Annotated in this window: 57 protein-coding genes, 13 tRNA genes, 3 rRNA genes and 2 pseudogenes (2 of these 75 only partly in view); 61 read left to right on the top strand and 14 right to left on the bottom strand. The window is 41.1% G+C overall.

The annotated features are described in order from the left end of the window. The 50 genes from K5J94_RS01470 to K5J94_RS01225 all read left to right on the top strand — a co-directional run. Window positions 1–363: the end of an acyltransferase family protein gene (locus K5J94_RS01470; RefSeq protein ID WP_221913258.1), read on the top strand. 1,419 nt of this gene lie to the left of the window's left edge; only the last 363 of its 1,782 coding nucleotides appear in the window; its start codon lies beyond the left edge, outside the window; its stop codon occupies window positions 361–363. A 744-nt stretch (window positions 364–1,107) separates the two neighbouring features. Then, a complete protein-coding gene (locus K5J94_RS09585; RefSeq protein WP_269437362.1) occupies window positions 1,108–2,253 on the top strand; it encodes an LPXTG cell wall anchor domain-containing protein in 1,146 nt (381 codons plus the stop codon). A 998-nt stretch (window positions 2,254–3,251) separates the two neighbouring features. Next, window positions 3,252–5,900: a bifunctional acetaldehyde-CoA/alcohol dehydrogenase gene (gene adhE / locus K5J94_RS01460; RefSeq protein WP_221913256.1), complete on the top strand. Its 2,649-nt coding sequence runs from the start codon at window positions 3,252–3,254 to the stop codon at window positions 5,898–5,900. Between the two features lie 479 nt (window positions 5,901–6,379). Further along, a complete protein-coding gene (adhP, locus tag K5J94_RS01455; RefSeq protein WP_159564883.1) occupies window positions 6,380–7,399 on the top strand; it encodes an alcohol dehydrogenase AdhP in 1,020 nt (339 codons plus the stop codon). A gap of 857 nt (window positions 7,400–8,256) precedes the next feature. Further along, on the top strand, window positions 8,257–9,576 hold the full coding sequence (locus tag K5J94_RS01450) for an MATE family efflux transporter (RefSeq protein WP_221913253.1): 1,320 nt from the start codon (window positions 8,257–8,259) through the stop codon (window positions 9,574–9,576). A 250-nt stretch (window positions 9,577–9,826) separates the two neighbouring features. Beyond that, window positions 9,827–10,135 carry a 30S ribosomal protein S10 gene (rpsJ, locus tag K5J94_RS01445; RefSeq protein WP_003046044.1) on the top strand — a complete coding sequence of 103 codons (309 nt, stop codon included), beginning with the start codon at window positions 9,827–9,829 and terminating at the stop codon, window positions 10,133–10,135. 224 nt (window positions 10,136–10,359) lie between these two features. Beyond that, window positions 10,360–10,986 carry a 50S ribosomal protein L3 gene (gene rplC, locus K5J94_RS01440; RefSeq protein ID WP_159545894.1) on the top strand — a complete coding sequence of 209 codons (627 nt, stop codon included), beginning with the start codon at window positions 10,360–10,362 and terminating at the stop codon, window positions 10,984–10,986. 23 nt (window positions 10,987–11,009) lie between these two features. After that, the gene (rplD, locus tag K5J94_RS01435; RefSeq protein ID WP_159549473.1) at window positions 11,010–11,633 is read left to right on the top strand and encodes a 50S ribosomal protein L4; all 624 of its coding nucleotides are present in this window, start codon (window positions 11,010–11,012) and stop codon (window positions 11,631–11,633) included. Next, window positions 11,633–11,929: a 50S ribosomal protein L23 gene (locus tag K5J94_RS01430; RefSeq protein WP_159545898.1), complete on the top strand. Its 297-nt coding sequence runs from the start codon at window positions 11,633–11,635 to the stop codon at window positions 11,927–11,929. The genes rplD and K5J94_RS01430 overlap by 1 nt, the downstream gene beginning before the upstream one ends. Window positions 11,930–11,946: 17 nt before the next feature. Further along, the gene (gene rplB / locus K5J94_RS01425) at window positions 11,947–12,780 is read left to right on the top strand and encodes a 50S ribosomal protein L2 (RefSeq protein WP_159549476.1); all 834 of its coding nucleotides are present in this window, start codon (window positions 11,947–11,949) and stop codon (window positions 12,778–12,780) included. Between the two features lie 259 nt (window positions 12,781–13,039). Further along, window positions 13,040–13,318, top strand: coding sequence for a 30S ribosomal protein S19 (rpsS, locus tag K5J94_RS01420; protein ID WP_000533765.1), 279 nt, complete (start codon window positions 13,040–13,042; stop codon window positions 13,316–13,318). Between the two features lie 15 nt (window positions 13,319–13,333). Continuing rightward, on the top strand, window positions 13,334–13,678 hold the full coding sequence (gene rplV / locus K5J94_RS01415) for a 50S ribosomal protein L22 (protein ID WP_012657637.1): 345 nt from the start codon (window positions 13,334–13,336) through the stop codon (window positions 13,676–13,678). Window positions 13,679–13,690: 12 nt separating this feature from the next. Further along, window positions 13,691–14,344, top strand: coding sequence for a 30S ribosomal protein S3 (gene rpsC / locus K5J94_RS01410; protein ID WP_159545902.1), 654 nt, complete (start codon window positions 13,691–13,693; stop codon window positions 14,342–14,344). Between the two features lie 3 nt (window positions 14,345–14,347). Then, window positions 14,348–14,761: a 50S ribosomal protein L16 gene (rplP, locus tag K5J94_RS01405; protein WP_159545904.1), complete on the top strand. Its 414-nt coding sequence runs from the start codon at window positions 14,348–14,350 to the stop codon at window positions 14,759–14,761. 9 nt (window positions 14,762–14,770) lie between these two features. Continuing rightward, window positions 14,771–14,977, top strand: coding sequence for a 50S ribosomal protein L29 (gene rpmC / locus K5J94_RS01400; protein ID WP_003046054.1), 207 nt, complete (start codon window positions 14,771–14,773; stop codon window positions 14,975–14,977). A 27-nt stretch (window positions 14,978–15,004) separates the two neighbouring features. Then, entirely contained in the window at window positions 15,005–15,265 is a 261-nt protein-coding gene (gene rpsQ, locus K5J94_RS01395; protein ID WP_159545906.1) for a 30S ribosomal protein S17, read from the top strand. A 24-nt stretch (window positions 15,266–15,289) separates the two neighbouring features. Further along, a complete protein-coding gene (rplN, locus tag K5J94_RS01390; RefSeq protein WP_159545908.1) occupies window positions 15,290–15,658 on the top strand; it encodes a 50S ribosomal protein L14 in 369 nt (122 codons plus the stop codon). Between the two features lie 80 nt (window positions 15,659–15,738). After that, window positions 15,739–16,044 carry a 50S ribosomal protein L24 gene (rplX, locus tag K5J94_RS01385; protein ID WP_159545910.1) on the top strand — a complete coding sequence of 102 codons (306 nt, stop codon included), beginning with the start codon at window positions 15,739–15,741 and terminating at the stop codon, window positions 16,042–16,044. A gap of 24 nt (window positions 16,045–16,068) precedes the next feature. Continuing rightward, window positions 16,069–16,611 (top strand): 50S ribosomal protein L5, encoded by a 543-nt coding sequence (gene rplE / locus K5J94_RS01380; RefSeq protein ID WP_159545912.1) that lies wholly within the window; start codon window positions 16,069–16,071, stop codon window positions 16,609–16,611. Between the two features lie 15 nt (window positions 16,612–16,626). Beyond that, window positions 16,627–16,812, top strand: coding sequence for a type Z 30S ribosomal protein S14 (locus K5J94_RS01375; protein WP_018367194.1), 186 nt, complete (start codon window positions 16,627–16,629; stop codon window positions 16,810–16,812). A gap of 209 nt (window positions 16,813–17,021) precedes the next feature. Next, the gene (gene rpsH, locus K5J94_RS01370; RefSeq protein ID WP_159545914.1) at window positions 17,022–17,420 is read left to right on the top strand and encodes a 30S ribosomal protein S8; all 399 of its coding nucleotides are present in this window, start codon (window positions 17,022–17,024) and stop codon (window positions 17,418–17,420) included. A 333-nt stretch (window positions 17,421–17,753) separates the two neighbouring features. Then, complete coding sequence (gene rplF, locus K5J94_RS01365) at window positions 17,754–18,290, top strand: 50S ribosomal protein L6 (RefSeq protein ID WP_159549482.1); 537 nt, start codon at window positions 17,754–17,756, stop codon at window positions 18,288–18,290. A gap of 89 nt (window positions 18,291–18,379) precedes the next feature. Beyond that, window positions 18,380–18,736, top strand: coding sequence for a 50S ribosomal protein L18 (gene rplR / locus K5J94_RS01360; protein WP_002987751.1), 357 nt, complete (start codon window positions 18,380–18,382; stop codon window positions 18,734–18,736). Between the two features lie 18 nt (window positions 18,737–18,754). Continuing rightward, a complete protein-coding gene (gene rpsE / locus K5J94_RS01355; RefSeq protein ID WP_159545918.1) occupies window positions 18,755–19,249 on the top strand; it encodes a 30S ribosomal protein S5 in 495 nt (164 codons plus the stop codon). A gap of 14 nt (window positions 19,250–19,263) precedes the next feature. Then, window positions 19,264–19,446: a 50S ribosomal protein L30 gene (gene rpmD, locus K5J94_RS01350; RefSeq protein ID WP_159549485.1), complete on the top strand. Its 183-nt coding sequence runs from the start codon at window positions 19,264–19,266 to the stop codon at window positions 19,444–19,446. 219 nt (window positions 19,447–19,665) lie between these two features. Further along, entirely contained in the window at window positions 19,666–20,106 is a 441-nt protein-coding gene (gene rplO, locus K5J94_RS01345; protein ID WP_159545920.1) for a 50S ribosomal protein L15, read from the top strand. A 16-nt stretch (window positions 20,107–20,122) separates the two neighbouring features. Continuing rightward, on the top strand, window positions 20,123–21,427 hold the full coding sequence (gene secY / locus K5J94_RS01340) for a preprotein translocase subunit SecY (protein ID WP_159545934.1): 1,305 nt from the start codon (window positions 20,123–20,125) through the stop codon (window positions 21,425–21,427). A gap of 129 nt (window positions 21,428–21,556) precedes the next feature. Continuing rightward, the gene (locus tag K5J94_RS01335) at window positions 21,557–22,195 is read left to right on the top strand and encodes an adenylate kinase (RefSeq protein WP_159564887.1); all 639 of its coding nucleotides are present in this window, start codon (window positions 21,557–21,559) and stop codon (window positions 22,193–22,195) included. Between the two features lie 116 nt (window positions 22,196–22,311). Continuing rightward, window positions 22,312–22,530: a translation initiation factor IF-1 gene (gene infA, locus K5J94_RS01330; protein WP_001040189.1), complete on the top strand. Its 219-nt coding sequence runs from the start codon at window positions 22,312–22,314 to the stop codon at window positions 22,528–22,530. 25 nt (window positions 22,531–22,555) lie between these two features. After that, on the top strand, window positions 22,556–22,672 hold the full coding sequence (rpmJ, locus tag K5J94_RS01325) for a 50S ribosomal protein L36 (protein ID WP_000868345.1): 117 nt from the start codon (window positions 22,556–22,558) through the stop codon (window positions 22,670–22,672). Window positions 22,673–22,689: 17 nt separating this feature from the next. Then, on the top strand, window positions 22,690–23,055 hold the full coding sequence (rpsM, locus tag K5J94_RS01320; RefSeq protein WP_159545924.1) for a 30S ribosomal protein S13: 366 nt from the start codon (window positions 22,690–22,692) through the stop codon (window positions 23,053–23,055). A 17-nt stretch (window positions 23,056–23,072) separates the two neighbouring features. Further along, window positions 23,073–23,456, top strand: a complete 384-nt coding sequence (rpsK, locus tag K5J94_RS01315) for a 30S ribosomal protein S11 (RefSeq protein ID WP_001118387.1) — start codon at window positions 23,073–23,075, stop codon at window positions 23,454–23,456. A gap of 45 nt (window positions 23,457–23,501) precedes the next feature. Further along, entirely contained in the window at window positions 23,502–24,440 is a 939-nt protein-coding gene (locus tag K5J94_RS01310; RefSeq protein ID WP_159545926.1) for a DNA-directed RNA polymerase subunit alpha, read from the top strand. Between the two features lie 14 nt (window positions 24,441–24,454). Next, window positions 24,455–24,841, top strand: a complete 387-nt coding sequence (gene rplQ / locus K5J94_RS01305; protein WP_159545928.1) for a 50S ribosomal protein L17 — start codon at window positions 24,455–24,457, stop codon at window positions 24,839–24,841. A 1,732-nt stretch (window positions 24,842–26,573) separates the two neighbouring features. Then, a 16S ribosomal RNA gene (locus K5J94_RS01300) occupies window positions 26,574–28,122 on the top strand. 102 nt (window positions 28,123–28,224) lie between these two features. Further along, window positions 28,225–28,297, top strand: a tRNA-Ala gene (locus K5J94_RS01295). Between the two features lie 403 nt (window positions 28,298–28,700). After that, a 23S ribosomal RNA gene (locus K5J94_RS01290) occupies window positions 28,701–31,604 on the top strand. Window positions 31,605–31,702: 98 nt separating this feature from the next. Further along, window positions 31,703–31,818: ribosomal RNA gene (gene rrf, locus K5J94_RS01285) — 5S ribosomal RNA — on the top strand. The 16S, 23S and 5S rRNA genes sit together here with 13 tRNA genes alongside, the layout of an rRNA operon. 40 nt (window positions 31,819–31,858) lie before the next feature. Then, window positions 31,859–31,931, top strand: a tRNA-Val gene (locus K5J94_RS01280). 5 nt (window positions 31,932–31,936) lie between these two features. Beyond that, window positions 31,937–32,007, top strand: a tRNA-Gly gene (locus tag K5J94_RS01275). Between the two features lie 34 nt (window positions 32,008–32,041). Then, a tRNA-Ile gene (locus K5J94_RS01270) sits at window positions 32,042–32,115 on the top strand. Window positions 32,116–32,128: 13 nt separating this feature from the next. Beyond that, window positions 32,129–32,200: transfer RNA gene (locus K5J94_RS01265), tRNA-Glu, on the top strand. Between the two features lie 11 nt (window positions 32,201–32,211). Beyond that, a tRNA-Ser gene (locus K5J94_RS01260) sits at window positions 32,212–32,301 on the top strand. Between the two features lie 12 nt (window positions 32,302–32,313). Continuing rightward, window positions 32,314–32,387 (top strand) — tRNA-Met (locus K5J94_RS01255). 30 nt (window positions 32,388–32,417) lie between these two features. Continuing rightward, a tRNA-Phe gene (locus K5J94_RS01250) sits at window positions 32,418–32,490 on the top strand. A 16-nt stretch (window positions 32,491–32,506) separates the two neighbouring features. After that, window positions 32,507–32,587 (top strand) — tRNA-Tyr (locus tag K5J94_RS01245). Between the two features lie 6 nt (window positions 32,588–32,593). Next, a tRNA-Trp gene (locus K5J94_RS01240) sits at window positions 32,594–32,664 on the top strand. Window positions 32,665–32,674: 10 nt separating this feature from the next. Further along, window positions 32,675–32,747 (top strand) — tRNA-His (locus K5J94_RS01235). A gap of 8 nt (window positions 32,748–32,755) precedes the next feature. Further along, window positions 32,756–32,827 (top strand) — tRNA-Gln (locus K5J94_RS01230). 19 nt (window positions 32,828–32,846) lie between these two features. After that, a tRNA-Leu gene (locus K5J94_RS01225) sits at window positions 32,847–32,930 on the top strand. A gap of 137 nt (window positions 32,931–33,067) precedes the next feature. On the opposite strand, the gene K5J94_RS01220 is transcribed toward K5J94_RS01225, so the two are convergent. The 5 genes and pseudogenes from K5J94_RS01220 to K5J94_RS01200 all read right to left on the bottom strand — a co-directional run. Then, window positions 33,068–34,015: a sigma factor regulator N-terminal domain-containing protein gene (locus tag K5J94_RS01220; RefSeq protein WP_159565201.1), complete on the bottom strand. Its 948-nt coding sequence runs from the start codon at window positions 34,013–34,015 to the stop codon at window positions 33,068–33,070. Then, complete coding sequence (locus tag K5J94_RS01215) at window positions 34,002–34,502, bottom strand: RNA polymerase sigma factor (protein WP_159565203.1); 501 nt, start codon at window positions 34,500–34,502, stop codon at window positions 34,002–34,004. The genes K5J94_RS01220 and K5J94_RS01215 overlap by 14 nt, the downstream gene beginning before the upstream one ends. A 162-nt stretch (window positions 34,503–34,664) precedes the next feature. Beyond that, window positions 34,665–35,802 (bottom strand): annotated as a pseudogene (locus K5J94_RS01210) (tyrosine-type recombinase/integrase). Between the two features lie 25 nt (window positions 35,803–35,827). Then, on the bottom strand, window positions 35,828–36,001 hold the full coding sequence (locus K5J94_RS01205) for a DUF3173 family protein (protein ID WP_221913251.1): 174 nt from the start codon (window positions 35,999–36,001) through the stop codon (window positions 35,828–35,830). A gap of 68 nt (window positions 36,002–36,069) precedes the next feature. After that, a pseudogene (locus K5J94_RS01200) lies at window positions 36,070–37,020 on the bottom strand (Rep family protein); the annotation flags it as partial. Between K5J94_RS01200 and K5J94_RS01195 the strand changes: the two are divergent. The 3 genes from K5J94_RS01195 (at window position 37,020) to K5J94_RS01185 (ending at window position 38,502) form a co-directional block, all read left to right on the top strand. Beyond that, window positions 37,020–37,445, top strand: coding sequence for a hypothetical protein (locus K5J94_RS01195; protein WP_159565207.1), 426 nt, complete (start codon window positions 37,020–37,022; stop codon window positions 37,443–37,445). The pseudogene K5J94_RS01200 and the gene K5J94_RS01195 sit on opposite strands and share 1 nt — an antisense overlap. A 383-nt stretch (window positions 37,446–37,828) precedes the next feature. After that, window positions 37,829–38,050, top strand: a complete 222-nt coding sequence (locus tag K5J94_RS01190; protein WP_221913249.1) for a hypothetical protein — start codon at window positions 37,829–37,831, stop codon at window positions 38,048–38,050. Between the two features lie 32 nt (window positions 38,051–38,082). Then, window positions 38,083–38,502, top strand: coding sequence for a hypothetical protein (locus K5J94_RS01185; RefSeq protein WP_221913247.1), 420 nt, complete (start codon window positions 38,083–38,085; stop codon window positions 38,500–38,502). A gap of 286 nt (window positions 38,503–38,788) precedes the next feature. Here K5J94_RS01185 and K5J94_RS01180 read toward each other — a convergent pair whose 3' ends face one another. The 4 genes from K5J94_RS01180 to K5J94_RS01165 form a co-directional block, all read right to left on the bottom strand. Next, on the bottom strand, window positions 38,789–39,310 hold the full coding sequence (locus K5J94_RS01180) for a PepSY domain-containing protein (RefSeq protein WP_159561580.1): 522 nt from the start codon (window positions 39,308–39,310) through the stop codon (window positions 38,789–38,791). A 606-nt stretch (window positions 39,311–39,916) separates the two neighbouring features. Further along, window positions 39,917–40,546 (bottom strand): ATP-binding cassette domain-containing protein, encoded by a 630-nt coding sequence (locus K5J94_RS01175; protein WP_221913245.1) that lies wholly within the window; start codon window positions 40,544–40,546, stop codon window positions 39,917–39,919. Window position 40,547: 1 nt separating this feature from the next. Beyond that, on the bottom strand, window positions 40,548–42,560 hold the full coding sequence (locus K5J94_RS01170) for a DUF1430 domain-containing protein (RefSeq protein ID WP_221913244.1): 2,013 nt from the start codon (window positions 42,558–42,560) through the stop codon (window positions 40,548–40,550). A gap of 106 nt (window positions 42,561–42,666) precedes the next feature. Further along, a complete protein-coding gene (locus K5J94_RS01165) occupies window positions 42,667–42,939 on the bottom strand; it encodes a lactococcin 972 family bacteriocin (protein ID WP_159547860.1) in 273 nt (90 codons plus the stop codon). 608 nt (window positions 42,940–43,547) lie between these two features. On the opposite strand from K5J94_RS01165, the gene K5J94_RS01160 reads away from it, so the two are divergent. Together K5J94_RS01160 and K5J94_RS01155 are read left to right on the top strand one after the other, a co-directional pair. Further along, window positions 43,548–44,075: a GNAT family N-acetyltransferase gene (locus K5J94_RS01160; RefSeq protein ID WP_159547862.1), complete on the top strand. Its 528-nt coding sequence runs from the start codon at window positions 43,548–43,550 to the stop codon at window positions 44,073–44,075. Window positions 44,076–44,514: 439 nt separating this feature from the next. Further along, window positions 44,515–45,012 carry a GNAT family N-acetyltransferase gene (locus tag K5J94_RS01155; protein ID WP_159544654.1) on the top strand — a complete coding sequence of 166 codons (498 nt, stop codon included), beginning with the start codon at window positions 44,515–44,517 and terminating at the stop codon, window positions 45,010–45,012. 262 nt (window positions 45,013–45,274) lie between these two features. Here K5J94_RS01155 and K5J94_RS01150 read toward each other — a convergent pair whose 3' ends face one another. The 5 genes from K5J94_RS01150 to K5J94_RS01130 form a co-directional block, all read right to left on the bottom strand. Further along, window positions 45,275–45,952: an ABC transporter permease gene (locus K5J94_RS01150; protein WP_159561586.1), complete on the bottom strand. Its 678-nt coding sequence runs from the start codon at window positions 45,950–45,952 to the stop codon at window positions 45,275–45,277. Beyond that, a complete protein-coding gene (locus K5J94_RS01145; protein ID WP_159544658.1) occupies window positions 45,949–46,872 on the bottom strand; it encodes an osmoprotectant ABC transporter substrate-binding protein in 924 nt (307 codons plus the stop codon). Before K5J94_RS01145 ends, K5J94_RS01150 begins: the two co-directional genes overlap by 4 nt. Window positions 46,873–46,878: 6 nt before the next feature. Further along, the gene (locus K5J94_RS01140; RefSeq protein ID WP_159563950.1) at window positions 46,879–47,511 is read right to left on the bottom strand and encodes an ABC transporter permease; all 633 of its coding nucleotides are present in this window, start codon (window positions 47,509–47,511) and stop codon (window positions 46,879–46,881) included. Continuing rightward, on the bottom strand, window positions 47,511–48,659 hold the full coding sequence (locus tag K5J94_RS01135) for a betaine/proline/choline family ABC transporter ATP-binding protein (protein ID WP_159544662.1): 1,149 nt from the start codon (window positions 48,657–48,659) through the stop codon (window positions 47,511–47,513). The genes K5J94_RS01140 and K5J94_RS01135 overlap by 1 nt, the downstream gene beginning before the upstream one ends. A gap of 518 nt (window positions 48,660–49,177) precedes the next feature. Continuing rightward, window positions 49,178–49,942 (bottom strand): (S)-acetoin forming diacetyl reductase, encoded by a 765-nt coding sequence (locus K5J94_RS01130; RefSeq protein WP_159547864.1) that lies wholly within the window; start codon window positions 49,940–49,942, stop codon window positions 49,178–49,180. A 337-nt stretch (window positions 49,943–50,279) separates the two neighbouring features. Between K5J94_RS01130 and K5J94_RS01125 the strand changes: the two genes are divergently transcribed. The 6 genes from K5J94_RS01125 to cydD all read left to right on the top strand — a co-directional run. After that, complete coding sequence (locus tag K5J94_RS01125) at window positions 50,280–51,500, top strand: peptidoglycan bridge formation glycyltransferase FemA/FemB family protein (protein ID WP_221913242.1); 1,221 nt, start codon at window positions 50,280–50,282, stop codon at window positions 51,498–51,500. Window positions 51,501–51,657: 157 nt separating this feature from the next. Beyond that, entirely contained in the window at window positions 51,658–52,560 is a 903-nt protein-coding gene (locus K5J94_RS01120; RefSeq protein ID WP_159547877.1) for a prenyltransferase, read from the top strand. A 14-nt stretch (window positions 52,561–52,574) separates the two neighbouring features. Further along, the gene (locus tag K5J94_RS01115) at window positions 52,575–53,783 is read left to right on the top strand and encodes an NAD(P)/FAD-dependent oxidoreductase (RefSeq protein ID WP_221913240.1); all 1,209 of its coding nucleotides are present in this window, start codon (window positions 52,575–52,577) and stop codon (window positions 53,781–53,783) included. An 89-nt stretch (window positions 53,784–53,872) separates the two neighbouring features. After that, window positions 53,873–55,300, top strand: coding sequence for a cytochrome ubiquinol oxidase subunit I (locus K5J94_RS01110; protein ID WP_159544672.1), 1,428 nt, complete (start codon window positions 53,873–53,875; stop codon window positions 55,298–55,300). A gap of 1 nt (window position 55,301) precedes the next feature. Continuing rightward, the gene (gene cydB / locus K5J94_RS01105) at window positions 55,302–56,330 is read left to right on the top strand and encodes a cytochrome d ubiquinol oxidase subunit II (RefSeq protein ID WP_221913238.1); all 1,029 of its coding nucleotides are present in this window, start codon (window positions 55,302–55,304) and stop codon (window positions 56,328–56,330) included. Further along, a protein-coding gene (gene cydD, locus K5J94_RS01100) for a thiol reductant ABC exporter subunit CydD (protein ID WP_159547883.1) crosses the window boundary here: on the top strand, window positions 56,320–57,147 show its beginning. Its footprint extends 891 nt past the window's final position; the window shows 828 of its 1,719 coding nt (coding positions 1–828); it begins with the start codon at window positions 56,320–56,322; its stop codon lies beyond the right edge, outside the window. Before cydB ends, cydD begins: the two co-directional genes overlap by 11 nt.

Below are 57,147 nucleotides of genomic sequence, written 5' to 3'. Positions count from 1 at the left end.
AATAAATCGCTTTCAAAAACGGTAGTCCTTGCTGTCGGTGTTAATTCTTTAGACAATTATAAGGCAGATCTTGAGGCGTTTATTGATAAATTGCCAAAAGGGCATCGTTTGGTCCTAGTCTCGCCCTATAATGCTAAAAACTTAGCCCAGGTGGCTGAAGTGCGGAATTATGAACTGCAACTAGCTAAGAAATACTCTTATGTTGGCCTTGCCGATTGGTACAAGGTCGCTGTTGAAACTACTGATATTTGGGATGGGAGCGATGGTGTGCACTACAGCAATGCGACGCCAAAAGGAGCGGAGCTCTATGTGTCCACTATTCAAAAGGCGATTCAAGAAGTTGCTAAGCATCAAGCAAAATAAGCCCATGCTGCTTTGAACTGCATCATCTGCTGAGCAAGCTGTTTAAAAAACTAAAACGTGCTCAGGTGTGGGAAGTTAGTGACTTTTACCAAAATAGACGAGAGCTAACGGCCAGGCCAGTAGGGGGGCAGATAACAAAGGAGGAGACAATAGCAGAAGCTCACTGAACAAGTCATCGTTTGATGGCTTGTTCAGTGGGTTTTCTGCAATCGTCCTTCTTTGTTTTTGTTTTAAAAAAATTGAACCTTTAGATAGGGTGTCTTCAACAAAAACAGTCACAGACTCTGATACAAAAGCCACAGAGGACAGTTTTTGCATGATAAGGTCACAAAATAATAGAAAGTACATTCCTGCGACCTTCAAATCATATTCCCATTCCCTTATAATACTCTGAGTGAAATACTCATTAAGGAGAAGAATTTCTAATTTATAGGGAAGAAAGAGAGAAACACAATTGAAAAGCAAACCGAAAAGCCTCCATCGTCTGGTCTGCCGCTATGGACTCACCTCAGCCGCAGCCCTTTTAGTAACCCTCGGGGGGGGGTAAGTGTTAAAGCAGAGGAACAAATAGAAACCGCAGCTAAAATAATTCAGGCAGGAGAACGCCTTAACAAAGTTGTTCCCAATTTTCCAAAAGTGGAAGATAGTTTGAAGCCTGGGAAGTTCCCGAGAGTTGGAAACACTTGGACGACAGATTCTATAAAAGACTACCTAGACGAACTTGAGGACTTTTTAAAACAATATATGCAAGGTGAGTGGACCTGGCGAGACGCTGTCCAGCCAGAAATTCTTAAAAAGCCAATTCCTGGTCCTCGTGGCGCAGATGGTGCACGTGGAGAGCGTGGTGAAACGGGTCCCGCAGGCCCAGCTGGTCCTGCAGGGCCACGTGGTGAACGCGGTCTTGAAGGGAAACCTGGTTTACCCGGCCCTCGTGGCGAAGCAGGTCCTGTCGGACCTGCTGGTAAAAATGGCGAACGCGGAGAACCTGGTGCAGTTGGTGCTCGTGGCGAGCGCGGCCCCCAAGGTGCTACTGGTCAGCAGGGACCAAAAGGCGAAAAAGGCGATCCTGGATTAGTCGGCCCTCAAGGCCCACGCGGTGACAAGGGTGAAACCGGTGACCGTGGTGCAGTTGGTCCCCAAGGCCCAGTTGGACCTGAAGGAAAACCTGGTCATGACGGTGCTCAAGGCATTCAAGGTCCTAAGGGTGACAAGGGAGACCGCGGCATCCAAGGTCCTCAAGGTGAAGCAGGTCATGATGGCGCACCTGGTGTTCAAGGTGAGCGTGGGCCTCAAGGAGAAATCGGCCCTAAGGGAGATAAGGGAGACCGTGGCGAACAAGGCCCTCAAGGGGAAATCGGACCTAAGGGTGACCAAGGTATCCAAGGTCCGCAAGGTGAGGCCGGTCATGATGGTAAAGACGGCCATGATGGCGCACCTGGACCAAAAGGCGAAAAAGGTGATCGTGGTGAGCAAGGCCCACAGGGAACTCCACAAATCCCTGACGAGCCAGAAGTTGATCCACCACATACACCTGATCAACCTCAAGTACCAGAGGTGACCCCTCAACCTCAGCCTGCGCCAGAACGTCCACACGTTCCTCAGCAACCTGAGCAGCCTCAAACTCCTACTCCTAACCAACCAGAACAGCCAAGCCAACCTAAGCAAGAACCACAAGAGCAACAACCAGCTCCAGCTGACACTAATAACCAACCTAAGGCAGCGCAGCCAAGAGCTCAGGTTGCACCAGCAACCGTTGTTGCTCCAAGAGCTCAACGCTTACCAGCAACCGGTGAGAAGGCTAACCCGTTCTTTACCGCAGCTGCGCTAGCTGCCATGACTAGTGCTGGTGTCCTCGTTTATCAATCCAAAAGAGAAAAAACAAACGCCTAAAACTAATCCTATTAAAAGAATTATATCCACTACACATAAACAAAATTGGGTTGACAGCTAACAAGGACACCAACTAGCCACTTATCGTGCAGCAAGAACTGCCAGTAAAAGGAAAGTTCATTGTCAACTGTAGCGGGTGACTTATAGCTAAGCACGAGAAGAGACAATAGCAAAAGCCTATTGAAAAAGTCATCGTTTGATGGCTTTTTTTGCTACACTAAAGTTGAGATGATGGTATGCTTGATAGTCAGTTGACTTTAGCTATTAGTCCCTATTCAAAGGCCTTTTGCAAGCCGATTTACCAGTATTCAGAAAAAGAGATTAAGGTAGGGTTTCCTAGTAAACCTTAAGAAGATACTATTGAAGCTAAATTAAGCTATACACAAGAATGAATATCAGTCCTAGAAAAGCACGAAGCCTTGACCACTCTGCCTGTTGTTTTACAAAAATTAAATTACCTTAAAGAAACTGTGGAGGATGACTGAGAGCACTTGGAATCTTTCTGTCAAAGAAGAGGCAAGAATTGCTCATAAGTCAGCGAATAGTTCCTTTTACGGGTCTTTGTGGTGGGGGAGATTCCCATTACAAATGACAAAAAATCATAGTGCTAAAATGATAGAGAGCCTGAAAACATCGGGACTAGGGTAGAGCAAGCTGTCTAGGTATAGTAGAAAAGGCGTCAAAGGCTGGCTACCAGTTTTTGATACTGGCATAAGGTGGATATAGTTGGTTGATACTGCTGTCTGCTGTTCAAAAGTGCCGGATTCAAGCCTCATTTAGCCAAAAATAAAGGCTTTTTGCCATTTTTATTGATTTGATTAAAGGCTTTAGCTTAATTTTATGTGAAAAGAAAATGGAACTGGTGGTGGAAAATTGAAAGTTTGAAAAAAAGTTCACATTTTATTGTGAAACTATTTACAAACTTTCTTTTTGTGGTATACTATTTTTGTAAACAAATTGTGAAACTTTTAACAATCTTATTTTAAGAGGAGAATCAAATGGTGGAACAACAAATGTCGCCTGAACAAAAACAACAAGAAGCACAAGCACACGTTGATGAACGCGTCGAAAAAGGTTTGATTGCCTTAGATGCCTTTCGACAATTAAATCAAGAACAAGTGGACTATATTGTTGCTAAGGCTTCGGTGGCTGCCCTTGATGCCCATGGTATTTTAGCTAAACATGCAATTGAAGAAACAAAACGGGGTGTTTTTGAGGACAAAGCAACTAAGAACTTGTTTGCTTGTGAACACGTGGTTAACAACATGCGCCACACTAAAACTGTTGGTATCATTGAAGAAGACGAAGTTACAGGGTTAACACTGATTGCTGAACCAGTTGGTGTGATTTGTGGTATTACGCCGACCACCAATCCGACTTCAACCGCTATTTTTAAATCATTGATTGCCTTAAAAACACGCAATCCCATTATTTTTGCCTTCCATCCTTCCGCTCAAGCATCATCGGCTCATGCCGCACAAATTGTGCGTGATGCAGCGGTTGCAGCAGGGGCGCCAGAAAACTGTATTCAATGGATTACTAAACCTTCTATGGAAGCAACCAATGCCTTGATGAATCATGATGGTATTGCCACCATTCTTGCTACTGGTGGAAATGCGATGGTGCGGGCTGCTTACTCTTGTGGGAAACCTGCTCTTGGCGTTGGTGCTGGTAATGTTCCAGCCTATGTTGAAAAAAGCGCTGATATTCGACAAGCTGCTCATGATATTGTCATGTCCAAATCCTTTGATAATGGAATGGTGTGTGCTTCTGAGCAAGCTGTTATTATTGATAATGAGATTTATGATGCTTTTGTTGAGGAATTCAAATCCTATAAAACATACTTTGTTAATAAAAAAGAAAAAGCTCTGCTTGAAGCATTTTGCTTTGGTGTCAAAGCAAACAGCAAAGATTGTTCAGGTGCCAAATTAAACGCTGATATTGTTGGTAAACCAGCAAGCTGGATTGCTGAGCAAGCAGGCTTTACAGTGCCAGAAGGCACCAATATCTTGGCAGCAGAATGTGCACAAGTTGGCGTACAAGAACCCCTTACCCGTGAAAAATTATCACCAGTTATCGCTGTTCTTAGGGCAGAGTCAACTGAGGATGGTCTTAATAAGGCCCGGCAAATGGTGGAATTTAATGGCCTAGGCCACTCAGCAGCTATTCATACCAAAGATAGTGCCCTAGCCAAGCGTTTTGGTACCGTCATGAAAGCTATGCGGATTATCTGGAATTCTCCGTCAACCTTTGGTGGAATTGGCGATGTTTACAATGCTTTCATTCCATCATTAACACTTGGTTGTGGTTCTTATGGCCGTAACTCTGTAGGAGATAATGTTAGTGCCATCAACCTCTTGAACATTAAAAAGGTAGGAAGACGTAGAAATAATATGCAATGGTTTAAGGTTCCTTCAAAAACATACTTCGAACGTGATTCTATTCAATATTTACAAAAAGCGCGTGATGTCGAACGGGTCATGATTGTGACAGACCATGCTATGGTTGAGCTTGGTTTCTTAGATCGTGTTATTGAGCAACTTGATTTGCGCCGTAACAAAGTGGTTTATCAGATTTTCTCAGATGTGGAACCAGATCCTGATATTACAACCGTTCAAAAGGGAACCGAGCTTATGCGGACCTTCCAGCCAGATACCATTATTGCTCTTGGTGGTGGTTCTCCAATGGATGCAGCTAAGGTTATGTGGCTCTTTTATGAACAACCTGAGGTTGACTTCCATGACCTTGTGCAAAAATTCATGGACATTCGTAAGCGTGCCTTTAAGTTCCCTGAACTCGGTAAGAAAACCAAATTCATTGCTATTCCAACAACTTCTGGAACCGGATCAGAAGTAACACCCTTTGCCGTTATTTCTGATAAGAAAATTAATCGTAAATACCCTATTACAGACTACTCATTGACACCAACGATTGCGATTGTCGATCCATCCTTAGTGATGTCAGTTCCAGGCTTTATTGCTGCTGATACTGGTATGGATGTTCTTACCCATGCAACAGAAGCCTATGTATCTCAAATGGCTAATGATTTTACAGATGGCTTAGCCCTACAAGCAATCAAGATTGTGTTTGATTATCTGGTGCGTTCTGTAAACGATGCTGATTTTGAAGCGCGTGAGAAAATGCACAATGCTTCTACCATGGCTGGTATGGCCTTTGCTAACGCCTTTTTGGGTATGAGTCACTCTATGGCCCACAAAATCGGTGGGGTCCATCATACCGTGCACGGCCGCACCAACGCCATCTTGTTACCATATGTCATCCGCTACAATGGTACGCGCCCTTCTAAAACCTCAACCTGGCCAAAATACAATTATTGGAAAGCTGATGAAAAATACCAAGACATTGCTCGCTTACTTGGCCTGCCAGCTTCCACACCAGAAGAGGCAGTGGCATCTTACGCCCAAGCTGTCTATGACCTAGGTGTTGCAGTTGGTATTAAGATGAACTTCAAAGATCAAGGCATTGACGAAAAAGAGTGGATGGATAGCCTGCATGACATTGCCCTGCTGGCTTACGAAGATCAATGCTCACCAGCCAACCCACGCTTACCAATGGTAGCCGACATGGAAGAAATTATGGCCGATGCCTACTATGGCTATGCCAAACGCCCAGGCCGTCTCAAATAAGGGCGTTGGTTACTATAATGCAAGTAGAGTCAGCAAGGACAAGGGTGCTGGCTCTTTTGTGTCATCGCGCTGCAGTATTACTTAAGGTCAGCTAGGAGCCAATAGTCTGCATCAAACCTTACAACTCCTAGCTTGCGCTCTTTTGAATTGGCTTTTTCTGTGGAAATGCTAGCTAAGCAGACTTGCCGCTTGCTACCTTTACGCAACAGCTAAGCGGACCAGCTCTTTTTGCTGTCGTTAGGTGCTGACTTTTTAGTCGCACCTTTTCTTTGTGGGATTTGCGTCGGGTGCTAAGCAGATAAGTTTTAGAGAGATTAGACGGTATTGTTAACTGGTAAAGTATATTTTCAGAAAATTTCAGTAAGAATAACTAATTTTGTTGACAGAGTATGTGAAATAAAGTACAATGTATTTGGAAAACGGTTACAAAATGATGTTATAGCCATAACCATTTGTATTAACATTAAGGAGGGATTGTTATGAAAGCCGTAGTTGTTAACAAAGAAGGTACTGGAGTTGAGGTTGTAGATCATGAACGACCAAAGGTAGGCCATGGTGAAGCACTGGTTAAGGTGGAATATTGTGGGGTCTGTCACACCGATTTACACGTTGCTCATGGTGATTTTGGGAAAGTGCCAGGTCGGATCTTAGGACACGAAGGTGTTGGTATAGTAGAAGAAATTGGTGAGGGGGTCGATTCACTTAAAGTAGGTGATCGTGTCTCTATTGCTTGGTTTTTTGAAGGTTGCGGCCACTGTGAGTATTGTACCACAGGACGTGAAACGCTGTGCCGTAGTGTCAAAAATGCTGGTTACACCGTTGATGGTGGAATGAGTGAATACGCCTTGGTTACTGCTGATTATGCAGTAAAAGTACCTGAAGGTCTTGATCCTGCCCAAGCATCCTCCATTACCTGTGCAGGAGTTACTACCTACAAAGCTATCAAAGAAGCTGGAGCAGCTCCTGGTCAATGGATTGTTTGCTTTGGTGCAGGTGGTCTAGGTAACTTGGCAGTACAATATGCCAAAAAGGTCTTCAATGCGCATGTGGTTGCAGTGGACATCAACAATGATAAATTAGCCTTAGCAAAAAAACTTGGTGCGGATCTTGTGGTTAACGGCAAAGAAATCGAAGATGTTGCAGCCTATATCCAAGAAAAAACAGGTGGCTGTCATGGAGCAATCGTGACAGCAGTCTCCAAAGTTGCTTTCAATCAAGCCATTGACAGTGTGCGTGCGGGTGGTACAGTCGTTGCCGTTGGCTTACCATCAGAATATATGGAACTTTCAATTGTGAAGACTGTTTTAGATGGTATCAGAGTAGTTGGATCACTAGTTGGGACACGTAAAGACTTAGAAGAAGCCTTTGCCTTTGGAGCTGAGGGCCTTGTGGTACCAGTAGTCGAAACTGTCGGTGTGGATACTGCTCCTCAAGTCTTTGATGAAATGGAAGCAGGCAAAATTCAAGGCCGTAAAGTTTTAGATTTTACCGCTCTCTAACACAGCTAACGTCAGTATCAGCTTTTAGCTTGTAAGGACAGTGCTAAAGTATCAATGGTAGTTTTCTTCCTATTAAAATAGTCAGTTATCAGCTTTTTGGAAATAACTCGCTCGTGACGTATAAGAAATAGGTTTGGCAAGCTTGGGGCGAACACATGCTCTTGCCATAACTTAGTAAAAAAGACAGGAAAAATTGCTTTCCTGTCTTTTTAGGGTTCTTCGCTTCTAGTGAGGAGATGAAGAATCAAGCCCAAGTTAGCCCTGTCTTTGGTCATTATTGCACTTAAGGCTAGGTAATACATGATAGATGTTACAGAGCTTTTTTCGTTCGTTGTCTCTTTTTTTGCTCTCTTTATTCTTGTGATTTTAAAGGAAGAAAAAAGCTGGTCAGTCAATCTCCTTAGATCTAGTAAGGCACACTAATTGGCAGATTTTTGGTGCAGATCAGGTAGCTAAGCATTGTGTTCCTGGTTGAAATGCCCCGCCTTTTTAGATATGATGACAGTAGAAATAAGAAAAGAATATCCTGTAGAAAATGAAATGATTGCTTTTTGAGGTGGATGTTATCAGGCATCAATCACCCTACAAAAAACACGCACCTTGTTAGGGTGGTTAGCTGACTGAGTGCCTTTAAGCTTCTGGCTAGTATAAACAAAAGCTTATATGGTTAGTCAAATGACGAGCGCTGCTGCTTGGCTAAGCTTTTTCCCTCTTGGTTTGGTGATGGGGGAGGACCTGTCTTTAATGGTTGCGGCAGCTATAGACGGGTAAACAGTAAAAATAGGTCGCAGTCAGTCAATCCATCTAGCTTGGTTTTAAGTAATTAAGTTGGCAGGGTATCATTAGGAACATAGAATATGCCAAATAATAGAAGAAAGTTGTTAACAGTAGCCTTGCCAGCAATGGTGGAAAATATTCTCCAAATGCTGATGGGGTTAGTGGATAGTTATTTAATTGCTAAAATCTCCTTAGTTGCTGTTTCGGGGGTGGCCATGGCTAATAACCTTTTAGCTATCTACCAGGCCATCTTTATTGCCATCGGCGCAGCCGCCACCAGTCTTGTCGCTAAGGCTAAAGGGGAATCAGATTATAGTAAGCAACAAGCGTACATAGCAAATGCACTCCTTTTAAGCTTGCTGCTGTCTTTCATTTTAGGGCTTTTGAGTTTTTTCTTTGGCTACCCTTTGTTACATTTATTGGGAGCTGAGCCACTGGTAGCTCAAACAGGGGCTAGCTATTTAGCTATTGTTGGTGGCTTGGTGGTGAGCCTGGGGCTACTAACCGTCTTAGGAGGGATTGTACGAGCGCTGGGCTTTCCCAGATTGCCAATGGAAGTTAGCTTAATCACCAATATCTTAAATGCCGGATTATCACTGTTGGCTTTATTTGTCCTTGGTTGGGGACTAACAGGTGTTGCCTTTGCGACGGTTATAGCGCGCTTTCTGGGTGTTTTGCTCTTAGTTCGGCAGTTACCCCTTGGTCAACTTCGCTTTAAAAGCCCAGGTCACAAAATGGCAGAAGTAATGGCAATTGCTTTGCCGGCAGCCGGCGAACGCCTGATGATGCGGCTTGGCGATTTGATGATTCTCACGATTCTTGTCCGATTAGGGACAAAAGTCGTAGCAGGAAATGCCATTGGCGAGAGCATTTCACAGTTCAATTACATGCCAGGCCTTGCTGTGGCGACCGCAACGCTACTCTTTGTCTCTGAAGAAGTCGGTCAGGGTCATCCAGAGCGCGTCAAGAAGCTAGTACGGGACTCCTATTGGCTGAGCCTAGGAATGATGCTAGTGATAAGTGGACTGGTTTTCTTATTTGGTGATAGTCTCTCTAGTCAGTTCACTAGCGACAGCCTGGCTAAGGGAGCTAGCCTAACGGTTTTAGGCTATTCCTTACTCTTTGCACCTTGTACGGCAGGAACACTGGTTTACACAGCATTATGGCAGGGCCTAGGCAATGCGCGCCTGCCCTTTTACGCCACGACCATCGGGATGTGGCTGATACGGATTCTCGGTGGTTACTTTCTCACTGTTTCGGTTGGAATTGGCTACGCGGGGATCTGGATAGCAACTGGCTTAGACAACGCCTTTCGCTGGTTCTTCTTGTTGCGCCTTTACGCGAAGCAATTAGCAAAAAAGAAAAAAGACGAAGTCGATGAACTAAATAGTGAGGCTTAGCAAAAGGGAGTGTTAAGAGAGCTCTAAGTGCCAACTGCCTTTTAGAGAGTTTTTCCAAATAGACAACTAAAAAAAGCGAATAAACCCTTGCATTGGGTTTATTTTTCTGATATTATATTATGGTGCTGTTAAAAGCAGCTTTTAGCTATGATACGAGAGGTTGCGACACGCTCGGTTGCATTGCCACGCAAGGGCTGTTGGTTTTCTCGAGGAGCTAGCCTATTATCGTAAATAGACGAGAGGAGAAAAGATGGCAAACAAAAAAATCCGTATCCGTTTGAAAGCGTACGAACACCGTACACTTGACACAGCGGCCGAAAAAATCGTTGAAACTGCAACACGTACAGGTGCTACTGTAGCTGGTCCAGTTCCACTTCCAACAGAACGTAGTCTTTACACTATTATTCGTGCGACTCACAAATACAAAGATTCTCGCGAACAATTTGAAATGCGTACACACAAACGTCTTATTGACATTGTGAACCCAACTCAAAAGACAGTTGACGCTCTTATGAAATTGGATCTTCCAAGTGGTGTAAACGTTGAAATCAAGCTTTAATTAGCTGGATACGGCCGAGGCAAGCGCGTGTTTAATCCTAATTGAACACAGGCTAAACTTTTTGTGAAAAAGCTAAATCTTCGGATTTTCTATTTTCAGTTTGAGTTTGATGCCTCGAGCATCTTGATTTGAGCACAAAAAACGCTCGTAAAAAACTTTTTTGAGCATGAAAAACGCTCATTAAAAACTTTTTGAAATATATAAGGAAAAGGAAATATTTTCTCATGACAAAAGGAATCTTAGGGAAAAAAGTGGGAATGACTCAAATCTTCACTGAATCTGGTGAATTTATCCCTGTTACTGTCATTGAAGCAACACCAAACGTTGTGCTTCAGGTTAAAACTGTCGAAACAGACGGTTACGAAGCAGTCCAAGTTGGTTTTGATGACAAACGTGAAGTATTGAGTAACAAACCTGCCAAAGGCCATGTAGCAAAAGCTAACACAGCTCCTAAGCGCTTCATTCGTGAATTCAAAAACATTGAAGGCTTAGAAGTAGGATCAGAAATTACAGTTGAAACTTTTGCAGCCGGCGATGTTGTTGATGTAACTGGTACTTCAAAAGGTAAAGGTTTCCAAGGTGTTATCAAACGCCATGGTCAATCACGTGGTCCAATGGCTCACGGTTCACGCTACCATCGTCGTCCAGGTTCTATGGGACCTGTTGCGCCTAACCGTGTTTTCAAAAACAAACATTTGGCAGGCCGTATGGGTGGTAACCGCGTAACCATTCAAAATCTTGAAATTGTCCAAGTTGTTCCAGAAAAAAATGTTATCCTTATCAAAGGTAACGTACCAGGTGCTAAGAAATCTCTTATCACTATCAAATCAGCAGTTAAAGCTGCTAAATAATAAGAAAGGAGAAAACAGTTAAAATGGCAAACGTTAAACTATTTGACCAAACTGGTAAAGAAGTTAGCTCAGTTGAATTAAACGATGCTATCTTTGGTATTGAACCAAACGAATCAGTTGTTTTTGATGTTGTAATTAGCCAACGCGCTAGCCTTCGTCAAGGTACACATGCGGTTAAAAACCGTTCGGCAGTATCTGGTGGTGGTCGTAAACCATGGCGTCAAAAAGGAACTGGACGTGCACGTCAAGGTTCTATCCGCTCACCACAATGGCGTGGTGGTGGTGTGGTCTTTGGACCAACTCCACGTTCATACGGATACAAACTTCCACAAAAAGTTCGTCGCCTTGCTTTGAAATCAGTTTATTCAGCAAAAGTTGCTGAAGATAAATTTGTAGCTGTCGAAAGCCTTTCTTTTGCAGCACCAAAAACTGCTGAATTTGCAAAAGTGCTTTCAGCACTTAGCATTGATTCAAAAGTACTTGTACTCATTGAAGAAGGAAATGAATTTGCAGCTTTATCAGCGCGTAACCTTCCAAATGTTAAAGTTGCAACAGCAACAACTGCAAGTGTACTTGATATCGTGAACGCAGACAAACTTCTTGTAACGAAAGAAGCAATCTCTACAATTGAGGAGGTTCTTGCATAATGAATTTGTACGACGTAATCAAAAAGCCAGTAATCACTGAAAAATCAATGTATGCTCTTGAAGAAGGGAAATACACATTTGAAGTGGATACACGTGCGCACAAACTACTAATCAAACAAGCTATCGAAGCTGCGTTTGAAGGTGTGAAAGTTGCAAGCGTGAACACTGTTACTGTTAAGCCAAAAGCAAAACGCGTTGGTCGTTATACAGGGTTCACTTCAAAAACGAAAAAAGCTATTGTAACACTTACGGCTGATTCAAAAGCTATTGAGTTGTTTGCAGCAGAAGCTGAATAATCTAAGGAGGAAATAACGTGGGTATTAAAGTTTATAAACCAACGACAAATGGCCGTCGTAACATGACTTCTTTGGATTTTGCAGAAATCACTACAAGCACTCCTGAGAAATCATTGCTTGTTTCGCTTAAAAACAAAGCAGGTCGTAATAATAACGGTCGCATCACTGTTCGTCACCAAGGCGGTGGACACAAGCGTCACTACCGTTTGATTGATTTTAAACGCAATAAAGACGGTGTCGAAGCTGTTGTTAAAACCATCGAATATGATCCAAATCGTACGGCAAACATCGCCTTAGTACACTATACTGACGGTGTTAAGGCTTACATCATTGCTCCTAAGGGACTTGAAGTTGGCCAACGCATCGTTTCTGGACCAGATGCTGACATCAAAATTGGTAATGCTTTGCCACTAGTCAACATCCCTGTTGGTACCGTTGTTCACAACATTGAGCTAAAACCTGGAAAAGGTGGAGAGCTTGTGCGTGCAGCCGGTGCTTCAGCACAAGTCCTTGGCCAAGAAGGTAAATACGTGCTTGTTCGTCTCCAATCAGGCGAAGTTCGTATGATTCTTGGTACTTGCCGGGCAACTGTTGGTACTGTTGGTAATGAGCAACAATCCCTTGTCAACATTGGTAAAGCTGGACGTAACCGTTGGAAAGGCGTTCGCCCTACAGTCCGCGGTTCTGTAATGAACCCTAACGATCACCCACACGGTGGTGGTGAAGGTAAAGCACCAGTTGGACGTAAAGCGCCATCAACTCCATGGGGTAAACCAGCGCTTGGTCTTAAAACTCGTAATAAAAAAGCGAAATCTAACAAACTTATTATTCGTCGTCGTAACGACAAATAATCTGCCACAAGTTGCTTAAAACTTGCTAGGTGAACGTTAGCATAGCTCTGCTATCTATTTCCGCCAACTCGGTAGAGTTTCATAATGGTTTAACTTATTGTCTGTTAGTTTGTTTGAAATGCCAGTTTGATGCAATTGCTGACTGATATGAAAGCATCAAATCAACTCTGCAAGGCAAGATAAGGAACAAAAAGGACAAGCGTTTTACCCTCATTCTCAAGCCGCTGTGGTACATACATTTAAAGGAGAACACTACAAAATGGGACGTAGTCTTAAAAAAGGACCTTTCGTCGATGAGCATTTGATGAAAAAAGTTGAAGCTCAAGCCAATGACGAAAAGAAAAAAGTAATCAAAACTTGGTCACGTCGTTCAACGATTTTCCCAAGTTTCATCGGATATACAATCGCAGTTTATGATGGACGTAAGCATGTACCTGTTTACATCCAAGAAGACATGGTAGGTCACAAGCTTGGTGAATTTGCACCAACACGTACCTACAAAGGTCACGCAGCTGACGACAAGAAAACACGTCGTTAATAGGAGGAGGACACAATGGCAGAAATTACTTCAGCTAAAGCAATGGCTCGTACAGTGCGTGTTTCACCTCGTAAAACACGTTTAGTACTTGATCTTATCCGTGGTAAGAAAGTTGCTGATGCAATCGCAATCTTGAAATTCACGCCAAACAAAGCTGCTCGTGTTATTGAGAAAACTCTTAACTCAGCAATTGCTAACGCAGAAAACAACTTTGGTTTGGAAAAAGCTAATTTGGTCGTCTCTGAAACATTCGCAAACGAAGGACCAACTATGAAACGTTTCCGTCCACGTGCGAAAGGTTCAGCTTCACCAATCAACAAACGCACAACTCACGTTACAGTAGTTGTAGCAGAAAAATAAGGAGGTAAAATCGTGGGTCAAAAAGTACATCCAATTGGTATGCGTGTCGGAATCATCCGTGACTGGGATGCGAAATGGTATGCTGAAAAAGAATACGCGGATTACCTTCATGAAGATCTTGCAATCCGTAAATTCATCAATAAAGAATTAGCTGACGCATCTGTTTCAACTATTGAAATCGAACGCGCAGTAAACAAAGTGATTGTGTCGCTTCATACTGCTAAACCAGGAATGGTTATCGGTAAAGGTGGCGCAAATGTTGACATCCTTCGTGCTCAACTTAACAAATTAACTGGAAAACAAGTACACATCAATATCATCGAAATCAAGTCACCAGACCTTGATGCACACCTTGTTGGTGAAAACATTGCTCGTCAACTTGAGCAACGTGTGGCTTTCCGTCGTGCTCAAAAACAAGCTATCCAACGGACAATGCGTGCCGGTGCTAAAGGAATCAAAACCCAAGTATCAGGTCGTTTGAACGGTGCAGATATTGCCCGTGCTGAAGGCTATTCAGAAGGAACTGTTCCACTTCACACCCTTCGCGCGGACATCGATTACGCATGGGAAGAAGCAGACACAACATACGGTAAACTTGGTGTTAAAGTTTGGATTTATCGTGGAGAAGTTCTTCCAGCTCGTAAAAACACTAAAGGAGGCAAATAACAAATGTTAGTACCTAAACGTGTTAAACACCGTCGCGAATTCCGTGGAAAAATGCGCGGTGAGGCTAAAGGCGGCAAAGAAGTTGCATTCGGTGAATATGGACTTCAAGCGACAACTAGCCACTGGATTACAAACCGCCAAATCGAAGCTGCCCGTATCGCAATGACGCGTTACATGAAACGTGGTGGTAAAGTTTGGATCAAAATCTTCCCACACAAATCTTACACTGCTAAAGCTATCGGTGTACGTATGGGTTCTGGTAAAGGGGCACCTGAAGGTTGGGTAGCACCAGTGAAGCGTGGCAAAGTAATGTTTGAAATCGCTGGGGTTTCTGAAGAAGTTGCCCGCGAAGCTTTGCGTCTTGCTAGCCACAAATTACCAGTGAAAACAAAATTCGTGAAACGTGACGCAGAATAAGGAGAAGACATGAAACTTGAAGAAATCAAAAAGTTTGTTGCTGAGCTTCGTGGCTTGTCTCAAGAAGAGCTTGCAAAAAAAGAAAACGAACTTAAAAAAGAACTTTTCGACCTTCGTTTTCAAGCTGCAGCCGGTCAATTAGATCAAACTGCTCGTTTGAACGAAGTGAAAAAGCAAATTGCCCGTGTTAAAACCGTGCAATCTGAAATGAAATAATAGATTGGGAAAGGAGAAATTCTAATTATGGAACGTAATCAACGTAAAACTCTTTACGGACGCGTCGTGTCTGACAAGATGGATAAAACAATCACTGTTATAGTTGAAACCAAACGTAACCACCCAGTCTATGGTAAACGTATCAACTATTCTAAAAAATACAAAGCCCATGATGAAAACAACATTGCTAAAGAAGGCGACATTGTACGTATCATGGAAACACGCCCACTTTCAGCTACAAAGCGTTTTCGTCTTGTAGAAGTTGTGGAAAAAGCTGTTATTATCTAATCAAACTAAAAGGAGAAAATTGAAATGATTCAACAAGAAACTCGCTTGAAAGTTGCTGATAATAGCGGTGCTCGTGAGATCTTGACTATCAAAGTTCTTGGTGGTTCAGGACGTAAATTCGCTAACATCGGCGACATCATTGTTGCTTCTGTAAAACAAGCTACTCCTGGTGGAGCAGTTAAAAAAGGCGATGTCGTGAAAGCTGTTATTGTTCGTACCAAGTCTGGTGCACGTCGAGCAGACGGATCATACATCAAATTTGACGAAAATGCTGCAGTCATCATCCGTGATGACAAAACTCCTCGCGGGACACGTATCTTTGGCCCAGTTGCACGTGAATTGCGTGAAGGTGGCTTCATGAAGATCGTTTCTTTAGCACCAGAAGTACTTTAATCAACACAAACTAAAAGTCCCCTAGGAAACTCCCTAGGGTGCCCTCAGGGCGTAAGAAATTAATAGGAGAAAAATACCACATGTTTGTAAAAAAAGGCGACAAAGTTCGCGTTATTGCTGGTAAGGACAAAGGCGTTGAAGCTGTAGTTCTTAAGGCTCTTCCAAAAGTAAATAAAGTTGTTGTTGAAGGTGTTGGCATGATCAAAAAACACCAAAAACCAAATGCTGAAAACCCACAAGGTGCTATCGTGGAAAAAGAAGCTCCAATCCATGTATCAAACGTTCAAGTTCTTGATAAAAATGGTGTAGCTGGCCGTGTTGGTTATAAAGTTGTAGACGGCAAAAAAGTTCGTTACAGCAAAAAATCAGGCGAAGTGCTTGATTAATCACGAAGGAAAGGAGAAGCATAAATGGCAAATCGTTTAAAAGAAAAATATACTAACGAAGTAATTCCTGCGTTGACAGAGAAATTTAACTATACTTCAGTAATGGCAGTGCCAAAAGTTGAGAAAATCGTTCTTAACATGGGTGTTGGTGATGCTGTTTCAAATGCAAAAAACCTTGAAAAAGCTGCTGCTGAATTAGCACTTATCTCAGGACAAAAACCACTTATTACTAAAGCTAAGAAATCAATCGCTGGCTTCCGTCTTCGTGAAGGTGTTGCGATCGGTGCGAAAGTAACCCTTCGTGGCAACCGTATGTACGAATTCCTAGACAAATTAGTTAGCGTTTCACTTCCTCGTGTTCGTGACTTCCATGGTGTGCCAACAAAATCATTTGATGGCCGTGGGAACTACACACTTGGTGTGAAAGAGCAACTTATCTTCCCAGAAATCAACTTCGATGATGTTGATAAAGTACGTGGTCTTGATATTGTAATCGTCACTACTGCAAATACTGACGAAGAATCACGTGAATTGCTTAAAGGTCTTGGAATGCCTTTTGCAAAATAATAGGGGGTAACGAAATTGGCTAAAAAATCGATGATTGCTAAAAACAAACGTCCTGCGAAATTCTCTACGCAAGCATACACACGCTGTGAAAAATGTGGACGTCCACATTCTGTTTACCGCAAATTCAAACTTTGCCGTGTTTGCTTCCGTGAGTTGGCTTATAAAGGTCAAATTCCAGGTGTTGTTAAAGCGTCTTGGTAAGAAAATGATACAAAGAGCCTAGCGGACAAAGTGAAAATAGAAAATCTAACCAGGAGCGCTTGCGTTCTAGGAGGATCTATCTTTTTTCATCAAAGCCCAAAGCTCGTGTTCAACTAAGCTCATTGGCTCGGTTGAACAACCTGCCCAGTCGGGCAATAGTAACTAGCAAGTGATTCAATCAAACTGCTAGTAAAAGGAGAAAAAAACAAATGGTTATGACTGACCCAATTGCAGACTTTTTAACACGCATTCGTAATGCTAACCAAGCAAAACATGAAGTGTTAGAAGCACCTGCTTCAAATATTAAAAAAGGAATCGCTGAGATCCTTAAACGTGAAGGTTACATCAAAAACGTTGAAGTTATCGAAGATGACAAACAAGGTATCATCCGTGTTTTCCTTAAATATGGTCAAAACGGTGAACGCGTTATCACTAACGTCAAACGCATTTCTAAACCTGGTCTTCGTGTTTACACAAAACGTGAGGATGTTCCTAAAGTGCTTAACGGCCTTGGAACAGCTATCATTTCAACTTCTGAAGGACTTTTGACCGACAAAGAAGCGCGCCAAAAAAATGTTGGCGGGGAAGTGATCGCATACGTTTGGTAATTTAAAAAGATACTAAGAGCGTCATGGGCTAAGTGAAAATAGGAAATCTGACGCAGAGTGTTTACACTCTAGGAAGATTTATCTTTTTCACAAAGACCATAGCTCGAGTTCAATTCGATTGCAGATTGAATTGACGGTTTCTAATTCCAAACATATTGAACTAATTGAACACGGGCTAAAGTCTGTGTGAAAAAGATAAACTTTTTCTAGAAACCTTGGTTTCATCGTAAAGTTTTCTATTTTCACTATGCCTTTTTGCCCTTAGTATCTTAGTTCACCCCGTGAAAACTAGTCGCGCATGCGGCTTGATAATCTAACAGGAGAAAAATAAACATGTCACGTATTGGTAATAAAGTTATTACAATGCCTGCCGGTGTTGAATTAACAAATAACAACAACCTTGTTACTGTTAAAGGCCCTAAAGGCGAACTCACTCGTGAGTTTAACAAAAATATTGAAATCAAAGTTGAAGGAAATGAAATCACTCTTTCACGTCCAAATGACTCAAAAGAAATGAAAACGATCCATGGGACAACACGTGCTAACTTGAATAACATGGTTGTTGGTGTTTCTGAAGGTTTCAAAAAAGCTCTTGAAATGCGTGGGGTTGGTTACCGTGCACAACTTCAAGGCTCAAAACTTGTCCTTTCTGTTGGTAAATCTCACCAAGATGAGGTAGAAGCTCCAGAAGGCATCACGTTTGAAGTGCCAACACCAACAACTATCAACGTTCTTGGTATCAACAAAGAAGTCGTTGGTCAAACAGCTGCTTACGTTCGTAGCCTGCGTTCACCAGAACCATATAAAGGTAAAGGGATTCGCTACGTTGGTGAATTTGTACGCCTTAAAGAAGGTAAAACAGGTAAATAATAGAAGCCTAGTCAGAGCAGGGCTTGCTTTGATTGGGCAACTACTAACATGTCAAAAAGACATATTCTATAATATAAGAGGTGAAAATTGTGATTTCGAAACCAGATAAAAATAAAATCCGCCAAAAACGCCATCGTCGTGTGCGCGGTAAACTCTCTGGGACTGCTGATCGCCCACGTTTGAACGTTTTCCGTTCTAATACAGGCATCTACGCTCAAGTAATTGATGACGTAGCGGGTGTAACGCTCGCAAGTGCATCAACTCTTGATAAAGACGTTTCCAAAGGAACTAAAACTGAACAAGCCGTTGTAGTCGGCAAACTTGTTGCTGAACGTGCAGTGGCTAAAGGTATTTCTGAAGTGGTGTTTGACCGCGGTGGATATCTCTATCACGGACGTGTAAAAGCTTTAGCTGATGCAGCTCGTGAAAACGGATTGAAATTCTAATAGGGAGGACACATAATAATGGCATTTAAAGATAATGCAGTTGAACTAGAAGAACGCGTTGTTGCAATTAACCGCGTTACAAAAGTTGTTAAAGGTGGACGCCGTCTACGTTTTGCAGCTCTTGTAGTTGTTGGTGATGGTAAGGGCCGCGTTGGTTTTGGTACTGGTAAAGCTCAAGAAGTACCAGAAGCTATTCGTAAAGCAGTTGAAGCTGCTAAAAAGAATATGATTGAAGTCCCAATGGTTGGCACAACAATCCCTCATGAAGTTTATTCAAACTTTGGTGGGGCAAAAGTCTTGTTGAAACCAGCTGTTGAAGGTTCTGGAGTTTCTGCTGGTGGAGCAGTGCGTGCCGTCATCGAATTGGCAGGTGTGGCTGATATTACTTCAAAATCTCTTGGTTCAAACACTCCAATCAACATTGTTCGTGCGACTGTTGAAGGATTAAAACAACTTAAACGCGCAGAAGAAGTTGCTGCTCTTCGTGGCATCTCAGTTTCTGACTTAGCATAAGAAAGGGGATTGAAATGGCTCAAATTAAAATCACTTTGACTAAGTCTCCAATCGGACGTAAGCCAGAACAACGTAAAACAGTTGTTGCTCTTGGACTTGGTAAATTAAATTCTTCAGTCATCAAAGAAGATAACTCTGCTATCCGTGGTATGGTAACAGCTATCTCTCATTTGGTCACTGTTGAAGACGTTAAATAAGCTAAAACATTAACTGTGTTTCTTTAGAAAACACATTCGTAACAGCGCTGCTAAGTGTGCCGCTTACTAGGGGGTACAAATCGTAGTGCTATAATAAGATGGTTAAGTCGCAAGTGTCAACTTGGCGACTTAATGGTCATTTTATCTGTATAGGCGAGTTTCTATGAGGAGTCCTTTCCCCTCATAGGGGCGCTAGCATTTTACAAAAAAGGAGAAAAAATGAAACTTCATGAATTAAAAGCAGCTGAAGGTTCACGTAAAGTACGTAATCGTGTTGGACGTGGAACTTCTTCAGGTAATGGTAAAACATCTGGCCGCGGACAAAAAGGTCAAAAAGCGCGTAGCGGCGGCGGTGTACGTTTAGGCTTTGAAGGTGGACAAACACCATTGTTCCGTCGGATGCCAAAACGTGGATTTACTAATATCAATGCTAAAGAATATGCTTTGGTTAATCTTGATCAATTAAACGTCTTTGAAGATGGTACAGAAGTGACGCCAGTTATGCTTAAAGAAATTGGCCTTGTTCGTGCTGAAAAATCAGGCGTTAAAATTCTTGGAAATGGCGAATTGACCAAAAAATTGACTGTAAAAGCAGCGAAATTTTCAAAATCTGCAGAAGCAGCCATTACTGCCAAAGGTGGTTCAATTGAAGTCATCTAATGAGGGGTAACTCATGATGTTCTTAAAAATATTAATCAATGCTTTGAAGGTAAAGAATGTCAGAAATAAAATTTTCTTCACCATCTTTATCATTCTAGTATTCCGCATCGGAACACATATTACCGTTCCTGGGGTCAACGCCAAGAGCTTAGAGCAGTTGAGTGAACTTCCTTTTCTAAATATGTTGAACTTGGTCAGCGGGAATGCAATGCGCAATTTCTCTGTCTTTTCAATGGGGGTAAGTCCGTACATTACAGCATCCATTGTTGTTCAACTGTTGCAAATGGACATTTTGCCAAAATTTGTTGAATGGGGCAAGCAAGGCGAAGTTGGTCGACGAAAGTTAAACCAAGCTACGCGTTATATTTCACTTGTCTTAGCCTTCATCCAATCAATTGGTATCACTGCTGGTTTTAACACCATTTCTAGTGTTGCTCTTGTGAAAACACCCGATGTGAAGACTTATTTATTAATCGGTGCTTTGCTGACAACAGGTAGCGTAATTGTTACTTGGCTTGGCGATCAAATTACAGACAAGGGATTTGGTAACGGGGTGTCAATGATTATCTTTGCAGGTATCATTTCCTCCATTCCAAACGCCATTGCGACAATCCACGAAGATTACTTTGTTAATGTAAAAGCAGATCAACACCTCCATTCCTACATTATGGTTGGTATTATTATTGTAGCTGTATTAGCAGTTGTCTTCTTTACAACATTTGTTCAACAAGCAGAATACAAAATTCCAATTCAATACACAAAATTGATGCAAGGGGCACCAACAAGTTCATACTTGCCATTGAAGGTCAATCCAGCTGGCGTTATTCCCGTTATCTTTGCTAGCTCAATTACGACAATTCCAAGTACCTTGATTCCCTTCTTCCAAAACGGTCGAGATGTTCCTTGGTTAACCAAACTCCAAGAAATTCTCAACTATCAGTCGCCACTTGGTATGATGATTTATGCCTTGTTGATTATCTTGTTCTCATTTTTCTATACCTTTGTACAGGTTAATCCAGAAAAAACAGCAGAAAATCTCCAAAAGAATGGCTCTTACATTCCAAGCGTTAGACCAGGCCGCGAAACAGAAGAATTTATGTCATCATTGCTTAAAAAATTGGCAACCGTGGGTTCGATTTTCTTAGCCTTTATCTCGCTTGCGCCAATCGCTGCGCAGCAAGCTTTGAATCTCTCTTCAGGGGTTGCTTTAGGTGGGACAAGTTTACTAATCTTGATTGCCACAGGAATCGAAGGCATGAAACAACTAGAAGGTTACCTTCTTAAGCGTCAATATGTTGGGTTTATGAATACAGCGAAATAGAATACAGGTTGACAGTGTCAACCTTCTATTTTGTTTTTAAGTGATGATACTAATTGTAAGCATCATCACTTAAAAACAAAATGAATTCCATTCATTTTGATAACAATTTTGTCAAACAAGGAGAATGACATGAATCTTTTAATTATGGGCTTGCCGGGTGCTGGCAAAGGAACACAGGCTGCTAAAATTGTTGAAGAATTTGGACTAATTCACATTTCAACAGGCGATATGTTCCGCGCAGCTATGGCTAATCAAACCGAAATGGGGCTTCTTGCCAAGTCATACATTGATAAGGGAGAACTGGTACCAGATGAGGTAACAAATGGCATTGTTAAAGAACGCTTGGGCCAAGCTGATGTAGCAGAAAAAGGCTTCCTACTAGATGGTTATCCACGGACAATTGATCAAGCACATGCCCTAGATACTACCTTAGCAGAACTTAACTTAAAGCTAGATGGTGTCATTAATATTGATGTTGATCCAGCTTCTCTAGTTGAGCGATTGAGTGGCCGGATCATCAACAAAAAAACCGGTGAAACATTCCACAAAGTCTTTAACCCACCAGCAAACTATAAAGAAGAAGATTACTACCAACGTGAAGATGATAAACCAGAAACGGTTAAACGTCGTCTAGACGTCAATATTGCCCAAGGGCAACCCATTATTGACCACTACCGTGAAGCTGGAATGGTACATGATATTCAAGGAAATCAGGAAATTTCAGCCGTGTTTGCTGACATTGAGCAGGTGCTGACTGACCTGAAATAATTCAGGGAAATAACTTGCTAAAGTCATACTCAAGTGATATAATAGGCTAGTCTGACTTATAATTGTTACCTCTGTGCTCAGAGGACATCAAATCGAAATTTAGGGGGTACTTTTGCGTGGCAAAAGAAGACGTGATTGAAATTGAAGGCAAGGTTGTCGAAACAATGCCTAATGCAATGTTTACAGTTGAATTGGAAAACGGACACCAGATTCTTGCAACTGTTTCAGGGAAAATCCGCAAAAATTACATTCGTATTTTAGTCGGTGACCGTGTGACAGTTGAAATGAGCCCATACGATTTAACCCGTGGACGAATCACATACCGCTTTAAATAATCGAAATAATTGGAGGGATTAAAACATGAAGGTAAGACCATCGGTTAAACCAATTTGCGAATACTGCAAAGTTATTCGTCGTAACGGTCGTGTTATGGTAATTTGTCCAACAAATCCAAAGCACAAACAACGTCAAGGATAATATAGAAAGGAGAACAAATGGCTCGTATAGCTGGAGTTGATATTCCAAGTGACAAACGTGTAGTAGTTTCATTGACTTATGTATATGGTATTGGACTTGCAACCGCTAAAAAAATCCTAGCTGCTGCAGGTGTATCAGAAGATATCCGTGTTAAAGATTTAACAAGTGATCAAGAAGATGCTATCCGTCGCGAAGTGGATTCTATTAAAGTAGAAGGTGACCTTCGCCGTGAAGTGAACTTAAACATTAAACGTTTGATGGAAATCGGTTCATACCGTGGTATCCGTCACCGTCGTGGACTTCCTGTCCGTGGACAAAACACTAAAAACAACGCCCGCACTCGTAAAGGTAAAGCAGTTGCGATTGCAGGTAAGAAAAAATAAAATAGGAGGTAAAAAAATTGGCTAAACCAACACGTAAACGTCGTGTGAAAAAGAACATCGAGTCAGGTGTTGCTCATATTCACGCTACATTTAACAACACTATTGTTATGATTACAGATGTTCACGGTAATGCTCTTGCCTGGTCTTCAGCTGGTGCTCTTGGTTTCAAAGGTTCACGTAAATCAACACCATTTGCTGCTCAAATGGCTGCCGAAGCTGCTGCAAAATCTGCACAAGAACATGGACTTAAAACTGTTGAAGTCACTGTAAAAGGTCCTGGTTCAGGTCGTGAATCTGCTATTCGTGCTCTTGCTGCTGCAGGTCTTGAAGTAACTGCAATTCGTGATGTGACTCCTGTGCCACATAATGGTGCTCGTCCTCCAAAACGTCGTCGTGTATAATCATATAATAACTAGTACACAAGTTTCGTTTCGAGGGGTGAAAAAATGATTGAGTTTGAAAAACCAATAATAACAAAAATTGATGAAAATAAAGATTACGGGAGATTTGTGATTGAACCGCTTGAACGTGGTTATGGAACAACTCTTGGTAATTCACTTCGTCGTGTGCTCTTGTCTTCACTTCCGGGTGCAGCAGTGACATCTATTAAGATTGATGGTGTATTACACGAATTTGATACAATCCCAGGTGTACGCGAAGATGTGATGCAAATTATCCTTAACGTTAAAGGACTTGCAGTAAAGTCATACGTCGAAGACGAAAAGATTATCGAATTAGATGTTGAAGGACCAGCCGAAGTAACTGCTGGTGACATTTTAACAGATAGCGATATCGAACTGGTTAACCCTGATCATTATCTTTTTACTATTGCTGAAGGACATTCCTTAAAAGCGACAATGACTGTTGCTAAAAAACGAGGCTATGTACCTGCTGAAGGCAATAAAAAAGATGATGCACCTGTTGGAACATTGGCAGTAGATTCCATCTACACACCAGTTAAAAAAGTTAATTATCAAGTTGAACCTGCTCGTGTTGGTAGTAACGATGGCTTTGATAAATTAACCATTGAAATCATGACAAACGGAACAATCATTCCTGAAGACGCTTTAGGTTTATCCGCTCGCGTTTTAATTGAACACTTAAATCTCTTTACTGACCTAACAGAAGTTGCAAAAGCAACAGACGTTATGAAAGAAACTGAAACAGTGAACGATGAAAAGGTACTTGATCGCACGATTGAGGAATTAGACTTGTCCGTACGCTCATACAACTGTCTCAAACGTGCAGGAATCAATACTGTATTTGATTTGACAGAAAAAACTGAGCCTGAAATGATGAAAGTCCGCAACTTGGGACGCAAGAGTCTTGAAGAAGTCAAAGTCAAACTTGCTGATTTAGGACTCGGATTAAAAAACGATAAATAAAATAGGAGGACAAAATGGCTTACCGTAAACTAGGACGCACTAGCTCACAACGTAAAGCAATGCTTCGTGATTTGACCACAGATCTTTTAATCAACGAATCCATTGTAACGACTGAAGCACGTGCAAAAGAAATCCGTAAAACCGTTGAAAAAATGATTACTTTAGGTAAACGTGGTGATCTTCATGCTCGTCGTCAAGCAGCAGCTTATGTACGCAATGAAGTAGCATCAGAAAGCTATGATGAAGCTAGTGATAAATACACATCAACAACAGCTCTTCAAAAGCTTTTCTCAGAAATTGCACCTCGTTATGCCGAACGTAACGGCGGATACACACGTATCCTTAAAACTGAACCACGCCGTGGAGATGCTGCTCCAATGGCCATCATTGAATTAGTTTAATTTTTATCAATTTTGTTGAGTGTTATGATGATGGAAAAGTTGACTGCTTTTCTTAGTCTAGCTCTGGTCTACCGCTAGGGATTCATTCTCTAGCGGGAACACTCATCATGTTATTAAGGTCACACTTGTTTACGAAATAGTTCTAAGCCTAGAATTACTTCGTAAGCAGGTGTTTTTTAATGGCTCTTTGTCAACTGTAGTGGGTGACTTATAGCTAAGCACGAGACGAAGTTCGTCTTCTCTTTTGCTATGTTCAAAGCGATGAGGATTCGGCTCATTGTCAACTGTCATGAGTAAACCCACTTTGGCCATTGCAGCGCTTTTTGACGGTTATTTCTGTTTAGCCTGATTTTGAACACCTTGATGATTGCACGAAGCATCTTAGCCTCTCTAACCTCTTATTTTTCAATATAGTCTAAAACTTCCACGTTCTGAACAAGCTTAAAAAGCCTCTGGCTCATCTAGTCGCTCCATTACTACAACTCTGATAGTTTTGGAAAATAGCTAGCGCTTGGTGCTAGCTAAAGTAGAAACAGCATGCTCACGTCCTTGGTTTTTTAACAGCTTTGCCAATATCCCGGTCAAATGATTCTCCCTACGAAGAAGTTGCTGATAAGTAATAATGACAACCATCTTGGAGCTTGTTTCGGCGTTAATGGTAGCTAAAAGACTCATAAACACCATGCTAATAAACAGTTTAAAACGAAGTTAGCCACTGAGAGTATAAAAAACAGCTTAGAAATCTAATAGAATTGCCTAGCGCAGATCAGAAGGAGACTAAGGTGCAAACTAATGAGCCGCCAAAAAGGAGCATCTCTAACACTGACTGAGCAAAGACATTAGAGGGTGCTTGATTCTAGAAAAAAGAAAAACAGCTAAAAACTAGCAACAGACCAAACGTTAATCTCCCGAAAAGTCCGTTGAAGCATCCCAGTAAGCAGTAAAAACTGAGAATATAAGAGCATATAAATTGCTTTGGGGATCGATACAGTGTCTTAGACCATAGTCCAAAGCAAGTATTTGTCATCCCCCGAATAGACAGAAAAAAAGAGTCACGCTATCCAATCGTTCATATCTCTCCTGATAAATCGATTGCTGCCATCAATCAAGCCAAGCATTTGGAATACAAAACACCAGCCAAATGCTAGCATAGCAGCTGAGGAATCAGAGATTAGAGGCTTAATAAAAATTTTTGAACCTAAACTGAAAAGGTACTGACGATTAATCAGCCGACAACCATGATAGTTAGCCTTCTTAACGCATTGATTTCGCAAGAATTTTGCCGTATAATAGTGCTATGAAAGGACGATTCAAAACTGAAGTCCAGCTAAGACGAGTAGCGCGATTACGAAAAATTGTGGACAAACCCTGTCTACGAGGTTTTAGAGCTATGCTGTTTTGAATGGTCTTGAACGAAGTGTTAGCTCCGCCTTTCCCCTTTTGATTGCTAAAACTAAAAATAAATTTGAAAACCTCTTGACAAAGTGCCAGAAAGTGAGTATACTAAGAAAGTTGTCAGCTGATTAGCGCAAGTATCAATAAAAAGTAAAAAAAGTTATTGACAAAGCCTTAAGAAGCTGATAGAATAAAGAAGTTGCCTCGCAAGAGGGGAAAGACCTTTGAGAACTGAATAAGACGAACCAAAAAGTGAAGAGGGGTTTATAAGCAGTATAGACTCCGTCAAAGCAAAAATAAATCTGTCAGCGGACAGAAAAGAACGAGTAAGTTCAAACTAAATGAGAGTTTGATCCTGGCTCAGGACGAACGCTGGCGGCGTGCCTAATACATGCAAGTAGAACGCTTTGGACTGGTGCTTGCACTAGTTCAAGGAGTTGCGAACGGGTGAGTAACGCGTAGGTAACCTACCTGATAGCGGGGGATAACTATTGGAAACGATAGCTAATACCGCATAATAGAGTAAGACACATGTTTCACTCTTAAAAGGGGCAACAGCTCCACTATGAGATGGACCTGCGTTGTATTAGCTAGTTGGTGAGGTAAAGGCTCACCAAGGCGACGATACATAGCCGACCTGAGAGGGTGAACGGCCACACTGGGACTGAGACACGGCCCAGACTCCTACGGGAGGCAGCAGTAGGGAATCTTCGGCAATGGACGCAAGTCTGACCGAGCAACGCCGCGTGAGTGAAGAAGGTTTTCGGATCGTAAAGCTCTGTTGTTAGAGAAGAATGGTAATGGGAGTGGAAAATCCATTACGTGACGGTAACTAACCAGAAAGGGACGGCTAACTACGTGCCAGCAGCCGCGGTAATACGTAGGTCCCGAGCGTTGTCCGGATTTATTGGGCGTAAAGCGAGCGCAGGCGGTTTTTTAAGTCTGAAGTTAAAGGCAGTGGCTTAACCATTGTATGCTTTGGAAACTGGAGAACTTGAGTGCAGAAGGGGAGAGTGGAATTCCATGTGTAGCGGTGAAATGCGTAGATATATGGAGGAACACCGGTGGCGAAAGCGGCTCTCTGGTCTGTAACTGACGCTGAGGCTCGAAAGCGTGGGGAGCAAACAGGATTAGATACCCTGGTAGTCCACGCCGTAAACGATGAGTGCTAGGTGTTAGGCCCTTTCCGGGGCTTAGTGCCGGAGCTAACGCATTAAGCACTCCGCCTGGGGAGTACGACCGCAAGGTTGAAACTCAAAGGAATTGACGGGGGCCCGCACAAGCGGTGGAGCATGTGGTTTAATTCGAAGCAACGCGAAGAACCTTACCAGGTCTTGACATCCTTCTGACCGGCCTAGAGATAGGCTTTCCCTTTTGGGCAGAAGTGACAGGTGGTGCATGGTTGTCGTCAGCTCGTGTCGTGAGATGTTGGGTTAAGTCCCGCAACGAGCGCAACCCTTATTGTTAGTTGCCATCATTAAGTTGGGCACTCTAGCGAGACTGCCGGTAATAAACCGGAGGAAGGTGGGGATGACGTCAAATCATCATGCCCCTTATGACCTGGGCTACACACGTGCTACAATGGTTGGTACAACGAGTCGCAAGCCGGTGACGGCAAGCTAATCTCTGAAAGCCAATCTCAGTTCGGATTGTAGGCTGCAACTCGCCTACATGAAGTCGGAATCGCTAGTAATCGCGGATCAGCACGCCGCGGTGAATACGTTCCCGGGCCTTGTACACACCGCCCGTCACACCACGAGAGTTTGTAACACCCGAAGTCGGTGAGGTAACCGTTTAGGAGCCAGCCGCCTAAGGTGGGATAGATGATTGGGGTGAAGTCGTAACAAGGTAGCCGTATCGGAAGGTGCGGCTGGATCACCTCCTTTCTAAGGATAAGGAACTTTTTGGGATTTGTCTTATTTAGTTTTGAGAGGTCTTATAATAGAATAGACACACCACTAATAATGAAACCAGCCGTTTATTAGTCGGGGGCCTTAGCTCAGCTGGGAGAGCGCCTGCTTTGCACGCAGGAGGTCAGCGGTTCGATCCCGCTAGGCTCCATTATCTAGGATACAAAGAGATGTTCGGCTTGCCGAAATTTCTGTAGAAAAATAGGAAACAGACGCTGTGTGCTTGCACACAAGGAAGTTTATCTTTTTTCCTAAGAAATTAATCTCGTGTTCCACTAGATAAATGATATTTGAATACGAACCTAAACTTACTAGAAATAAGTCAAAACCATCTGGTGTCTGAAGACACCTCACTGGTTTGTTCCTTATTTTACGCAAGTTTTACGACAAGTCGTAACGGTTCTTAAAATCATAATAGTCCATTGAAAATTGAATATCTATATCAAATTCCACAATTATGAAAATGATTGTAGAAAAGTAACAAGAAAGAAACCGAAAAAAAGATAAACGCGAACCTATTAAAAAAATAAAGAAGGTCGAAAGACTGGAACTAAGGTTAAGTTAATAAGGGCGCACGGTGGATGCCTTGGCACTAGAAGCCGAAGAAGGACGTGACAAACGACGAAATGCTTTGGGGAGCTGTAAGTAAGCGCTGATCCAGAGATGTCCGAATGGGGGAACCCACTAACTAAAGGTTAGTATCCATAACTGTTAAGGTTATGAGAAGGAAGACGCAGTGAACTGAAACATCTAAGTAGCTGCAGGAAGAGAAAGCAAAAGCGATTGCCAAAGTAGCGGCGAGCGAAAGGGCAAGAGGGCAAACCAAGGAGTTTACTCCTTGGGGTTGTAGGACTGCGACGTGGGATCAGATACTATAGACGAATGACCTGGGAAGGTCAGCCAAAGGGAGTAACAGCCTCGTAGTTGAAATAGTAGATGACTCTAGCAGGATCCTGAGTACGGCGAGACACGCGAAATCTCGTTGGAATCTGGGAGGACCATCTCCCAACCCTAAATACTCTCTAGTGACCGATAGTGAACCAGTACCGTGAGGGAAAGGTGAAAAGCACCCCGGGAGGGGAGTGAAAGAGAACCTGAAACCGTGTGCCTACAAGAAGTTCGAGCCCGTTAATGGGTGAGAGCGTGCCTTTTGTAGAATGAACCGGCGAGTTACGTTTACGTGCGAGGTTAAGTTGAAGAGACGGAGCCGTAGGGAAACCGAGTCTTAATAGGGCGAAATAGTACGTAGATGTAGACCCGAAACCATGTGACCTACCCATGAGCAGGTTGAAGGTGCGGTAAAACGCACTGGAGGACCGAACCAGGGCACGTTGAAAAGTGCTTGGATGACTTGTGGGTAGCGGAGAAATTCCAAACGAACTTGGAGATAGCTGGTTCTCTCCGAAATAGCTTTAGGGCTAGCGTCGAAGTAAGTCTCTTGGAGGTAGAGCACTGTTTGGGTGAGGGGTCCATCCCGGATTACCAATCTCAGATAAACTCCGAATGCCAAGACGATATATTCGGCAGTCAGACTGCGAGTGCTAAGATCCGTAGTCGAAAGGGAAACAGCCCAGACCACCAGCTAAGGTCCCCAAATAATTGTTAAGTGGAAAAGGATGTGGGGTTGCACAGACAACTAGGATGTTAGCTTAGAAGCAGCTATTCATTCAAAGAGTGCGTAATAGCTCACTAGTCGAGTGACCCTGCGCCGAAAATGTACCGGGGCTAAAACAATTTACCGAAGCTGTGGATTACCTTTAGAGGTAATGGTAGGAGAGCGTTCTATGTGTGAAGAAGGTATACCGTGAGGAGTGCTGGAACGCATAGAAGTGAGAATGCCGGTATGAGTAGCGAAAGACAGGTGAGAATCCTGTCCACCGTAAGACTAAGGATTCCAGGGGAAGGCTCGTCCGCCCTGGGTTAGTCGGGACCTAAGGAGAGACCGAAAGGTGTATCCGATGGGCAACAGGTTGATATTCCTGTACTAGTATGTATAGTGAAGGAGGGACGCAGCAGGCTAACTAAAGCGTGCGAGTGGAAGAGCACGTCTAAGCAGTGAGGTGTGAGATGAGTTAAATGCTTATCTCTGTAACATTGAGCTGTGATGGGGAGCGAAATGTAAGTAGCGAAGTTAGTGATGTCACACTGCCAAGAAAAGCTTCTAGCGTTTAACTACATACTACCCGTACCGCAAACCGACACAGGTAGTCGAGGCGAGTAGCCTCAGGTGATCGAGAGAACTCTCGTTAAGGAACTCGGCAAAATGACCCCGTAACTTAGGGAGAAGGGGTGCTGATAGTGATATCAGCCGCAGTGAATAGGCCCAAGCAACTGTTTATCAAAAACACAGCTCTCTGCTAAATCGTAAGATGATGTATAGGGGGTGACGCCTGCCCGGTGCTGGAAGGTTAAGAGGAGGGTTTAGCGCAAGCGACGATCTGAATTGAAGCCCCAGTAAACGGCGGCCGTAACTATAACGGTCCTAAGGTAGCGAAATTCCTTGTCGGGTAAGTTCCGACCCGCACGAAAGGCGTAATGATTTGGGCACTGTCTCAACGAGAGACTCGGTGAAATTTTAGTACCTGTGAAGATGCAGGTTACCCGCGACAGGACGGAAAGACCCCATGGAGCTTTACTGCAGTTTGATATTGAGTATCTGTAGGACATGTACAGGATAGGTAGGAGCCATAGAGAACGGGACGCCAGTTTCGTTGGAGGCGTTGTTGGGATACTACCCTTGTGTTATGGCTACTCTAACCCGGATAGGTTAGCCCTATCGGAGACAGTGTCTGACGGGCAGTTTGACTGGGGCGGTCGCCTCCTAAAGAGTAACGGAGGCGCCCAAAGGTTCCCTCAGACTGGTTGGAAATCAGTCGCAGAGTGTAAAGGTATAAGGGAGCTTGACTGCGAGAGCAACACCTCGAGCAGGGACGAAAGTCGGGCTTAGTGATCCGGTGGTACCGCATGGAAGGGCCATCGCTCAACGGATAAAAGCTACCCTGGGGATAACAGGCTTATCTCCCCCAAGAGTTCACATCGACGGGGAGGTTTGGCACCTCGATGTCGGCTCGTCGCATCCTGGGGCTGTAGTCGGTCCCAAGGGTTGGGCTGTTCGCCCATTAAAGCGGCACGCGAGCTGGGTTCAGAACGTCGTGAGACAGTTCGGTCCCTATCCGTCGCGGGCGAAGGAAATTTGAGAGGATCTGCTCCTAGTACGAGAGGACCAGAGTGGACTTACCGCTGGTGTACCAGTTGTCTTGCCAAAGGCATCGCTGGGTAGCTATGTAGGGAAGGGATAAGCGCTGAAAGCATCTAAGTGCGAAGCCCGCCTCAAGATGAGATTTCCCATGATTTTATATCAGTAAGAGCCCTGAGAGAAGATCAGGTAGATAGGTTAGGAGTGGAAGTGTAGTGATACATGAAGCGGACTAAAACTAATAGCTCGAGGACTTATCCGAGGATAATAGAAAAGTTTATTGACATAGAGGTAGAGTTCTTGTTAAGATAGAGGTATTCAATTTTGAGTGGACGATTAGAAGACAGTTCACCCAAGCAGTTAAGTGACGATAGCCTAGGAGATACACCTGTTTCCATGCCGAACACAGCAGTTAAGCCCTAGAACGCCTGAAGTAGTTGGGGGTTGCCCCCTGTTAGATACGGTAGTTGCTTAGCCAAAGGAAGTTTAGCTCAATGGAGTTAAAGTTCCAACCATGGGAGTTTAGCTCAGCTGGGAGAGCATCTGCCTTACAAGCAGAGGGTCAGCGGTTCGAACCCGTTAACTCCCATTTTAGCGGGTGTAGTTTAGTGGTAAAACTACAGCCTTCCAAGCTGTTGTCGCGAGTTCGATTCTCGTCACCCGCTTTATAGTTTATTCCAAGACTATGGTTATTGTCTTGGGCGCGTAGCTCAGGTGGTTAGAGCGCACGCCTGATAAGCGTGAGGTCGGTGGTTCGAGTCCACTCGTGCCCATTATAGTTTATATGGTCCGTTGGTCAAGGGGTTAAGACACCGCCTTTTCACGGCGGTAACACGGGTTCGAATCCCGTACGGACTATTATATTAAACGGAGGATTACCCAAGTCCGGCTGAAGGGAACGGTCTTGAAAACCGTCAGGCGTGTAAAAGCGTGCGTGGGTTCGAATCCCACATCCTCCTTTTAAAAGATATCGCGGGATGGAGCAGCTAGGTAGCTCGTCGGGCTCATAACCCGAAGGTCGTAGGTTCAAATCCTGCTCCCGCAATATAGAGTATTAGAGATAATACTTATAGTTGGCTCGGTAGCTCAGTTGGTAGAGCAATGGATTGAAGCTCCATGTGTCGGCGGTTCGATTCCGTCTCGCGCCATAACAATTTAATAAGAGGAAAGATAGCGAAGAGGCTAAACGCGGCGGACTGTAAATCCGCTCCTTCGGGTTCGGGGGTTCGAATCCCTCTCTTTCCATCCTTAACGGGCATAGTTTAAAGGTAGAACTAAGGTCTCCAAAACCTTCAGTGTGGGTTCGATTCCTACTGCCCGTGTTAAAATATGGCGGGTGTGGTGAAGTGGTTAACACATCAGATTGTGGCTCTGACATTCGTGGGTTCGATTCCCATCACTCGCCTATTTTATTGGGGTATAGCCAAGCGGTAAGGCAAGGGACTTTGACTCCCTCATGCGTTGGTTCGAATCCAGCTACCCCAGTTTAAATTTTATATTTAAAGCCGGCGTGGCGGAATTGGCAGACGCGCTGGACTCAAAATCCAGTGTCCTCACGGACGTGCCGGTTCGACCCCGGCCGCCGGTATACAAAAAGACAAGGTTTCTAGACCTTGTCTTTTTGTATTTATTTGATTATATATCTCCTCAAGTTACTAAAAATTACTTATGAATATTTTTTTCTGTTTTTATTTCAAACTTTTAGTGAAGACTTTTATAACCTACTTATTTTTTATCTAAATGATAATAGGGTTTATTTTCAATAGTAGCACCTATACTTGAAGCGTATATCCAATTTTTCTCTTCAAGTTGTTTAAAGTTTTCAGCTTTACCCGTCACTATTATGCCTGAAAACTCGAGTTTATCTCCACTACTTGTATTCTCATATTTTTTAGAATAGTTTTTGAGATCTGATAAGATATTTACGTTCTTATAATATATTTCGGAATTCACTTTTAAGTTTTCCTTTATATTGTTTACGAATATTTGTGGAGTATTTAAAATTTCAGGGCTTGTACCAAATTGGTATTTAGTAGGCCAATAAGACGTATCTAGGGTTGTTTGTGTACCTATCCATAACCAATTTTGTTTTAGGTTATTTGGGATCATTGCTTTTATTTCTTTATAACTATAGGATTTATCAAAAGTTATTGCTACTTCAACGAGTTCATTATTTAAACTATTTATATATTTCAGTTCATTGTTAGGAGTTGATTTAACTTCTCCTTTATCGTATTTTACTTTTGTATTATAGAATTGAGGAACTTTTTGTCTAGTACCTCGGTCAAATAGATTATTATTTGCCGATGTTTCATCCGCACTTGTACCAAAAGTACCCGATATACTATAATTCTCTTCAAAACTTGAATATGGAATTTGTACACCATTAATATCTTTATACCTATCAGCATGTACTTTACCAGTGAATTGACCACTTGGATGATAATATAGGCTATCATAGGAAATATTTGGATATGCTACCTCAGAAAGCAGCTCAAAGCTACGATAAGCTTTTTGACCATTTTTAGAAGTGAAATATGTCAGTCCTTTAAAAGTTATTCCGAGAACTAATAGTACTGTTATCAAAGCAATTAGGACTGTTTTAACTAATGTAGCTCTTTTTCTTTTTTTTGCTAATTCTGCCAGCGGATCGCTAAACTTATTTTTTGTCATGTTTTAAATTATCCTTTTCTAAATATTTTTTTAAAGTTCTTCTAGTACGCATAAGTTTTACCTTAATGGTGCTTTGTAGTTGTCCATTTATTTGAGATATTTCTTTAATGGAAAATCCCTGAAAGTAATATAGGTCTATCAGATATTGGTCTTCTTTTTTCAAGTGTAACATTGCTTCGTGTAGTTCAAAAAAATTGTCTATTTCATTGTAATTGAGATTATTTTCAGTAAAAAATTCTTCTTGTAAAATTTCGTAATAGCGTTTATCTCTTCGATACAGATCAATATATCTTCTAATTGCAGTTCGATACATCCAAGCCTTTATTTTATTAAACGGAAGGGAAGGTTCAGATTCTAATATTTGTAAAAAGACGTCTTGAGTAATGTCCTGTGCTTGGTTAGGATCAACACCAGATTTAATAAGATAAGCTATTATTTGATGTGAAATGTCTAATAATTCTTTTTCATAGTCATCTAAAATTGACATTTGACCTCCTTTCATTATTTTATTAACCTTTCTTCATTAGTATAACGAATAAATAATGCCTTTGGTTACATAAAAACAATAATTTTATGGAAAAAATAGGAATAGTTTTTTGCTTTTGGGTTTCTAATTAAACAAAAAATTAAAGCAAGGAATTTCCTTACTTTAAATAAGATTATCTAATTTATCCGCCAAACTCTTCTGTTTAGACGGGTATAAATGTGAATAGGTGTCAATTGTAGTAGTGATAGAAGCATGCCCTAAGCGTTCTTTTGCTACGAAATAATCTTCACCTTGATTAATAAGTAAAGAGGCGTGTGAGTGACGGAAATCATGGATCCTAATTCTTTTAAGGTTAGGATCCCTTTTTAATACCTTTTTATAAAACTTCTCAGTAGTATTCTTAGTGATCACCATTGGGGAGTTCTGAAATATCTGTAATTCATTTATATCACCAGTAATAAAATTGTTAAGCTGTTTATATTGAGTCTTTTTCCAATCTATTAACTCGTCATTTAGTTTTTTTATGTATTGTGATACGTCTCATTCCTGCTTTGGTTTTAGTTGTTGATATATAACTAATACCTTTGCTAATATATATTGATTTTGTAATGTGAATTGTTTGTGTTGTGAAGTCAATATCATTCCACGTTAATGCTAAGGCTTCGCCAAGTCGCATTCCAGTAAAGAACAGGCAAGTAAATAATAATTGATAATTATATTCCTCTGGTTCAAACAAATTTAGAAACTCTTTAAATTCTTCGATTGACCAATAATTAAGTTGAGCTTTTGCAATTGGAAGTTTCTTTAACATTTTAACAGGGTTATTTGTGTAATAACCTTTTTTGATTCCGATATCAAGTATCTTCTTGAGAAGTACCATTATTTTATTAATTGTATTTGGATTAAGTGGCTCATTACTATTTTGGGCAATTGTATTTCGTAAGTATTCTCTATACTTATAGACATCATCATAATCTAGTTTACTGACGTCTTTTACTTTTGAAAAGTAATCTTTTATATGTCGATTATGATTATTATCTTGAGTATTGATATAACTTTGCTTTTTATGATTGATAACATCTTCTTGTTTGAGTAATTGATATAACATGTCGATAGTGATTCGTCCGTTTGAAACTTTTGATTTTAATTCCACACCACGAATATACTGTTCAGCCTCTATAGCTTCTTTCTTAGTTTTAAATCCTTTCCTGACAATCCGTCGCTGATTTAAGGTAATGGGATCAACGCCATTACTGACGTCGACAATCCATCCACCATTCTTTGTTTTACGTATTGCCATAGCTTTATACCTTGGAAGTTAGTTTTTAATCTAATAATTCCTCCGCAATTGTTGCAGGTATAGTTCCAATAGGTTTATTATCATAAACATAGAAACCACGTTGAACGAGGAGGCGTTTTCCCTTACGTATAATGGAACGGGATGTTCCTTCTGAAAAGCCTAAGGTTACTAAATCATCTTTTGTTACGGTTGCTATCATGTGTATTCTCCTTAATAACTATGGTATAATTAAGGACAGGTTGAGGAGTTCCAGCTCCTCGGCTTGTCCTAAGCGTTTCCTTTTTCTTTAGCGGGATTTGGGATGCGCTTTTTTATTTGTGGTAAAATGCGAGGAAGAATATGCTCATCTAAAACACGATTAATAAAATCTGCTTTATTGTCAGTGCAATAGATATCTTCCTCGCCAAAGTGTAATTGAATCTCTTGATTATATCCTGTTTGGTAATAATCTCTATAGTTCAATTCTTTAATTTCTGATAGATTGTAAAATCTATCTGTTTCTTTGTCGTGATTCCCTTTTTTCTTTGAAATCTCTAGGACGTTATTAAACCGTCTGATATACTGGTTTAAATCCTTATTTTGAATCTTTCCAAAGAAAGACTTCAGGGACTGATAATTAGTAATCACAATTAGACGACCAATGACCAGTTTATTCTTATAACGTGCGGATAGGTAAGACTTGTTTAAAGGATCTAAGAGTTTTAACCAGTCTGCTGGCAATAAGCTATCAGACCTTGGGTCATCTAAGAGAATAACTTCTTCACCAAAATACTCATCAAAAATATTCTTAGCACCAGCACTGTACATTTTCCAGTTGAGACCCTCTTCTTTAGCTCTTTTAATAATCTCCTCAATCATTTCAAGTGCTAGAGTCGTTTTGCCAATGCCAGAAGATCCATGTATATAAATAATAGTAGGCTTAAAGCCTCCATTCTCTAACTCCCTTAAGGTTCGTTTAGAAGCAATCTTGCCATAAGCTCTAAAAGCTTCATCAAGTCTTGTTTGATTATAAGACCAAAGAAAAGTTAATTCTTTGTCCGCAAAGATATCATCTTCTGTCAGATTCCCATTAATGATTTCTTGAAAGACTTTATCTAGACTTTCGTCTGATTTTTCTCTTTTAGCAACGGCATAGCGTTTAGAAAAATCTGCTTTGTTATCTTCAATGAAAACTTCATAATCAAATGTTCCAAAAGTTTCCACTTCGTTAGGTGCATATGGTACTCATAGCATCGGCGCTAGATATGACATTGGATGAGATGGTTGGAAATAATAAAAAAATAGAGGATCGTCTTCTTGCAGGATATATTCTAGAAAAAGCTGAAACTAATCCATATTATTCTAATGCCATAAATAATGTAAATTTAATGGCACGTTTATATAAAATCGTTAGGTTTGAATTAGAGAAAGAATTTTTAAGCTCAGAAGATTTAAATTTCATACTAGGTGGTGAACTTGCTATCAGTGACAAGGAAAATCGCAATATCATAAAAATTAAACTAGATAATTATTTTAATAATAAGGTTAATGAGTTAAAAGAGAGTATTAGTGACAGTCTTGACGATTATGATCCAATATTTGGATATTCTTATCAAGAAGAGATAAAGCGAGTGTCTTTAAAAGAACTTCTATCTGATCAATAATTTTGAAAAGATTATTTAATGAGTGAAATGCTAGTAATTATTATAATATTAATAATTTGCGAACCACTTTTGCTAATATATACTCATTTAAAGTTTAAACATTCAATATTTAGAATAAATAAATTAAGATTATAATACATCAAATTTGAATCCGCTTACAAAACATGGTGATATAATATATTTGAAAAGTTGTTAATCTTAAGTAGAGAAAGGATAGTCTATGAAAAAATATTTTGTTAAGTTTTTTATTAATTTTAACTCTACTTCCTACAGTAATATTGTCTGGAACTGCAATTTCAGCTGATACGAAAGTGTATGAACCTCAAACTGCTCAAGGAATTTCCTCACTTCCCGGAACTGTTTTTAGAGATAGAGGAAGTTGTATGGAATTAGTTAAAGTTGGGAAGCTATCTCCAAGAAATTGTGGTTACTCTCAAGGAAGACCAACTGGTGCTAATATTTGGTTAACCCCTAAACAATGGAACTGTGTTGTGAATGCTTATTCAATGCCATTCGTGGTAGCCACTGTACCTACCACATTGGGTGGTGGTGCTATTATTGGAATAAATGCATGGAGAACAATGCTTTCATGTAATAAACTGTAATATATATTAGTTTAGAATAGGGGGATTAGAATGTGGAAAAAAATTTACCATTTTATTTAATATTTGCTATAGTAACAGTAATTAATATTATTTTAGTTGGAGTTCCTAAGTTAACTTTTTTGAGTTTCGGTGTTCCTTTATTATTAATAGTTATTTCATGGATAATCTTTAAATATATTGAATCTAGTATAGGTGGTTTTGAGAATCAGCGAAAAGCTTTTTACTACTGGTTCTTTGTCCTAGTCATACTGCTAGGATGTTTGTTCTTTGTTTTAAATTCTCAAAAACAGCTTGAAGTCAATAAAAAGGAAACTGAATATGAACTTACAAAAGTAAGTCAAGATAATTATGATAAGTTAATTAACTGTACAACTGAAATTGACTCAAAAAAAATTAAAGAACTTATTTCACAAAATAATAATAACATTATTTACATTGGTAGAAGAAGTTGATTGATGATATGACGACATCAAAGTAATTTGATAAATAGCATTACTCTCCTTCATTTGAATAGTCCCTTTAAAATCACTAAAATCTCAAAATTACGTAGTTTTTAACTTGATTTCCAAAACACAAACCTTATTAAATCAACATTTGTTAACTTAAAAAAGGGCTTGGTAGCACTCAAAATCCAGTGTCCTCACGGACGTGCCGGTTCGACCCCGGCCGCCGGTATACTAATAAAGACAAGGTTTTTCGGCCTTGCCTTTTTATTTGCCTTTGTTTTTAAAAGACATGTTAGTTTTCGGTTGATTTTTCTATAATGTCACCGGTTTTAGCATTTATCGTATAGTCGTATTCGTTGTTGTGTGCTGTGAATTTAATCTCATAAGTACTAGTAGTACCATCCATGTCTTTTTCAATAGACATCATTGAGGTATCTTTTTCTTTTATAGCAGCATCTTCTAAAGCGATACTTTTAGCCTTATCTTGCGAAATAGTATCCTTGGTCAGGTCTTTAGTTCCTGATAACCCTTTGTTATCGGTTGATTTCTCTAAAATTTTTCCAGTTTCAGCATCTACAGTATAATCATACTCTTTTTTGTCTGTGTCAAAATCAATCTCATAAGTTGCTTTACCGTCTTCTTTATCAGATTTTATTTGGAAATGAGATGCTTCTTTTTTGGTTAATTTGGCATCTTTTAAAGCAATATCAGTTGCTTTATCCTTAGAAATTTTTTTACTGGAACTACCATCAGAACAAGCTGTTAGGGTTACAGTTGATAGTAAAACGAGACTAGTTGTCATTAATTTTTTCATATGCTCACCTTTTCTAAATCGTAATTGTAATCTATTATATCAAGAAACCACACATATGTAAAAAGATGTGGTCTGTTTAGGGTGCATTTTTAAAAAATATTATTTTTAAAAGAATGACTCTAAAAATAGTTGTTCAAAAATCAATAGAAAAAGAAAGCATGATTAAGGTTCTAGTCATTCAGGTACTATCAAATCACTAAAACCCCCAAAGAAGTTGGCTTTTAACATAATTGTCAAAACACAAACCTTCTTAAATCAAACGTTGTTACCTTTAAAAACTAAACGGTAGGATTAAAAGTCAGAGTTCTAGCGGACGTGCCAGTTTCGTTCTTTGCCCGCGGCCCGGCCCGCCGTTATACTTAAAACAGTAAGGTTTTTGAGGCCGTGCCTTAGATAGCAGATAGGGCTCTATCATCCCTGCGCTGGCTGCACCCACTACAGAAATTATAGAGCCCAAGTTGTATCATCTCTTTTTAGATGTCAGACGATGAAGTGTTTAGTTGTAAAGTTTTGGGGATCCAAACTGTTTTTTCTTGACTTATGTTCCATTTTTTATTGCATTTGACCTCTTGGTAATGCAAAATTAGTCCATAAATCAGTAACTTTTTATTGCTTAGGCATAGTAATAATGGTGTCAGCCATTTCCCAGATAGCAGGATTATGAGTAGCAATAATAATCAATCGGTTTTTATTTTTTAAAGATAAAAGTATTTCCATAATTAGTTTTGACGTTGCCGGGTCAATGGAAGCTGTCGGCTCATCAGCCAAGATAAAAGGTGGATTTTTCAAGATGACTTTAGCTAAGGCAACGCGCTGGGCCTCTTCACCAGACAATTCAAAGATGCGTTTCTTTAAATGAAGATAAGGCAGTCCGACACTTTCTAGAGCTGCTTTTTCTTTTTGCTGTTGTTCTGATTTGCTTAATTTTTGCCCTATCAAACCTAATTTTAAGTTGGCTTCAATCGTTTGATTTTCTATCAGACCAAAATGTTGAAAGAGATAGCCTAATTCATAACGGAAGAAATCACTTGATTTGTACTTGCTTAATTCTTTTTCGCGGTAGAAGATCTTTCCCTCGTAAGATTCTAATTTAGCCATGATATTCATCAGGGTCGTTTTACCGCTTCCGCTTGGACCAATAAGGGCATAGACTTTGCCAGACTCAAGTGTCAGGGAAAGGTGTGAAAATAAGAATTGCTCGCTAAACTGTTTACTGACATTTTCTAATTGAATCATTCTAGGCTCCTTTCAAAATCATCATAGACAGTTTATTTTCTCTTTGCATTTGAATGTGTAATTGTAGCGTTGCTATTCCAATAAATAATAGCAGCACAAAGAGAGCTATTACTATATCAGTTGCTAGAAAAATACTAGTTAGAAAGCCAAGCACATATACAACTATCTGTAAGAAGAGGTAGTTACGGTGAATCTCTAAAAATCGTAGACCAGCGATACGCTTAATAAAAATATCACGTCTAAATTCTTCAAAATACAGTTTATTCATTGTGTTGAACATTAGTAGAGCAGTCAGTATTCCCAAGATTGCCTCGGCAACCATCGCTAATACTTCCCTTTGGATTTTCTTCAATAAACTTTGATGGCTGGCATAACCAGACTGAAATTCGCCTACCCAACTTTCAAGTCCGTATGTTTTAATCAGTTTTTGTGCATCATCTAAATGGTTAAAAAAGAAATAAGATTGAAGTGCCTGCGCCCAAAACGAAAACGCTTGTGGTCCTGTTGATTGGGGTGTTAATACTAGTATTATGGGGTCTCTTAAGAACTGCTGGTAGGCTATTGGTGTTGTATTATAAATGAAGCGATCGTGTCCGGTCTCTAAATACGCTAGGGTTGCAACCATGTCTTGGTGCGCATGTCGACTAGACATTATATCAGTTATATTCTTTTCAAAGGTTGCCTTATAGTGTTTTGTCTCTGATTTGAGATGCTTTGGCAAGAGGAGCACAAATTCTCCAGTAGTCAGGTGAGTCATTTTCTCTTCAATATCAGATGCTACGACGACTTGTTGCTGTTTTAGATAGTTAGGAGTCACTATTAGTACATTTCCCTGTGGATTGTATTTTTCTTGAAAAGTGGGAGGTGTGACATGAGATGAAGCTGGTCCTTGTTGAAGGCCGTGCTCTGCTAAATAGTGGCGAGATAAGAGTGCTCCTTGTTTTGCGACAGCGTGATCAATCACTTTAAACCAGGTTTTTTGCTTTGCGATAGCGTCATCATCAAATCCTGGCCTTATTCCACTTCGTCCCAAGCTTAGGGAAAATAATGCTTTTTCCCTAGACCAGGCTTTATTTCCGTGCTCTTGTTGGTGCCAAGCTTGAGAATAAAGCAATGTCCGACTAACTCCTATAGATACGATAACCACAGCTAATAATTGCCCTAGTAAGATTAAGCTAATGATTCCTCGCACAGGTATTTGGCCTTTTATCACCTGCATGAGATGCACCTTGTGAATGCCAACTGCAAATAGGCTGGCAAAAAGAAGTGATATAGCTAAAAGTGTAAGGTTATACACGACTAATCCCGTAGCAATGGTATAAAAGCCAATGGTAGGAAAGGAAATAAAACTTTTCAATAGGATGGCAGAGCTAAGCCCAAGACTCATGCCAATAAAGCTGTTTAATAAGTCGCAGGCAACGGGGCTCAGAAAAATTTTCCATCTCCGCTCACCTGAAATCAGTTGAATGCCAGCTGATCTCAAAGTCCGAATCTGTCCAATTAAACTAAGTGAGCCAAAAGTTAACGTAAAGATCAATAGGCCGATTAACTGAAAGCCATAGCCAAAGATAGCAGCTAGAATATTTAGATGAGAGGGAGAGGAGATGTGTAGGTTTGTCAAGCCCACCTCACTGAGTGTGTCTCGTAATCTGTCTACGTTTAAGTTCCCTCTAAAAATAAAATAATTAGTCTCTACACTACTCTTTTGCGCGCTTTTCCTTGTTTTTCTAGACAGATTTGTAGGCAGGTTTCCCGTTCCAAAAGTAGAATAGGAAAAAATAGGCGTCCCATCTGAACCAGGTTCTTGATGTTGAATGGCGATAAGGCTGTTTGTTTCTTTTGCTAATGCTGCCATGCTTTTTGAAACGTTAGCAAAGCTAACCTCTCTTGAGGTATCAAATACAGAAACATTGGGATAAAAATAAGAGACATAAGAATCTGACCAAATGTTAAATACCCAGACTAAAAAGAAAGTCACTAATACATTAGATATTAGGACAAACATTCTTTTCATACAGCAGTTCTCCTTTTCTAAAAAGGGACAGAAGTTCTCCTGTCCCTCAAAGGTTTACTCATGATAAGTGACATCGTAAACAGTCACTAAAACTTAGACGAAGGAATTATTTTCCAGCATCAAATACGACCTGTTCACCAAAGTTTGTATTGATAAATGCATAGGATGTGCTACGCGCTCCTGCTGTAGCCGTTCGTTGATTGTTACGTGCGGCACTGCCCACATAGGACCAATGCCAGCTTGAACGGTGATAATAATTTGAAAAAGCTCCCCAATTATTTGGATCATGGTGACCACCATATGTCCAAACTCCCCCTTGATGAGATGCAGCCAGAACTGGAAGAGCAATGGTCAACAACAAAGCAGTAAGTGCTGGCACAAGTACTGTAAACTGTTATCACCTAATAAAAGTTCCTAGCTTGTTCAGTGTCAAGTGTCCCTCATCACAGAAAGTAATTTTTTGATTTTAGCTTATTTTTTGTAACTCTCGTTTGCTCAGTAGTTATGAGGCTTCACCATACAAGCTCTGTTATTAATCTTTATTTAACTTTATAATGTTTTTATTTTATTTATCTCATTTTACTATTTCTCATCATCAACTGCAACTATTATTTAGCATTTTTTAGAGACTTAAAAGTAAACGTTGGTCCATTTCAGGTTCCAGCTAGCTCTGGCCTCACTCTTGAGGTATTTGTCAGTCACTATTTTCTAAAAGGGTAAGGGGAAATGCTATTTTCGCTGGCTGCGAGCTATTTTTAGGTCACTTTTGGTCTTCGTTTTAGTGTACAATAGTCTTGTATCTGTGTGGTGTGAAAGCTATACGAACTTTTTCTGAACTGTTTTTGGGACTCGTGGCTAGTGCATGACATCGGCCAGATTCATGTTTTTTTCGGCAATTGATTTAAAGAAATTGACGGAAATGCTCACGCGCCTTGTCAAGCTAAGGGTCATGAAATGAAAGAAAAACCAACAATAAGGAGCGGTGTTATGTTCACTATAGTTACAAAAAGATTAGAACTCAAACCAATGAATAGGGCGTTTATGGCTTCAACTCATAGCTATGCTAAAGACAAAGAGGCTAACAGCTATATGCTTCATTTGCCCAGCGATTCGATCAAGGAAACAAAAGACTTTTTAATAAACTGTGAACAGAACTGGCAACAGTATTCTGAACAGGAGTTTGAACTTGATTTTGCGATTCTCTATCAGAGCGAGCATGTTGGGGGATTGAACCTTACGAAAATTGCTGATGAGGACTTTGCTGAGATTGGCTGGATTGTAAACAGGGCCTTTTGGCGGCAGGGGATTGCTTTTGAGGCAGCTAAAGCTGCGATGCGGTATTTTTTTGAAAACTTTCATGTTAATCATTTTATTGCGCGCTGTGATAGCCAGAATCAGGCTTCCTATGCCCTGATGGAAAAATTAGGCATGAAGAGGCTGTCTGTTTCAGCTGGGCGATTAAACAAGCAAGCAACAAAAAGTTCTTTAGAATGCTTATATGCCATAGTCCTATAAAAATCAGGTTGCTTAAAATTGCAATTTTGCATGACAATGGTTATAGTAATACGTAAGAGATTTCTCACCGTCTTCATAGATAGCTTGGATGTGACAAAAGATGTGGCAAATCAGTAGGGCTGCTTGTCGTTTGCTTTTGCTGTCGTTTTTCAACAGTTTCTTAAGCGCTTTGCTGTGGTTGCTTGTCTTGTTGTTTAGGTTAGCAAGCAGACAATCTTTGCTTTATGGAGGAGGTGTGGTGCTAGCTGTGAGCCTCTGTTTTTAGGCTATTGGCTGTAATCACTTGATCTGGTGGGCACTTGATGCAGGAGACTTTTTTCCAGGCTAGGGCTTGCTTGGTCTGGAATTTCAACAAGAGCCAGCTAAAAAAACCTAGGTAGCTTGGTTGGCTTTTAAACTGTGTTGTTACTAATAATTGATTTTATCATGGAGGTAGGAGATGACTCATTCCGAAAAACAACGTGTGATTGCTAAGCAATTAGCAGCTGGGCAGTTAAAGACAGTTGCTGCTTATCAGGGTAAAGGCATACCGCAAGCCATTTTAACGCAGATCCGGGATGTGGAGTGGAAAGCCGGTGCTTATTTGTATCAGCAGATTATTGAGGGAGAATTAGCTGCAACAGATTATGTGATTACTTTGACAGATGCTGAGCAAACCTTAATTGGCTTTGCTAGTCTTTTGCAGGAAGATATTATTGAAAAGCCTGATTTTGGTCCTTTTTTATCAACAGTATATGTTGCACCATCACATAGAGGACAAGACTTGAGCCGTTTTTTGGTAGAGGCTATTCTTGCAACTGCAAAAGCCAGTGGTTTCACGGAGATTTATACAATTACTGCTCATCAAGGCTTATATGAAAAATCTGGCTTTCACTTTGTGCGTGAGGTAACGGATCGTTTTGGTCGAAGCATGCGGCTATTACAGCTAGCTTTGTAATCTTTTGCCTTGGCTATATAGGCTGTACTTTAGAGACCCCTTTACTTGCAACTGCAGCAGCGTTACGAGATTTGCCTAAAAAACACAGGCTAGATTAGAATACTTTTCATTTTAAAAAATCTTTATCGTCAGGTTTACCGTAGGGGAAACTGTTCATAAAAAAAGCAAGACCAGTCGTTGTCCTTTAATAGGAAACTAGCTGGTCTTGCTTTTTTATAGTTGTAATCGGGCTTCTGACTCAGTCTTAGATAATAGGGTGATTTTAGTTGGTCTTTTTCTTATTTTTCCGATTGCCTTTTGGTTCTAGGAAGCCTTGGAGCAAGCCTAATAAGCTATCAGATAAGATGGCCATCAAGGCAGTTGGTAGGGAACCAGCAAGGATAATAGCACCGCCATTGGTGGCATTGGTACCACGTACGATAATATCTCCTAAGCCACCACCACCGACAAAGGCCCCAATGGCTGTAATCCCAACAGCAACGACTAGGGCGTTTCGAATCCCAGCCATAATCACAGAGAGCGATAGAGGAAGTTCGACCATAAAGAGACGCTGGCTTTTGGTCATCCCCATACCTTTTGCGACATCAACTAAATCATCGCTGACATTTTTTATACCGGTGTAGGTATTGCTGATGATAGGTAATAAGGAATAGAGAAAAACAGTCGCAATAACGGTCTTTGTCCCTAAGCCCAAACCTAGCATGAGAATGGAGAGCATCGCTAGTGAGGGAATCGTTTGTAGGACATTAGCTGCACCAAGAACCACTTTTCGCAGGGTGAGTCGTCTGGCAATCAAGATGCCCAAAGGAATGCCAACAAGAGCGGCAAGCATTACCCCATAGGCAGAAATGAGAAAATGCCTTAAAAACTGTGTCAAAATATAAGTGCCGTTATGGTTAAAATAGTAGATTAGTTGTTGCCAAAGTGATAAATCACTCATTTTTTATCCCCCTCTTTAAAATAATGATGCTTTTCAAGAAATTGTTTGGCAACTACGGAAGGTTCTAATAATTGGTCGTCCACCTTGTAGTTTAAAGATTGCATTTCTTCTAAGCTAATTTGGCCATCAAGCCGGTGAAGCAATGGCTTTAATTCAGGGTATTTTTTCAAGAGTTTGTTGTTAACAACCATGGAACATTCATAAGGTGGGAAAAAGTGCTTATCATCTTTAAGAATCGTCAAATGATAACTTTTGATGCGCCCGTCTGTTGAATACCCTAAAACAGATTGCATTTTATTACTGGCTACGGCATCATAGACTAGTCCAATCTGCATAGGAGAAATGTGATCAAAGCTAAAGCCATACGTTTTAGTAAAATCAGGGTAACCGTCTCCCTTACGATTCATCCAAGTGCTATCAATACCGACTTTGGCGCTGTCTTTGATTTTTGCCATATCTGAAATGGTCGTAAGCCCATTTTCTTTAGCATAGTCGCTGGTCACCATAAAGGCATAGGTATCAGAAAAGCCGTAAGTGGGAAACCAGGTTTGATCAAAACGTTTGGCAAACTCGCGTTTGACAACTTTAGAGGCTTCCTTGGGGTCTTTAATAGCCGCCATGCCAAGAGCGCCCGTAATATCTGTTCCGGTATAACGGGTGGCTGAAATATCAGCATCGCCACGTAATTGGGCTTGATGTGAGACATTTGAAGAACCAAGATTAGGAATAATAGTTGCCTGGTATTTGCTTTCATGGTTAATGAGCTCAGCGACTACATTGGCCATAATGCTAGATTCTGTCGAACTCTGTGCAGAAACTTTGATTCTCGGTGTGCTTTGGCCGTTAAAAGCAAGATAGGACCAGAAGGCTGCGATAATCACGACCAGTAAGCCTGTGAAAGCGTAGATTTTTTTGCGCATGAGTGATTACGCCTCCCTTCTTTGTTTTGGTACGAGCCGGTCTTCTAATAAGCCAAGCAGATAATCAGACAGTAGTGATAAGGCGATGACAGGAATAGTTCCTCCAATAATTAATTCGGGTTGGAACAAGTTTAGGCCACTAAAAATCAAATCACCCAGGCCGCCTGCACCGATGTAAGAAGCCAAGGTAGCCCAGGCAATGACATAGATAGCTGATAAGCGTACGCCAGCCATGATAACTGGCATTGCTAGGGGCAACTCTACTTGAAAAATGGACTGGATAGGCTCCATGCCCATTCCTTTGGCACTATCTTTGAGCACGGGGCTGACATTGTTTAAACCAATATAGGTATTTCTTAGAATGGGCAAAAGAGAGTAAATAAACAAAGCAACAATCGCAGGTACTTTGCCCACGCCAAAAATTGGGATCATCATCGCTAAGAGTGCTAAACTGGGGATGGTTTGTAGCATCCCGGTAATGCCGATGGTGAGTTTGGCGGCTCTAGGAAAGCGGGTTAAAAGGATACCTAGTGGGATTGCCACGATAATCCCAAAAGCTAAGGCCGTGGCTGAGATGTAGGTCTGCTCCCAGGTTTTTACAAGGAGCCTACTACCGTATTGAGATAGAAATGTAACCATTACCTTTCCTCCTTGTCTTGGTCATTGCTACCCCAGATAAAGTCATAGAGCATGTCCACCAGTGAGGCTCTTGTAATAATGCCTTTAAGTCGTTTGTCTTTGTCAATAACTGGAGCAAATTTGAGGCCGCGTTTGAGGATTCTTTGTGCGGTGTCGCGTAAGATGGCATCTTCTTGGACGCTAAAGGGAACCTCGGTCATGAGATCAGATACTAAAAGGTTATTTTGGTAATAATTACTTAAGGATTCAAGGTCAATAAGGCCAATCAAGCGTTCCTTATCAGTAACTAAGAGAGTATCAACCCGTCGTTGTCGCATGAGGGTAACTGCTTCAGATAACGGTTTATCGGCGGTAATAGCAACAGGATTTTTGACCATGATGGATTTTACCGGTGTAATGTCAGACTGGGCTCGCAGCAGCCGTTCTTGCCCGATCATTTTTTCGACAAAGCTATTGGCGGGATGATGTAGGAGGTCGGTTGGCGTATCTTCTTGAATCATTTTGCCCTTATCCATGACAACAATTTTTGTTGCTAATTTTAGGGCTTCATCCATGTCGTGCGTTACTAAAATGATGGTTTTTCCCATTTTTTCTTGCAGGTTTTTGACCAGATCTTGGATCCCTTCGCGCGTGATAGGATCTAGTGCACCAAAAGGTTCATCCATTAAGATAATATCTTGTTCGGCAGCGAGAGCGCGGATTACCCCGATCCGTTGTTGTTGGCCGCCTGATAATTCAGAAGGGTAGCGTTCTAGATATTCCTCGGGAAGCTCGACCAACTTCATTAATTCTTTAGCTTTGGCCATTTTTTTATCTTCTGGCCATTTTAACAGTTTAGGAACTAAGGTAATATTTTCATAGATGGTCATGTGCGGCATGAGGCCGATGTTTTGAATCACATAGCCGATTTTTCGTCTTAATTGGACCGGATTAAAGCTGGCGATGTCCTTTCCCTTAAACATAATCTTACCACTACTTGGTTTTAGCATCCGGTTAACCATCCGCATAAGCGTTGTTTTCCCGGAGCCACTGGTCCCGATAAAACAAATAAAATCGCCAGGCATAACCTCTAAACTCATCTTCTCAACAGCGACGTTATCCCCGTATACTTTACTGATGTTTTGAAATGCAATGATTGGTTGCTCCATACTTCTCTCCATTTCTTTAAAGTCTCTCAAACAATCGTTGAATTACTTACATTATACTCTATTCTTGTGATAAAATCACATTTGACCTCGTGCTAATCGCTCACAGCAGCTGTGTTTAGCTCGTTTACAGAGCTGTAAACCGACCAAACAGCTTACCTAGCACTTGTTTACAGTCTTCTTTACATGAAGTTGAGGGCTAAGTAGAATCAGTCCGACAGCTAGGCGGTTTAGGCATGTTGTGGCGAGCTAGAGCTGTCAAGTTTTCTGTAGAATGGCCCAGCTGTCAAGCAAGTTTTATGGCAAAGGTCATTTGGGTCGTAAGGAACAATCAGCCCAATGTAAAAGACTTGTCTTCTGTTCGTTTTAATACAGGAAACAAGTCTTATCAGAATGTTTTGTGCCTACCTCATTTAGCGGTAATATCCTTTATCAGTTGGCTTTTCCTCTCAAAAATAGCATTAAGGACAGAAAAACCCATCGCCCAAAAGGTCTATCTTTGACATGGTCAGCTTTTTTCATTAATGGAAGACCATACCACCGTCAACGACAAGGGTTTGGCCAGTGACATAATTAGAATCTGGACCTGCAAGAAAAGCAACGGCATTTGCAACATCTTCGGGTTCAGACAAGCGTTTGAGGGCAATGTCTTTAGCAAATGTTTGCATACCCCATTCATCATCTTTTCCAGCGTTTTTACCGACTTGATGGGCAATGTCATACATCATTGGAGTTTTAACAATACCAGGGGCATAGGCTGTAACCGTAATGCCTTCTTCTGCTAAATCACGCGCCAAGGTTTGGGTAATACCACGAATGGCGAATTTTGTTCCCCCATAGACGGTAAGATTAGGATTTCCGACACATCCAGCTTGAGAAGCGGCATTAATGATTTTCCCACCGTGGCCTAGTTGTTTAAAGTGCTTGTGCGCTGCTTGTGCTCCCCAAATGGTCCCACCGACATTAATCGCAAAGGTTTTTGAGAATTGTTCTTCAGTGATAGTATCAAGAGGAGTTGTAGGGGCAACGCCAGCATTATTAACCACCACATGCAAGTCACCAAAGTGAGAAACGATTTGATCAAAAGCCGTTAAGACCTCTTCACGCGAAGCAACGTTAGCAACAGCGGCATAGGCATCTCCTTCTGGAAATTTGGTAACAGCTGCTTGGGCAGTTTCTTTATTGTAATCCACGATGCCAATTTTAAAACCATCTTTATGAAGTCTTTGGGCAATGGCAAGTCCGATTCCTTGGCCTGCTCCAGTGACAATAGCTACTTTTACCATCGTAAGTCCTCTTTTCTTTGTTTGATAGTTTAAGTGTACCACTTTTGTGAAACGCTTTCAAGCATTTTCTTTTAATATTCAAAATATTGCAACTTTTTGAATGGCAGTTTCCATTTTTCCATGGTTTTTTCGCAAGTTTGTTCATTTAAGGGGTTATCGCTAAGCTCCCATGCTGCTAAGTCCTAAAGCAGATAGAGTTCAGCTGACTGGCAGGCTTGCCTTGTTTCTACAAAAAATGAATAAATATCAAAAAAATTAGCTTTTAGTAAAAAGAAGTCTCATTTTTTTCGAATAAATAAGTGAACCAAATAGTTGGATAATATGAAAAGGATATGAGATGGAACAGTATAGTTGTAAAATTGGTATTTCAGAAGCAGAACACGATAGCTTTGTGACAGGTCACGCGCAAATTAACCTTCTACAAAGTAGTCGCTGGGCTAAGGTTAAAGATAACTGGGAAAACGAACGGATTGGCATTTACCAGGCGGGCGTTCAAGTCGCATCGATGAGCTTACTTATTAAGAGGCTGCCGCTGGGTTATTCGCTTATCTATATTCCGCGTGGGCCTGTTATGGATTATAGGAATGCTTGCTTGGTTCACAAAACGCTGAGCTATCTTAAAGCCTATGGCAAAGCGCAAAAAGCCCTCTTTATTAAGTGTGACCCGGCTGTCTTGTATAGGCAATTTAGGATTGGGCAAGAAGCCCAGATTGCCAAAGAAGGCGAGCAGGCCATCAACCATTTACTAGCAGCGGGAGCTAAATGGGCTGGTTTGACCAGTCGGATGGCTGAGAGTATTCAACCACGTTTTCAAGCTAACAAATATCTTTTACCAGACAGAGAGATCCCATTTCCCAAGCACACGAAACGTTTAATGGCAGACGCCAAAAAGCGGGGAGTGCAAACGATTAGAGGGTCAATTGATCAGCTGGATGCTTTTTGTGAGCTGATTGCTAAGACCAAGACGCGCAAGCAGATTTCCCTAAGAAACCGAGATTACTTTGCCAGATTGATGACTGTTTATGGGGAGGATGCTTTTTTGCATTTTGCTAAAATTGACATTGATGCTCAGCTTGAGCTATTTCGTGAGCATCTGAGTCAGGTCAAGCAGGCGCTTGCTCAAACACCGCAGCATCAAAAGCGGCGTCTGCAGATGCTCAATGATCAAAAAAGATCTTTGGACAAATATATTGAAGAATTTGAGCACTATCAGGAAAATGAATCGGCTGATAGTCCTGCGGTAGCGGGAATTTTATCGGTCGCTTATGGGGATGTGATGGAGATGCTCTATGCCGGGATGGATGACCGCTTTAAAAAATGCTACCCGCAGTATCTTCTTTACCCGCGGGTGTTTACAGATGCCTCAGCCAAGCAAATCAGGTGGGCTAATATGGGCGGTGTTGAAGGGGAGCTTAATGATGGTTTGACGATTTTCAAATCACATTTTAGTCCGACAATTGAAGAGTTTATTGGGGAATTTGACATTCCGGTACACCCTTTTTACCCTCTTTTTTATCAGATATATCAGCTTGGTAAAAAATGTCGCAAGCGGCAGTAGTCCTAAAATTAAAATAATGAGAACAATTTACCCTCTTAGATGAGTAAGACTCATTTTTTGTGAGAATCTGTACAAAATGCAATCGAATTGGTTTCTTATTTCAAGCTTTTCTTTTATAATAATAATGTTAAAGTATATTTTGAAAGTGAGTCCTTGAATGTCCTTAACTCAATTTTTAGAATTGGTAGAAATAAAAGCAAAAACAGCTAGTGTTTTACCTTTTTTGATTGGTTTATGCTTTAGCTATTATTACTATGGATCGGTACATCCGATTTATGTTATGTTGTTTTTTATAGCCATGTTTTTCTTTAATATGTTCGTGGATATTTGGGATAATTACAACGATTATCAAAAGGCGATCAATAGTAGCTATAAAAAAGAAGTTAACATTATTGGAAGAGAAAATCTATCACTAAAATTGATTGAGCAAGTGATGATGGGCCTGGTTGCTAGTTCGGCAATCATTGGTCTAATCTTAACCTATTTGGTTGGCTGGCCCTTGTTACTAATGGGACTTTTTTGCTTTGCCATTGGTATTCTTTATTCAGCAGGGCCACGCCCCCTGTCAAGCCTGCCTTTAGGTGAGCTTTTTTCAGGATTTACCATGGGCTTCATGATTAGCCTAATCTGTGTCTATCTAAACACTTATCAGCAATTTGTCTGGGATTTTGAGCATTTAGGTCAAGTTTTTCTCATTGCCTTACCCAATACCCTGTGGATTGCTAATTTGATGCTCGCCAATAACTTATGTGATAAGGAAGAAGATGAAAGCAATCATCGGTACACGCTCGTTCACTATACAGGGCGTCGATATGGGCTTATCTTGTTCGTTTTGGCTAATGTTTTGGCAATGATAGCTATTGTAATACAAGCGGGCTTGGGACTTGCTCCGGCATCAGTTGTTTTTTGTTTGCTGTTGATTCCATATATCACTAAGCAGACGCGACTCTTGCTTGAAAAGCAAGTCAAAAGCGAGACATTTATCTGTGCGGTGCGTATTTTAGCAGTTGGTTCGATAACCTACGTGCTATTGTACGCTCTTGGTATGTTTATTTTATAGAGGGGTGACACATTATGCAAGAAGTGTTAGTTTTAGGAGCTGGCTATGCAGGATTAAAGGCTGTGCGCAGCCTACAAAAGCATTCAGGTGATTTCCATATCACGCTGGTTGATCGCAATAAATATCATTACGAGGCGACTGAGTTGCACGAAGTAGCAGCTGGTAGTCATTCAAAAGAGAAGATTATTTTCCCAGTAGCCGATGTTATTAATGATAAGGTCACTTTTATCCAAGACGAAGTGGCACAAGTTATCCCTGAAAAAAATAGCGTGGTCCTAAAGAGTGATAGAACCCTTACCTATGATATTGTTGTTGTCTCGCTTGGTTTTCGCTCTGAAACCTTTGGTATTAAAGGGGCGTTAGAAAATGCCCTACAAATGGTTGACATTGATACTGCTGAGCATATTCATCATCATATTGTTAATATGATGGCTAAATACCGAGAAACAAAAGATAAAAATTACTTACGTATTTTGATTTGTGGAGCTGGCTTTACTGGTGTTGAATTGGCAGGAGCGTTTGCAGATGAGCGCAAGCGTTATGCTGAGCTAGCGGGCGTCTCAGAAAATGAAATTGAGATTGTCTGCATTGAAGCAGCCAAGCGCATTTTGCCAATGTTTGATGATAAGCTAGCCCAGTATGGCGTAGATCTCATTAAAAAACGAGGCATCACTCTAATGCTAGGTTCAATGATTAAAGAAATCAAACCAGGCGAAGTGGTTTATGTCACTAGCCAAGAAGATGCTGCGCCACTGCAATCCATTTCTGCTGAAACGATTGTTTGGACAACGGGTGTTAGTGGTAGCGCCGTGATGACAGAGTCTGGTTTTAATGAACGGCGCGGTCGTGTGGTGGTCAACGCCGATTTGCGTGATCCAAATCATGACAATGTCTACATTATTGGTGATGTTTCGGCCTTTATGGATTCACAAACGAATCGCCCCTTCCCAACTACTGCGCAAATAGCAACTCGGATGGGTGCACATGTTGCCACTAACATTGTCCATCAGCTAAAAGGAGAAGCTCTAGAAGATTTTACTTATAAAGCCCTTGGAACAGTAGCTTCGATTGGTAATACCAACGCCTTGGGACTGGTTGGTAAGGCAAAGGTCAAGGGGTATCCAGCTTCCTTTGTCAAAAAGAACATTGTTAATAAATCATTGGTAGAGATGGGTGGCTTAAAAGAGCTGCTCGCCAAGGGCCGCTTTGATCTATACCATTAAGATTGGATTGTCTATTAGCTAATGCCTAAAGCCACCTGTTGTGAGGCTGGTAACTTTATGTTCTTGTTTGTAAAAATTGGGGGATTATTATGACTATTGAAGCTTTGGCACGCTTCCAATTTGCAATGACCACCATTTTCCACTTCTTCTTTGTCCCATTCTCAATTGGAACAGCCTTGGTAGTGGCTATTATGGAAACGTGTTATGTGGTCACAAAAAAAGAAGAGTACAAAAAAATGACGAAGTTTTGGGGCAACATCATGCTCCTAAGCTTTGCTGTTGGGGTAGTGACAGGAATCATTCAAGAATTCCAATTTGGAATGAATTGGTCTGATTATTCGCGCTTTGTAGGAGATATTTTTGGGGCACCTTTGGCGGTTGAGGCCCTCCTAGCTTTCTTTATGGAATCAACTTTCCTAGGTTTGTGGATGTTTACCTGGGATAATAAAAAGATTGGTAAGAAATTACATGCCGCTTTTATCTGGTTAGTGGTTTTTGGCTCTTTGATGTCGGCTATGTGGATTTTGATAGCTAACAGTTTCATGCAAAACCCTGTGGGTTATGAAATTAAAAATGGCCGTGCCCAAATGACTGACTTTTTTGCCCTAATCACGAATCCCCAATTCTTTTATGAATTTTCCCATGTGATCACAGGTGCAATCACCATGGGTGGGATTGTGGTTGCTGGGATGGCTGCTTTTAAGCTGCTTAAAAAAGACAGTCTGGCGGCCAGCACCCAGGCCATTTACAAGAAATCACTGCGACTTGGTCTAGTGATTGCTTTGTTTGGTTCGATTGCTGTGCTTGGCGCAGGGGATTTACAGATGAAAGCTTTGCTGCATGAACAGCCTATGAAATTTGCTGCGATGGAAGGCGACTATGAAGACTCAGGTGATCCTGCTGCCTGGACAGTAGTTGCCTGGGCCAATGAAGCTGACAAAAAACAAGTCTTTGGTGTCAAGATACCTTATATGCTCAGTATCCTTTCTTATGGTAAACCTTCTGGTTCTGTTAAGGGCATGAATACGGCTAATAAAGAATTAGTGGCAAAGTATGGCCAAGATAATTATTTTCCAATGGTTAACCTGCTCTTTTACAGTTTCAGGGCTATGGCCGCTTTTGGTACTTTAATGTTAGGTGTCTCTGCCTTAGGCCTCATTTTGACACGTAAGAAAAAACCAATTCTTTATCAGCATAAATGGCTGTTAGGAATTGTTGCCTTAACCACTTTTGCACCCTTTCTTGCTAACACCTTTGGCTGGATTATTACGGAACAAGGGCGCTACCCTTGGACAGTTTATGGCTTATTTAAAATTAAAGACAGCGTCTCACCAAATGTATCGGTTGCTTCGTTATTAGTTTCAAATACCGTTTATTTCTTGCTTTTTACAGGCCTTGGCGCAATGATGGTTGCCTTGACCATTCGTCAGTTAAATAAGGGTCCTGAATATGGTGATGAACCGTTGACTGGTTTGGGCCAAGCAGGTATTGATCCATTTGAAAAGGGGGCTTACTAAGATGACAGGTTTACAATTCTTTTGGTTCTTTTTAATCGGTTTGCTGTTTTCTGGCTTCTTCTTTCTAGAAGGTTTTGATTTTGGTGTGGGGATGGCTGTTCAGACGCTAGCTCATAATGAAGCTGAAAAAGATCAGATTGTCTCAACTATCGGGCCGGTCTGGGACGGGAATGAAGTTTGGTTGTTAACAGCTGGTGGCGCGATGTTTGCTTCTTTTCCTTACTGGTATGCTTCACTCTTTAGTGGTTATTACCTGATTTTGTTTGCGATTCTCTTTGGCCTGATTATTCGCGGCGTGTCTTTTGAGTTTCGTCACAATGTCGCACCTGAAAAGAAACAGATTTGGAACTGGACGCTTAGCCTTGGTTCTGCCTTGGTCCCCTTCTTTTTTGGCTTGATGTTTATTAGCATGATTCAAGGTATGCCAATTGATGCTAAAGGCAATATGGCGGCAGCTTTTGGAGATTATTTTAATCTCTTTTCCCTTGTTGGTGGCGTAGCTATGCTTTTGCTGACCTATTTGCATGGGTTGAACTATATTGCCTTAAAGACTACTGGGCCAGTTCGTGATCGCGCAGCTAATTATGCCCGCTTACTCTACTGGGTGCTATATGTAGGTTTACTTGCTTTTGCGCTTCTTTTGTTTGTGAAGACGGATTTCTTTAGTAAGCATTTACTTGCGACCTTGGCTTTGTTAGTAGTGATTGTCGCTTTATCTGTTTTTGCGCATGCTAGTGTTTTTGCCAAAAAAGAGATGGCAGCCTTCCTTTCTAGTGGCTTAACACTGGTTGCAGTAGTTGTACTATTATTCCAGGGTCTATTTCCTCGGGTGCTGATCAGCTCTATCAGTACCAAATATGATCTGTTGATCAAGGATGCCTCATCAACACCCTACACGCTTAAGGTGATGTCAATCGTGGCTGTTACCTTAGTGCCCTTTGTATTAGCCTATACCGTTTGGGCATATTACATTTTTAGAAAAAGAATTCACTTACCAGTGGTAGTGACAGGAGAGCAACATGCTGGATAAAGCAGTTATGCGCTTGTCGGGTATTCATCAGTTAATGGGGTTGCTTGCAGGACTAGATTTCCTACAAGCAATCTTTATTATTGGACAAGCTTATTTTTTAAGTGGCGCCATTACAGGCTTATGGCAGGGTCAGCCTTTAGATCAACAAGCCCTAAAAATTGCTGGTTTTTTGGCTGTGTATTTGGGGCGGCATCTGATTAATTTTATCAAGGACCAGCGATTAGACCAATTTGCGGCACAAGAAGCCAAGCACATTCGGCAGCAGCTCCTAGATAAGCTGTTCGAATTGGGGCCAACTCTCGTGCAAAAAGAAGGCTCGGGCAATGTTATCACCATGGCACTTGATGGCGTTGGTCTTGTTGAGAACTATTTGCACCTGGTTTTGAATAAGATGATCAACATGACGATTATTCCCGCTGTCTTGTTAGTGTTTATCTTTTTTTTGGATTGGCAATCGGGTCTCGTCTTGCTGCTGGTTTTCCCTTTGATTATTCTATTTATGATTATCTTGGGCTATGCTGCTAAGGCCAAGGCCGATAAGCAGTATGCTTCCTATCAGCTATTGTCTAATCATTTTTTAGATGCGCTTCGCGGAATTGATACGTTACGTTTTTTTGGCTTAAGCAAAGATTATGCTAAAAGCATCTATCAAACGAGTGAGCGCTTCCGTAAGGCGACGATGAGCACTTTAAAAATCGCGATTTTATCAACCTTTGCATTGGACTTTTTTACCACGCTGTCAATTGCGATTGTGGCTGTCATGCTCGGCTTGCGCTTAATTAATCAACAAATACTTTTGTTTCCTGCCTTAACAGTC

The sequence above is a fragment of the Streptococcus halichoeri genome (genome assembly GCF_019774635.1).
Taxonomy (GTDB): domain Bacteria; phylum Bacillota; class Bacilli; order Lactobacillales; family Streptococcaceae; genus Streptococcus; species Streptococcus halichoeri.
Note: the sequence above shows the minus strand (reverse complement) of the source record. Positions and strands in the feature narration are given on the sequence as shown.

Coding starts and splice junctions, on each gene's coding strand:
- K5J94_RS09585 (WP_269437362.1), top strand. CDS start 1,108: ATGCAAGGTGAGTGGACCTGGCGAGACGCTGTCCAGCCAGAAATTCTT.
- adhE (WP_221913256.1), top strand. CDS start 3,252: ATGGTGGAACAACAAATGTCGCCTGAACAAAAACAACAAGAAGCACAA.
- adhP (WP_159564883.1), top strand. CDS start 6,380: ATGAAAGCCGTAGTTGTTAACAAAGAAGGTACTGGAGTTGAGGTTGTA.
- K5J94_RS01450 (WP_221913253.1), top strand. CDS start 8,257: ATGCCAAATAATAGAAGAAAGTTGTTAACAGTAGCCTTGCCAGCAATG.
- rpsJ (WP_003046044.1), top strand. CDS start 9,827: ATGGCAAACAAAAAAATCCGTATCCGTTTGAAAGCGTACGAACACCGT.
- rplC (WP_159545894.1), top strand. CDS start 10,360: ATGACAAAAGGAATCTTAGGGAAAAAAGTGGGAATGACTCAAATCTTC.
- rplD (WP_159549473.1), top strand. CDS start 11,010: ATGGCAAACGTTAAACTATTTGACCAAACTGGTAAAGAAGTTAGCTCA.
- K5J94_RS01430 (WP_159545898.1), top strand. CDS start 11,633: ATGAATTTGTACGACGTAATCAAAAAGCCAGTAATCACTGAAAAATCA.
- rpsS (WP_000533765.1), top strand. CDS start 13,040: ATGGGACGTAGTCTTAAAAAAGGACCTTTCGTCGATGAGCATTTGATG.
- rplV (WP_012657637.1), top strand. CDS start 13,334: ATGGCAGAAATTACTTCAGCTAAAGCAATGGCTCGTACAGTGCGTGTT.
- rplP (WP_159545904.1), top strand. CDS start 14,348: ATGTTAGTACCTAAACGTGTTAAACACCGTCGCGAATTCCGTGGAAAA.
- rpmC (WP_003046054.1), top strand. CDS start 14,771: ATGAAACTTGAAGAAATCAAAAAGTTTGTTGCTGAGCTTCGTGGCTTG.
- rpsQ (WP_159545906.1), top strand. CDS start 15,005: ATGGAACGTAATCAACGTAAAACTCTTTACGGACGCGTCGTGTCTGAC.
- rplN (WP_159545908.1), top strand. CDS start 15,290: ATGATTCAACAAGAAACTCGCTTGAAAGTTGCTGATAATAGCGGTGCT.
- rplX (WP_159545910.1), top strand. CDS start 15,739: ATGTTTGTAAAAAAAGGCGACAAAGTTCGCGTTATTGCTGGTAAGGAC.
- rplE (WP_159545912.1), top strand. CDS start 16,069: ATGGCAAATCGTTTAAAAGAAAAATATACTAACGAAGTAATTCCTGCG.
- rpsH (WP_159545914.1), top strand. CDS start 17,022: ATGGTTATGACTGACCCAATTGCAGACTTTTTAACACGCATTCGTAAT.
- rplF (WP_159549482.1), top strand. CDS start 17,754: ATGTCACGTATTGGTAATAAAGTTATTACAATGCCTGCCGGTGTTGAA.
- rpsE (WP_159545918.1), top strand. CDS start 18,755: ATGGCATTTAAAGATAATGCAGTTGAACTAGAAGAACGCGTTGTTGCA.
- rpmD (WP_159549485.1), top strand. CDS start 19,264: ATGGCTCAAATTAAAATCACTTTGACTAAGTCTCCAATCGGACGTAAG.
- rplO (WP_159545920.1), top strand. CDS start 19,666: ATGAAACTTCATGAATTAAAAGCAGCTGAAGGTTCACGTAAAGTACGT.
- secY (WP_159545934.1), top strand. CDS start 20,123: ATGTTCTTAAAAATATTAATCAATGCTTTGAAGGTAAAGAATGTCAGA.
- K5J94_RS01335 (WP_159564887.1), top strand. CDS start 21,557: ATGAATCTTTTAATTATGGGCTTGCCGGGTGCTGGCAAAGGAACACAG.
- rpmJ (WP_000868345.1), top strand. CDS start 22,556: ATGAAGGTAAGACCATCGGTTAAACCAATTTGCGAATACTGCAAAGTT.
- rpsM (WP_159545924.1), top strand. CDS start 22,690: ATGGCTCGTATAGCTGGAGTTGATATTCCAAGTGACAAACGTGTAGTA.
- K5J94_RS01310 (WP_159545926.1), top strand. CDS start 23,502: ATGATTGAGTTTGAAAAACCAATAATAACAAAAATTGATGAAAATAAA.
- rplQ (WP_159545928.1), top strand. CDS start 24,455: ATGGCTTACCGTAAACTAGGACGCACTAGCTCACAACGTAAAGCAATG.
- K5J94_RS01220 (WP_159565201.1), bottom strand. CDS start 34,015: ATGACAAAAAATAAGTTTAGCGATCCGCTGGCAGAATTAGCAAAAAAA.
- K5J94_RS01215 (WP_159565203.1), bottom strand. CDS start 34,502: ATGTCAATTTTAGATGACTATGAAAAAGAATTATTAGACATTTCACAT.
- K5J94_RS01205 (WP_221913251.1), bottom strand. CDS start 36,001: ATGATAGCAACCGTAACAAAAGATGATTTAGTAACCTTAGGCTTTTCA.
- K5J94_RS01195 (WP_159565207.1), top strand. CDS start 37,020: ATGGTACTCATAGCATCGGCGCTAGATATGACATTGGATGAGATGGTT.
- K5J94_RS01190 (WP_221913249.1), top strand. CDS start 37,829: ATGGAATTAGTTAAAGTTGGGAAGCTATCTCCAAGAAATTGTGGTTAC.
- K5J94_RS01180 (WP_159561580.1), bottom strand. CDS start 39,310: ATGAAAAAATTAATGACAACTAGTCTCGTTTTACTATCAACTGTAACC.
- K5J94_RS01175 (WP_221913245.1), bottom strand. CDS start 40,546: ATGATTCAATTAGAAAATGTCAGTAAACAGTTTAGCGAGCAATTCTTA.
- K5J94_RS01170 (WP_221913244.1), bottom strand. CDS start 42,560: ATGAAAAGAATGTTTGTCCTAATATCTAATGTATTAGTGACTTTCTTT.
- K5J94_RS01160 (WP_159547862.1), top strand. CDS start 43,548: ATGTTCACTATAGTTACAAAAAGATTAGAACTCAAACCAATGAATAGG.
- K5J94_RS01155 (WP_159544654.1), top strand. CDS start 44,515: ATGACTCATTCCGAAAAACAACGTGTGATTGCTAAGCAATTAGCAGCT.
- K5J94_RS01150 (WP_159561586.1), bottom strand. CDS start 45,952: ATGAGTGATTTATCACTTTGGCAACAACTAATCTACTATTTTAACCAT.
- K5J94_RS01145 (WP_159544658.1), bottom strand. CDS start 46,872: ATGCGCAAAAAAATCTACGCTTTCACAGGCTTACTGGTCGTGATTATC.
- K5J94_RS01140 (WP_159563950.1), bottom strand. CDS start 47,511: ATGGTTACATTTCTATCTCAATACGGTAGTAGGCTCCTTGTAAAAACC.
- K5J94_RS01135 (WP_159544662.1), bottom strand. CDS start 48,659: ATGGAGCAACCAATCATTGCATTTCAAAACATCAGTAAAGTATACGGG.
- K5J94_RS01130 (WP_159547864.1), bottom strand. CDS start 49,942: ATGGTAAAAGTAGCTATTGTCACTGGAGCAGGCCAAGGAATCGGACTT.
- K5J94_RS01125 (WP_221913242.1), top strand. CDS start 50,280: ATGGAACAGTATAGTTGTAAAATTGGTATTTCAGAAGCAGAACACGAT.
- K5J94_RS01120 (WP_159547877.1), top strand. CDS start 51,658: ATGTCCTTAACTCAATTTTTAGAATTGGTAGAAATAAAAGCAAAAACA.
- K5J94_RS01115 (WP_221913240.1), top strand. CDS start 52,575: ATGCAAGAAGTGTTAGTTTTAGGAGCTGGCTATGCAGGATTAAAGGCT.
- K5J94_RS01110 (WP_159544672.1), top strand. CDS start 53,873: ATGACTATTGAAGCTTTGGCACGCTTCCAATTTGCAATGACCACCATT.
- cydB (WP_221913238.1), top strand. CDS start 55,302: ATGACAGGTTTACAATTCTTTTGGTTCTTTTTAATCGGTTTGCTGTTT.